Consider the following 46,922-nt stretch of genomic DNA (forward strand, 5'->3'; position numbering starts at 1 on the left):
TGGTGGATTTGAGTTTGGTTATATATTTGTGTCCGCGCAACGAAGGTGCGGGGAAATGGAGGAAAATATGTATATAATGAAATATTTAAAGCCTTATAAATGGCAGGCCATTTCAGGTTTCATATTTAAACTTATAGAAGCATTTCTAGAATTATGTATACCAATGGCTGTAGCTCTTATTATTGATAATGGTGTTGTGGTACATAATACAAACTATATTACAAAGATGGCTTTTGTAATCTTTGGTTTATCTACAGTAGGATATGCAAGTTCACTTGTATGCCAGTATTTTGCATCACTTACATCACAGGGTGTAGGTACACTTATGCGTAAAGATATGTATCGTGCAATCAATCGTTATGATTATCAGGATCTTGATATTATTGGTACACCCTCTTTAATCACAAGAATCACCAATGATATCAATCAAATTCAGTTAGCAGTTGCCATGGTTATTCGTTTATGTTCAAGATCACCATTTTTAATTATTGGTTCTTTAGTCATGAGTTTTGTGATTAACTGGCAGGTAGCACTTATCTTTGTGATTGTCGCACCACTTATTGCGTTTAGTATCTATTTTGTGATGAGTCATACAGCTCCTATGTATTCTCATATCCAGCATATCCTAGATAACGTATCTCTCATCACAAGAGAGAATCTTTCAGGTGTCAGAGTCATTCGTGCTTTTAACCAGCAGGATAATGAACAAAAACGTTTTGAATCAACAACCACAAAACAAAAAGAAGAGCAGATCATTGCAGGTAACCTCAGTGCTGTATTAAATCCAGCTACTACAATCATTGTGAACTTTGGGATTATCGCAATCCTCTATATCTCAGGCTTTAAAATCAATGCAGGTAATATGACACAGGGAGAAGTCATCTCTCTTATTAATTATATGAACCAGATCCTACTTTCTATGTATGTTTTTGCGAATGTTATTGTGATCTTAAATAAAGCCAGTGCATCATACAAAAGATGTGTAGATGTATTAAGTCAGAAACAAGATATTGTTCAGGGAATCAATGAGGCTCCAAGTGACTATCAGAACCTTATTACTTATGATCATGTTTCATTCTCATACTATTCAGGTAATGCCTTAACTGATGTGTCATTCAATATCCTTCCAGGTCAGACAATCGGTGTCATTGGAGGTACAGGTTCAGGTAAAACAACACTTATTAACCTGATTCCTCGTTTTTATGATGTCACTGAAGGTGAAATCCGTATCAAAGATCTTCCTATTAAATCATACAAGTTTGAATACTTAAGAAATATGATTGGTATTGTGCCTCAGCAGGCCACACTCTTTGGAGGAACAATCAGAGAAAACATGCAATGGGGCAATCCTCATGCTACAGATGAAGAAATTTATGAAGCATTAGAACTCTCACAATCTAAAGAATTCATCGATAAGATGACAGAAGGCTTAGATACTTATATTGAACAGGGTGGTAAGAATGTGTCAGGTGGACAAAGACAAAGACTCACTATTGCCCGTGCATTAGTTAAAAAACCAGAAATACTTATTTTAGATGATAGCGCCAGTGCACTCGACTTTGCGACAGATGCAAAACTAAGAAAAGCTTTAAGTACACTTAATATGACAGTTATTATTGTCTCTCAAAGAGTGAGTGCTTTAATGCATGCAGATTCTATTGTGGTATTAAGCCATGGTGAAGTTGTAGGACAGGGTACTCATGACATGCTTATGAATACATGTGATGTCTATCAGGAAATTGTTATGTCACAGATGGAAGGAGGACAGAGTAATGAAGAATAAAAGTACTTTAAAGAGACTTATGGCATTCTGTCGTCCTTATCGTATCTATCTTGTAGGTGCATTATTATTTTCTACAATTAATATTATATTCACTCTTTTGACACCAATTCTTATTGGAAAAGCTATTGACCAGATGATTGGTTATCATCAGGTTTTCTTCCAGGGACTCAGTCAAAAGATATTCTATATTGCATTCTCTGTATTGATGACTGCATTATTCAACTATTTCTTAGTCAGAGCATCTAATAAGATGACTTATGAAATCACAAGAGACTTAAGAGCAGAACTCTTTAAACAATACCAGATCTTACCTCTTTCTTATATCGATTCTCATACACATGGTGATATGATGAGCCGTATGATTGCCGATATTGATCAGATTTCAGATGGTTTATTACAGGGCTTTACGAACCTTTTTGGTGGTATTGCGACAATCTTAGGCACAATTGGCTTTATGTTATATGTGAATGTCAAGCTGGCTTTGATTGTTGTTGTATTAACACCTCTTTCTCTCATTGTCGCAACACTTATTGCGAAATATACATTCAAGTTCTTCCAGGAACAATTATCTATTCGTGGAGAAATGAGTGGTTTTGTAGAAGAAATGGTAGGAAATCAGAAAGTCGTCAAAGCATTCCAACATGAATCAATCAATGAAGAGAAGTTTGATGAAATCAATAATCGTTTATTTAAGAGCGGTGTTAAATCACAGTTCCTAGGTGCACTTGCGAATCCTTCTACACGTTTTGTGAATGCGATTGTTTATGATACAGTATGTATCTATGGTGCCTTTAGTGTCATTGGTGGAGGTCTTACAGTAGGTGGTTTATCATCATTCTTGACTTATGCCAATCAGTACACAAAGCCATTTAATGATATTTCTAACGTATTTACTGAATTAGAAACAGCTTTAGCCTGTGCTGAGCGTGTCTTTAAGATTATTGATGAACCAGCTATTAAAAACCCAGAACATCCCGAGACTATTGATAATCCACAAGGTGTTATTGACTTAAACCATGTGAATTTCAGTTATACACCTGAAAGACCATTAATCACTGATTTTAATCTTCATGTCAATGCAGGTGAAACAATTGCGATTGTAGGACCTACAGGATGTGGTAAAACAACATTGATTAACTTATTAATGCGTTTCTATGATCCTCAAAGTGGCTCTATCTCTATTGATGGTATCAATACACAAACGATGGATCGTTCTTACTTAAGAAGTCTCTATGGTATGGTATTACAGGATACATGGTTATTTAAAGGTACTATTAGAGATAATATTGCGTATGGCTCAAATAATGCGACAGATGAAGAAATCATCGAGGCTGCCAAAAAAGCTCATGCTCATAAATTCATTATTCAGTTAAAAGGTGGCTATGATGCGATGCTCGCAGAAGAAGGAAGTAACTTATCACAAGGACAAAGACAGCTTTTATCTATCGCAAGAATCATGCTCGCAAATCCACCTATGTTGATTCTAGATGAAGCCACTTCATCTATAGATACACGTACAGAAAGACAGATTCAGGATGCCTTTGATACAATGATGATTGGTAGAACAACCTTTATTGTAGCCCATCGTCTTTCTACTATTCAAAAAGCAAATCAGATTATTGTGATGAATGACGGACATATCATTGAACAGGGTAAACATGAAGAACTATTAAAGAAGAATGGTTTCTATCATAACCTTTACTATAGTCAGTTTGAAAAACCTGAATAAATAAAAAAAGATTCCTCACGGAATCCTTTTTTATTAGCTTCTTCCTGTTACTGATTTTCTTAAAAGCTGTTTATCAACCCAGCGTGTAGAGAATCTAAAGTTCTTTTGTGCGAATACAAATGTGATTTCATTATTTGTATTGAAGTTGATTTTTTTCATCTTACGATAATCGATAAGAAGACGACCTACAAGCATATTTTTTCTACCAACTAATACAAGGTTCGCAATCTGCATTGAATAGATGATTGAATAAATAGCCCATACACTTAAAGCGTTTGAAATGTAGTTCATTTTGTGAGTATTGTATGTTGAAATCATAAAAGCGATACAACCAAATAATACTACAAAATAAAGTACTGTAAGACCAATATAAAAAGCCTTACCTGTAGGACTCATACAGAATTTTAATGAATGATCTCTTTTCCTAGATTTAATAATAGTTACAACTACATTCACAATCATATATGTAAAGTAGAGACCAACGAGTCCAACAAGAAATGTAAGTATAATTAAAACCTGATTCATTCTGTTCTCTCCTTTATTCTTCTTATAATTATACATTGAACTGTTCAATTTGGCTATACCCTATTTGTATGGACAAATGAAAAAGAAGAAGTATAATACATAAAAAAGGGGGAAAATGAAAATGTATACACTTCATTACACAATACAGAATGATCAATGTGACTATACAGGTCGTTTAAGAGATGAAAATATTTTTGTCTATTTCTCACGTCTAGCAGCTGTAGATGGTTCTTTATCAGGTTTCTATAAAGAATCCATGAAAGGGAAGTATGGTTATGTTGTTTCTAAACAATCACTCATATTAACTGAACCTATTTATGAAGATGATGAAATTACTCTTACTACAGATATTGGACATTATTCTAATGTGATTTTTCCTCGATTCTACTATATAGAAAAAGAAGGTAGACGTATTGGTGAATGTCGTTCTATCTGGACTCTTATTGACTTAAAGAGACGTCGTATTACATCTCCTAAGCGTGCAGGACTCACTCTTCCTGATAATCCTGATCTTGTAAAAGAAGAACCAGAAACACTCTTTACACAAGATGATAGACAATTAGTAAGTACATATACTGTACCTTATAGTGATATAGATACAAATAGACATTTAAACAATACCCATTATTTACGTATCGCTTCTAACTTGATTCCCGTAGAAGCCTATGAAAATCATTTCATGGATTCTATTTCTATTAACTATAAAAAAGAAATACTCGCTCATCAGACAATTGAACTCTATCTCACTCATAGTGTTGATACTTATATCATTGAAGGAGATGTAGAAGGAGAAAACTGCTTTATTTTGAAAATCCATATGAAGGAGTATATAAAATGAAAAAAGAACTTCCTATCATGATTTTTCATAAAGACAATCAAGACTACTATGGTGGAGACCAGGATTGGTTTCCTGATGAATGGGCAAGACGTGCAGGATGTGCAAGTGTCTGTGCTGCAGATATGGCTTGTTTCTATGAACATAAGCTAGATATCTCTTATCCGGATTTTCTAGAACTGATGACAAAGATGTTTAAACTCAATACTCCAGGTATTATGGGTTTTCCTTATTTCTATAAGTTTGCAAAGAACTTTAAGAAGTACATGAAACATATTGGTTTAGATGTTGAACCTGTTTATCAGAAGATTACTGAATCTCCTGAACAGGGTGTACATTTTGTGAAAACAGCTATTGATCAGGGGCATCCTATTGGTATGTTGATCTTAACTCATGAAGCACAAATATTAGAAGAAGAAACATGGCATTGGATGTGTATTACTGGTTATGAAGAAACAGCCTCTGATACATCTATTATCTTCTCATCATGTGGTGAACGTGTATGTGTGGGTGCTTCTACACTCTTTAATAAGAGTCATAAGAATATTGTGAAACTTGTGACGTTTGATTAAGGTGAATTCATAATGCGTAAGGAAACAGAGATAACTTTCATGCAGACGAGATTAATTCGACTTGCTTCAGAAGAGTGGCATTTACCTGTTGAACAGGTTATTCACATATTTAAAGAATATGATGTTCTTGGATATATTGAGATAGGTTATGGAATATTTGGTTGTGAAGGTGATGAAGCTGTTTTAGATGATATCACTGATTTCTTGAAAAGAAAGGGTGAGAAAATATGATGAAACTACAAAACTCTGGTGGAGTGGACCTTCATACATAGCTGAAATGTATATGCAGGAAATAAATAAGTCATAATTAAAAGGAGATGTTGCCATCTCCTTTTAAAATTCCATTGGACTATATAAATCAATCTCAAGATGAGTGATTGGTTCTTCAAACTTGATATAGGCTGCATGAAGTGCTAAACGTGGATAATCAGAGCCTTCATTATAAAGAGAATCACCTAGAATAGGATGACCAATAGAAGCCATATGAACACGGATCTGATGTTTTCTACCAGTCTCTAGACGACATCTTACAAGTGCATGATCTTCCTTATTCTCTAGACACTGGTAATAAGTCACAGCAGGAATACCCTTAGAATGAACACGCATCTTAGAAGGACTATGTCTATCCTTACCTAAGTTCTGTTCAATCTTATATTCCTTACCTTCTTTGATATGACCCTCTACATAAGCCAGATATTCTCTTTGTATCTCTTTAATTGACAATGCATGATCTAGATAAGCCTGTATTAAATGACACTTACAGAATACTACTAAACCGCTTGTATCATTATCTAAACGATGAATATAACGAACAGGAATATCATATCCCTGTGTCATATAATAAGCACTCACTCTATTAGATAAGCTGTCTGTCTTATGAGGATCATCTGGATAAACCGCAATCCCAATAGGCTTATTCACAACAAGAATCAGATCATCCTCATATACAATATCTATATCCTGAAAGTCAGGGGCATATGTTTCATCATCATGTTCATAAGCAAGAACATCTAATACATCATTTGTATGAAGTATAGGATTCATACTAAATACATGATTGATTTTATAGTCTTTATTCTGTTTTAATAAATGAATTGTTTTGCGTGATAAATGCAGATCTGCCCACAAATCAGATAAAGGACGATTTTCATATTCTTCATCAATAGTGATAAGAAGATGCTGTCCTTGTTTCTTTATTCTCATGGACGATATACAGTGACTTTGACATCAATAGTGACATCAAGTGCTTCTAATGTATCAAGAACATCACGCTTTTCTTTCTTGATATGATAATAATGTGGTGTCATCTTTAAAAGATTTAATGCATCTTCACGATTCTTAATAGAAATAGTCTTTTTGAAATCATGACTCTCTAATACATTAAATGGAAGACGGATATACTTATCAGACTTAGTCCTTACTTCATCATAAATCAAATGTTTAATTTCAATTAAATGATCTCTATTGGCAGTCACATGGATAATATAACCATCCTCTTTAATACATCTAGCAAGTTCTTCCTGATTCACTACAGTGAACATTGCGGTAATAACATCCATAGAATGATCAAGTACTGGAATATTCTTAGAATTACCTACAATCCAGTGAATAGACTTATCATACTGTGTAGCCATTCTTACAGCTAACTTAGAAATATCTAAACCACAATAAGTATTCTCATCACCAAGAATCTGTTTCATACGATATGTATAATAACCTTCACCACAACCTAGATCTAGGATATTTAAAGGACCTTCCTTCTTCTTGATTTCATTTACTACTTCAAAAAGAATAGGATCATAATAACCCTTATCAAGATAAGCTTTTCTCGCAATCAATGATTCTTTAGAATCACCTGGATTATTAGATGCCTTATCAGGATTTAAAAGTAGATTCATATACCCTTGACGGGCAATATCATAACAATGGTTATTAATGCATTTACATGTTTTACCTTCAATTTCTAAAGGTTCATGACATTTAGGACATGCAAGTATACTCATTTTTATTTACCTCGTTTCTATTACTTATTCGCAATGATATAATAGCATACTTTACTTGAAAGTTGTAAAATTAATATGAAAGAGAGGAATAACATGAACATAAAAAAAGCTTTTTCTAACAGTCTTCTTTCACTTCTCTATAAGAAGCCGCTTTCTAAAATCACCATAGGAGGGAACTATAAGTAACTGAATATATCGACCATTGTGTTTGATCGTGTTTAAATATACTCATACGAGGGAGTGTTAAAATGAACACATCAAATATCTAAAATTATAAACCAAAGGATTTTGCTGAACTTTTAGGCGTATCTGTTAAGATATTATACCGTTGAGATAGAGAAGAAACTTTAAAGGCAAACCGAACCCTAACTAATAAGTATTTACTAAATCAAGTTGCATTTTTAAGATAGTTTTGTAATGCAAAAGAATTATTTGAATAACCACAGACCACAGGTTAGTGAAAATTAAATTTTATTAACGCCGATTAAAAGGCGTTCTTGAAGCTGAACTTGATGCATGGATTTTCCATTTGTACTATAATTAGATTAGAAATCAGATGGAGAACTCATGCAGGATATTGTTTCAATACTTCATGTATTCTCCTGCAGGCTGTAAAGGGCTTCGTAAGTATAAAAAACTGATAGAAAGGGATGAGGAAATTGCTGAAGAGCTTCAAGACGGAAATAAATCCAACAGAGGAGCAGAAAGTCAAGATTCGTAAAACAATAGGTACTTGCAGATTTATCTATAACTTCTATCTTGCTCATAATAAGGAGCTTCATGAAAATGGGGAAAAGTTTATGAGCAGCAGCCAGTTTAGAGTATGGCTTAACAATGAATATCTTCCTAGCCATCCAGAATATTCCTGGATCAAGGAAGCTTATTCAAAATCGGTAACACAGGCAGTAAATGACGGACAGAATGCATTTAAAAGATTCTTTGATCACAAGAGTGCCTTTCCAAAATTTAAGAAGAAAGGCAGATCTGATGTGAAAATGTATTTTGTAAGGAATAATCCAAAAGATTGTTGTTGTGAAAGACACAGAATCAAGATTCCGTCACTTGGATGGGTACGCATCAAAGAGAAAGGATATATTCCAACTACAAAAGATGGATACGTAATTAAGAGCGGTCATGTCTCAATAAAAGGTGACAGATACTATGTTTCAGTTCTTATAGAAATCCCAGATAGAAGGACAGTCAATAATTCCAGTGAAGGAATTGGTATTGACCTTGGACTAAAGGATTTTGCGATTGTCTCTAATGGCAAGACTTATAAGAACATCAATAAATCTGCAAAATTAAAGAAGCTTGAAAAAAAGCTTATTCGAGAACAGAGAAGTCTTTCTCGAAAGTATGAAAATATAAAGAAAGGAGAGTCCACTCAAAAAAGAAATATACAGAAACAAAGGCTTAAGATACAGAAGCTTCATCATAGAATAGACAATATTCGTACTGATCATATCAATAAGATAATCGCAGAGATAGTGAAAACCAAGCCATCTTATATAACGATTGAAGATCTAAATGTATCAGGAATGATGAAGAACAGACATCTTTCAAAGGCAGTTGCTTCGCAGAAGTTTTATGAATTTAAAACAAAGCTTCTAGCTAAATGCAGGGAGAACGGAATTGAACTTCGAATAGTAGATAGATGGTTCCCATCATCTAAGACATGTCATTGCTGCAAAAATATCAAAAAAGATTTAAAGCTTTCAGATAGAGTTTTCAGATGTGACTGTGGTTATATCGAAGACAGAGATTTCAATGCTGCACTAAATCTGAGAGATGCTACAACTTACGAAGTTGCATAAACAAACGCAAGCGTAGGTATGTACCGAAGGCTATTTCGGGAATTTACGACTATGAAGTGTACATGAACTTGTGAGTAGATATGATTTCGGTCAATCGAAAGCATACACAATAAAATAGTAAGTAATGTTCGTGAGAACTTACATTATCTCTATGTGAGTATATTTAATCACATTTTGAGTGGCAGACTTACTAGAGGATACTGAACTCTCAAGACAGACATTCTATAATCATTTTCTAGATAAGAATGATCTTATTGCCTATGTTTATGATACAGTGATTGTGAATGAGTTTGATGAAGATATGTCTATTGACTTTAAATTATCACTCACTCAGGCATTAAACAGCTTAAAGAAATATGAAACATTCGTTGAACAAGCCTGTTTAATAGATGGACAGAATTCATTAAAGAAGCATATGCTTCACCATTGTATAGCGTTCGATTTAAAATGGCATGAATATTGTATAGGAGAACCATTATCAAAAGAACTTAAATTTGCGACACTCTACCATACCAATGCCTCTCATTGTATGGTCCTTCAATGGATTCTAGATGGTATGAAAGAGCCAATAGATGAACTTGTAGACAACATCAATCATATGCGTTACTTAGGTTTAAAGGATTTATTGAAAGATCATTCTCCATATAGATAATGACCGCTATTTGTCTACTTATGGATAGAAGTACCTTTTTGTCTTTCGCTATTTATTCTTATATATATTATGATAAGTCCAGGAGGAATAATTATGAAATATACACAGATTGGCTCATTAAAGGTTTCTAAGGTTTGTTTAGGATGTATGGGATTTGGAGATGCATCTCAAGGTATGCATTCCTGGACATTACCTTATGAAGACTCTAAAAAGATTATTTTCCATGCTTTAGAATCAGGCATCAACTTCTTTGATACAGCGATGGCTTATCAATCAGGCACAAGTGAAGAATACTTAGGACGTGCTATTAAAGAGTATGGACATCGTGAGGATGTTATTATTGCGACTAAGTATACCCCTAAGAGTGATGATTCTATTGATTCAAGAACATATTTAACTGAGTGTTTGAATAATAGTTTAAGAAGACTACAGACTGATTATATTGATCTCTATATTATGCATATGTGGGATTATCAAACACCTATTGAAGAAACATTAGAAATACTCAATGACTTCATTAAAGAAGGTAAAATCAAAGAAATAGGTATTTCCAACTGTTTTGCATATCAATTAGCAATGGCCAATACTATTGCGAAAGAAAGAGGCTTACAAGGCTTTGTAAGTGTTCAGGGGCACTATAATCTGATTTTTAGAGAAGAAGAAAGAGAAATGAAGCGTTATTGTGATGAACAAGGTATTGCGATGACACCATATAGTGCACTTGCATCAGGACGTCTAGCAAAACATCCTGGAGAAACATCACAAAGACTTGAAAAAGATACATTTGCGAGAGGTAAATATGATGCATCAAGTGATTTAGATTTAAAAATCATTCAACGTGTAGAAGAACTTGCATTAAAGCATCATGTTTCTATGAGTGAAGTATCATTATCCTGGTTGATGTCTAAAGTAGCATCACCCGTTGTAGGGGCGACTAAACTTAAACATGTTGATACAGCTGTACTTGCGACAGAACTTGAATTAAGCGAAGAAGAAAAACAATATCTAGAAGAACCATATCAGCCACATCCACTCGTAGGTGTCATGGCAACGAATACTAAATAGTCACATTATTTGTGACTATTTTTGTGTTCTATAGTATAATAAATAAGATGAAGGAGGAGTACTTATGGGACTATTTTCTAGAAAATCAAAGGTGGATTATGACCTTGTATTTAGAGAACAATATAAATCATTAAATCGTATTCATCAGCAGGCACGTGATGAATTAGATTACAAAGTAAAAGAATCATTAATGGAGGTTGTAGTAGAAAAATATCGTGAACTACTAGAACTCATTGATAAAGGGGCTAAACAAGATTATAAACACTTTGAAGCATTAAAAAAGAATGCGGAAGATGAATTACAGACTATTAAGAATATTAATGAAGATGCATAGAGGAGAAAAATATGAAGTTATATAAAAAAGGTGATGACTCCTCTTATACATTGGGTGTCTTTCCTACAATAGAATTATTAGAGCATAAACCAGATATTGTGAAAAGAGTGCTTGTACACTCTTCAATAGAAGAAAACAGAGGATATCCTAAAATCAAGGAATTATGTGCATTACATCATATTCCTATTGATGTGCATGATGCGACAATCAATAAGCTTTCACCAAAGTCTAATTGTTATGCAATCGGGGTATTTAAAACATTCTATGAACCTTTGCAGAAGGAAAATCATATTGTATTAGTGAATCCTATGGATATGGGTAATATGGGTACAATTATGCGTACAATGTTAGGGTTTGGTTATCAGGACTTAGCTATTATTCGTCCAGCAGTTGATATCTTTAATCCTCATGTTGTCCGTTCTTCTATGGGTGCATTATTCTCTTTACGTATTCATTATTATGAAAGCATTGATGAGTATCTTAAAGAGTTTGGTGATCATCAATGTTATCCATTTATGTTGAAGGGTGCTAAGAATATTCATCAGGTGAAACCTGTGACACCTCATTCACTGATTTTTGGAAATGAATCATCAGGACTCGATGATATTTATATGACATATGGACAAAGTGTCTTTATTCCTCATACGAATGCGATTGATTCACTTAACTTAGCACAGTCTGTCGGTATTGGTTTATTCCACTTCTCACAGGATGCGTTTAATAAACAGGAGGTGCTACGATGAAATATGATTTTGATACAGTCTATGATAGACATCATACAAACTGCGCAAAATATGATTCTGGTCATACAGATGATCCTGATATGATTCCTATGTGGGTTGCAGATATGGATTTTAAGACATTACCAGATATTCCAGAAGCACTCTCTAAACGTGTGTTAGATGGTATTTATGGTTATAGTACAATCCCAGAAGAATACTTAGAAAGTGTTGTAGGATGGATGGAACGTAGACATGATTTCCATGTTGAAAAAGACTGGATTGTCCCTACACCGGGTGTTGTCACTGTCTTTCATCTTGCAGTAGAAGCTTATACTAAAAAAGAGGAGAGTGTCTTGGTTCTTACACCAGTTTATTATCCATTCTATCGTGCTATTAAAAACAATGGTAGACGTATGGTAAGAATGCCTCTTGATCTAAAAGATAACCAATATACACTTGATTACAAAGCATTTGAAACTAAGATTATAGAAGAAAACGTCAAGATGATGATCTTCTGTAATCCACATAATCCAGTAGGTAAAGTGTGGACTAAAGAAGAACTAAAAACAATTGGAGATATCTGTAAAAAACATAACGTTTTTGTAGTATCGGATGAAATCCATATGGACTTTGTCTATGCGCCTCATAAGCATATCGCATTCTATGAAGTAGACCCTGAATATAAGAATTTTTCAATTATATTAACTGCAGCATCTAAGACATTCAACTTAGCTGCACTTCAGACTTCTGCAGCTATTATTGCGGATGAAAAGCTAAGAAACCAATTTAAGAAAGTGAAGATGAGTCATTCTATTTCTGATCCTACAATACTAGGATTTATTGCGACAACAGTCGCTTATACTAAGGGTGATGAATGGGTGGATCAACTTCTAGATTATATTAAAGGGAATATGGATTATCTTGATCACTTCCTTAAAACTGCATGTCCTGGTGTGTCTTTAATTGATCCACAAGGCTTATATCTTGCCTGGGTGGATATGAGAACACTTGGTATGAGTAATGAAGAACAAGAAGACTTCATGTTAAATAAAGCACATCTTTGGTTAGATGAAGGTTATGTGTTTGGTGAAGAAGGATCAGGTTTTGAAAGATTTAACTTAGCATGTCCTAGAAGTACTGTAGAAAAAGCTTGTTTACAGTTAAAGAAGGCATTGGATGAAAGATCTGCATAGTTTAAGACTTCAGGGATATATAGACGATCTTCCATTAGATTGTGCTTGTGAATATACGAATTTACAATTAAAGAAGTTTCTTCATACAGATATTGCCTATCAACAAACACTAGCAATACGCTTATTAAATAAGCGTATTGGCTATCAAAAAGACTATCAAAAGCAGTTGAAAGAGATGCTTGATGACAATCCTGCTTATTATACAAAGAAGGAAATAGAAGGCTTTTTAAGCCTCCTAAATGAAAAAGAAAATAAAGTAAAATAAAAACGTTTACATCTTTTAATTTTTCTAGTAATAGATAAGAAAAAAGAGTATTATGGAAGTATAAAAGAAAAGGAGAGATAATATTATGGGATTAGTTTCCGCAACAGAAATGTTAAAAAAGGCTAAAGCAGGCCATTATGGTGTTGGACAGTTCAACATCAATAACCTTGAATGGACAAAGTCTATTCTTTTAGAAGCACAGGAATTAAATGCACCAGTAATCTTAGGTGTATCTGAAGGTGCTGCAAAATATATGACAGGTTTCACAACTGTAGCTGCTATGGTTAAAGCAATGGTAGAATCTTTAAATATCACTGTACCAGTAGCATTACACTTAGACCACGGTTCATATGAAGGTGCTAAGGCAGCATTAGCAGCTGGATTCACTTCAATCATGTTCGATGGTTCTCATTATTCAATCGAAGAAAACATCGAAAAGACTAAGGAATTAGTTGAATTATGCCATGCTAAAGGTGTATCTATCGAAGCTGAAGTAGGTTCAATCGGTGGAGAAGAAGATGGTGTTATTGGTATGGGTGAAGTAGCAGATCCTAAAGAATGTAAGATGATTGCTGACTTAGGAGTTGACTTCTTAGCTGCTGGTATCGGTAATATCCATGGTGTATACCCTGCAAACTGGGCTGGTTTACAGTTCGAAGCATTAGATGCTATCCAGAAAGAAACTGGTATCTTACCATTAGTTCTTCATGGTGGTTCAGGAATTCCTGATGAACAGGTTAAGAAAGCAATTGGCTTAGGTGTATCTAAGATCAACGTTAACACTGAATGTCAGTTATACTTCCAGAAAGCTACTAGAAAGTACATTGAAGAAGGTAAAGATCAGCAGGGTAAAGGTTATGACCCTCGTAAATTACTTGCTCCAGGTGCTCAGGCTATCAGAGACTGCGTAAAAGACAGAATGGAAGTATTTGGTTGCATCGGTAAAGCTGCTGAATAATTCATTTAAGAGAGAAGCTGAGGCTTCTCTTTTTTTTACGTTCAAATAAAAAGATTCCTACCACAAATGTGGTAGGAATACCTATGTTAGTTCCAGTAATCTAATTGATCATAATCAGTATAATGTGTTGAGGATGCAAGTTTCTTATAGTTATCTTTATTCATTCTCGCATATTCTTTTATTTGAGATTGATCACTCTTATTTGATTTAGTCACAAGTACATCTGAATCACTAGATAATCTATAGAAACGATATGCATCATTCTTTATCACAACAGTATAAGAAGGTGAACCATAACGTGTTTTACTTTCATCATACTTCTGTATACCATCGGGTAAATGATCTATAAAATCAACATCTTTTAATTTGCTAGATATAGAAGCTGTTTTATAGAAAGAATAACCTTTCTTCTTTTCTCCATTTACAGTGATTTCTGATAAATAAGAACTAGAACTAGGTACTACAAATACTGCAATAACTGCAATGACTAAACAAACAACAATACTTACAATAATCTTTTTTGATTTCATAGAATCTCCTTGTATTTGAGTTTATATATTATAACATACAAAAATTAACGGGCTATTAGTAAAGTAACTCCAAATATGTTGCACTTGTGTATGTAATGTTTCTGGTTATATCTCATCCTTTCTTTGATTTGACATATAGCTTATACAGCTGTTGATCACTATTTAATGCATCCTTTTACATTAATCATTATACACCATATATAACAAGCAAGTATGAATTATCAGTCATGATGGATTTTTATTATTCTTGACTTACCCTATAACCCTCTAGTATACTAGGTATATGTAAAAGGAGGAATGCTTATGATGATATCAACTAAAGGACGTTATGCTTTACGTGTCATGATTGATTTAGCACAGCATGATCGTTCTAAGTATATACCATTAAAAGAAATAGCGGCAAGACAGAATATCTCTGAAAAGTATCTAGAAATTATTATTAAATCTTTATCTAAAGAACACTTTGTAGAAGGTTTAAGAGGTAAAGGTGGGGGATATCGTTTAACACATGCTCCAGAAGACTATAGTGTTGCTTCTATTCTTAAGATTACTGAAGGAACATTAGCTCCTGTGTCATGTTTAGCAGATGAATGTAATACATGTGAAAGAGCATCTTATTGTAATACATTACCTATGTGGACTGGTTTACATAAAGTGATTACAGACTATTTAGAAGGTGTTTCTTTAAGTGATTTAGTACCTGCTTCATCAAATGGTGATGATTATGTCATATAATCATAAATAAAATCAATTAAATTTAGAAAATACGAAATATTTACAAAAAATAATATAAATATAGTTGACTAGTAGGTTTATCACTGCTATAATCCTATTAACCTATCAAACAAATAGGGTTAAGGAGGAAACATACATGTCTAATAAAAACTATCATTTCGAAACACTTGCATTACACGTAGGACAGGAAGAAGCTGATCCAGTCACTGACGCTCGTGCAGTACCTATCTATCAGACTTCGTCTTACGTTTTTCATAACTCAGATCATGCAGCAGCTAGATTCGCATTACAGGATGCTGGTAATATCTATGGTCGTCTAACAAACCCAACTGAAGATGTATTTGAAAAAAGAATTGCGGCTTTAGAAGGTGGTGTAGCCGCCTTGGCAGTAGGTTCTGGTGCAGCTGCAGTGACATACGCAGTACAAAACTTAGTGGCTGCAGGTGACCATATCGTATCTGCAGAAAACATCTATGGTGGAACATTCAACCTATTCAAACATACATTTACTGATTATGGTATTACTACTACATTCGTAGATGCATTAAATCCACAGGCATTTGAAGATGCTATCCAGGAAAACACAAAACTTGTTTATATTGAAACTTTAGGTAACCCTAATTCAGATGTTGTAGACATCGAAGCAATCGCAAAGATTGCACATAAACATGGTTTACCATTAGTCATTGATAACACATTTGGTACACCTTATTTAATTAGACCAATTGAATATGGTGCTGATGTTGTTATTCATTCAGCAACTAAGTTCATTGGTGGTCATGGTACTACTATTGGTGGTGTCATCGTTGATGCAGGTAAGTTTGACTGGGCAGCACATGCAGATAAATTCCCACAGCTTGTTGAACCAAACCCATCTTATCATGGTGTAAGCTTTGCGAAAGATGTAGGAGCCGCTGCTTATATTACAAGAATTAGAGCTATTTTATTAAGAGACATGGGTGCAACTCTTTCACCAATTCATGCTTGGATCTTCTTACAGGGTCTAGAAACACTTTCATTACGTGTAGAAAGACAGGTAGAAAATACATTAAAGGTTGTAGAATACTTAAATAACCATCCACAGGTTGAATCTGTATCACATCCTTCAGTATCTACAGATCCATCTCAGCAGGCATTATATAAGAAGTATTTCCCTAATGGTGGTGGATCAATCTTTACATTCAACATCAAGGGTGATGCAAGAAAAGCAAAAGATTTCATTGATAACTTACAGTTATTCTCATTACTTGCAAATGTTGCAGATGTGAAATCTTTAGTTATTCATCCAGCTTCTACGACACATGCAGAAATGAATGAAGAAGAATTAAAACAGGTAGGTATCCAGCAGAATTCTATTCGATTATCTATTGGTACTGAACATATTGATGATATTATTGCAGACTTAGATCAGGCTTTTGCTGCAGTAAAATAACAAATTAGGAGGAGAATTAACATGAGTAAGGTATATACTAGTGCTGACCAGTTAATTGGCCATACACCACTATTAGAATTAACACATTTAGAAAAGAAATATAACTTAGAAGCAAAGGTCATCGCAAAGGTTGAATACTTCAATCCCGCAGGAAGTGTTAAAGATAGAATTGCGAAGAATATGCTTGATGAAGCAGAAAAAGCAGGAAAAATTAATAAAGATACTGTATTAATTGAACCTACTTCAGGTAATACAGGTATTGGTTTAGCTTCTGTTGCAGCTGCAAGAGGTTATCGTATTATTATTGTTATGCCAGAAACAATGTCTGTAGAAAGACGTACATTAATGAAAGCATATGGTGCTGAGCTTGTCTTAACAGATGGAAGCAAGGGTATGAAGGGTGCTATTGCGAAAGCAAATGAACTTGCAGAAGGAATTGAAAACAGCTATATTCCAGGACAGTTCGTTAACCCAGCTAACCCACAGGCACATTACTTAACAACAGGACCAGAAATCTTTGAAGATTTAGATGGTCAGGTCGATTACTTTGTAGCTGGTGTAGGTACTGGTGGTACAGTGACTGGTGTAGGACAGTACTTAAAAGATAAGAAACCAGACGTAAAAGTAGTTGCAGTAGAACCAGATTCATCTCCAGTATTATCTACTGGACAGGGTGGTGCACATAAGATCCAGGGTATCGGTGCAGGTTTTGTACCTGATGTCTTAGATACAAAGGTATATGATGAAATCATCCGTGTAACTAATGAAGATGCATTTGCGACTGGTAAAGAAGTAGGTCAGAATGAAGGTATCTTAGTAGGTATTTCTTCAGGTGCTGCTGTTTATGCTGCGATTGAACTTGCGAAAAGACCAGAAAATAAAGGAAAGACTATTGTAGCCTTACTCCCAGATACAGGTGATCGTTATCTTTCTACTCCTTTATTCCAGGATTAATATGAAAACCAAGGCATTTTAATGACTTATATCCAGAAGTCAATAGAAGAACTCTATGAAAAAATGCCTGTGCCTATCCCACAAGTTAAGTTAGTACAATGTAAATACAATAATGATTCTAACCTAATCGGTGCATTTGCAAACTATAAGAAAGTATACTAAAAGAGGCTCAAATGAGCCTCTTGTTTTTATTCTGCTGATTCAGCCACTGATTTCTTTAAATCTTCGATAGCAACTCTAATTCTTCTTAAAGTTTCTTCTTTGCCAAGAATATGAGCAATTTCTACAGCACCACCAGGAGTAAATGCCTTATTAGATAATGCAACACGGATAGGCCACATAATACGTCCATTCTTTAATTCATGGCTCTTAGCAATATCCATCATCATATTCATTAATCCTTCGTCATCATCATAATCTTCCCATTTTTCAAGTTCTGGTAAAGATAATTCTAATGCTTCTAAAGAGTTTTCAGGATTAGTCTTCATCTTCTTATGTTTATAGATAGATGCATCAAATGGTAATGTTTCATTGATAAAGTCCATTAATTCTGGAATATCAGCTAATCTTTCAACACGTGGCTGTAATGCTTTAGAGATTTCTAATGTATTTACAGGAATAGTGATGAAGTCATAGTAAGGAGAAGCTACTTTGTGGAATTCTTCTAATGACATGTTTCTTAAATAAACACCGTTCATCCATTTTAACTTATCAATATCAAAGATAGCTGGAGCTTTAGAGATATGTTCAATGTTGAACTGTTCAATTAAATCATCTAATGAAAGGATTTCTTCATCAGCTGGAGACCATCCAAGTAATGCGATGTAGTTAAGGATGGCATCTTTTAAATAACCCTGTTTAGTTAAATCCTGGTAAGAGGCATCACCATTTCTCTTAGATAACTTAGCATGTTCATCCTTCATTACTGGTGGTAAATGGATGTAAGTAGGTCTATCCCATCCATATGCATCATATAGAAGGTTATATTTAGGTGTAGAAGCTAAATATTCATTACCACGTACAACATGAGTAATACCCATTAAATGGTCATCTACAACGTTCGCAAAGTTATAAGTAGGGAATCCATCACTCTTAATTAAGATAGAATCATTTAAAGTAGTACAATCTACTTCAATATGACCATAGATTTCATCATCAAAAGTAGCCTTACCCTTATCAGGGATAGTCTGTCTAATAACATAAGGAACACCTGCTGCAAGCTTTTCATCAATTTCAGCCTGATCAAGCATACGACAAGGATCATAATCATTGTCAGCATCTTTATCACAGAAACAATAATGAGCACCGCCTAGCTCAATAAGCTTCTTAGCATATTCATGATAAATAGGAAGTCTTTCAGACTGGATATAAGGTCCACAATCTCCAGGTTTATCTGGTCCTTCATCCCAGTTAAGACCAGTTTCAGTTAAAATATCATAAATCAACTGAGTTGCACCTTCCACTTCACGGTTCTGGTCAGTATCTTCAATTCTTAAAATAAAGTCGCCACCCTGATGTTTAGCGATTAAATAACAGTATAAAGCTGTTCTTAAATTACCGATATGCATGTACCCTGTAGGGCTTGGTGCGAATCTTGTACGAATTTTTGTCATTTTTCTCTTTACATCTCCTAAAATATATGTATAATATAAATTGCTGTTGGGGTATAGCCAAGCGGTAAGGCAGCAGACTCTGAATCTGCCATTTCACTGGTTCGAATCCAGTTACCCCAGCCATTTTTTTTGGGGTATAGCCAAGCGGTAAGGCAGCAGACTCTGAATCTGCCATTTCACTGGTTCGAATCCAGTTACCCCAGCCATTTTTTTTATACAAATAAAACATTTTAAAAAGAAAGCCTGGCTTTCTTTTTTTTATTCGCATAAAAAAATGGTAGTCCGTAGGGGGTTCGAACCCCTGAATGCTTGGATGAGAACCAAGTGTGTTGACCACTTCACCAACGGACCATGTGGTCATAGTATATCATGTTTTTTTTAAAAGTAAAATATTCTTTTATTAAAAAGGGACATTTACTTTCTGTTTTCTTTGTGATTTTCGAAGAAATACTATATAATGAATTCGTCGAGATAAAATCCAATATTTTGACTTAAACTTATTAACTTTTAACTTAATTGTTTTTTAATATATATAAACTTTAAATAACCTTAACGAAAGGATTGTATAAAAATGGCTGAAGAAGTAATTGCTATTGAAGGCGGACATAAACTTAACGGCACAGTCACTATCTCAGGTGCGAAGAATGCGACTGTAGCATTGATCCCTTCTATTGTTCTCTCAGATGAACCAGTAGAAATATATAACGTACCAGAAATCTCAGATGTTGATGCGTTAACCACATTATTAGAAGAATTGAATTGTATTGTTGAAAGGGATAAATCCGTAGGTGAAATCGGTGTAGATCCTAGAAATATGAAAAACTTACCACTTGTAAGTAGTGCAGTTGATAAATTAAGAGCGTCTTATTATTTTATGGGTGCATTACTTGGTAAATATAAAGAAGTAACTATTAGAATGCCTGGAGGATGTTATTTAGGACCTCGTCCTATTGATCTTCATTTAAAAGGTTTTGAAGCATTAGGTGCCAAAATCAATTATGATGAAGAAACAGGAACATATCATTTAAAGGCTGATGAACTTATTGGAACTGAAATCTATCTAGATTTTGCTTCTGTAGGTGCAACTATCAATATTATGTTAGCGGCAGTAAAGGCTAAAGGCCGTACTGTTATTGAAAATGCAGCGAAGGAACCTGAAATCATTGATGTAGCCAACCTTCTTACAAAGATGGGGGCTAGAATCCGTGGTGTGGGTACAGATACTATTACTATTGATGGTGTAGAGCATATGCATGGTGCATATCATGAAATTATTCCTGATCGTATTGAAGCAGGTACTTTCTTGATCATTGCAGCTGCAATTGGTGAAAAAATGGTTATTCAGAATATTATTCCACAGCATCTAGATGCACTTATTTCTAAATTAAAGGAAATGGGCATTAAGATGGAAAAGATTGGCGATAGCATTGTTGTATATGGCAATGATGGAAACTTAAAGCCTGTTGAAGTACAGACACAGATCTATCCAGGATTTGCGACTGATTTGCAGCAGCCTCTAACAACTCTATTAACACAGGGTAATGGACAATCTAAAGTGTCTGAAACTATTTATAAAGAAAGATTTAAGCATTGTGCTCAGCTTAATAAGATGGGAGCAGATATTGAATTAGGTGAAGCATGTGCTTATGTAAAAGGTAAAACACCTCTACATGGTGCAAGAGTAATGGCTACAGACTTACGCTGTGGTGCTGCTCTTGTGGTGGCTGGTTTAATGGCAGAAGGTAAAACTGAAATTACAAATGTCTACCATATTGACCGTGGTTATGATAATATAGACCACAAGCTCATCACATTAGGAGCGCACATTACTCGTTATATGATTGACGATTAGTGTTGATAGGAGGAGAAGCTATGAGTGACAAGTTAAAAGTTGGTATTTTAGGTGCGACTGGAATGGTTGGACAGAGATTTAATACTCTTCTAGAGAACCATCCATGGTTTGAAGTGACTACACTTGCAGCAAGTAAGTCGAGTGCGGGAAAGACTTATGAAGAAGCAGTAAAAGGCAGATGGAAAATGGATACACCTATTCCTGAAGCAGTCAAGAACATTGTCGTAAAAGATGTTGCAGATGTTGAAGACATTGCGAAAGAAGTTGATTTTGTATTCTCAGCAGTAAACATGAGTAAAGAAGAAATCAAAGCAATTGAAGAAGCATATGCAAAAACAGAAACACCTGTTGTTTCAAACAACAGTGCACACAGATGGACACCTGATGTTCCTATGGTTATTCCAGAAATCAACCCAGAACATTATGCTGTCATCGAAGATCAGAGAAAGAGACTTGGAACTAAGAAAGGTTTTATCGCAGTAAAGCCTAATTGTTCAATCCAGTCTTATACACCTTGCTTAGCAGCATGGAAGGAATTTGAACCAACAAAGGTTGTAGTAAGTACATACCAGGCTATTTCTGGTGCTGGGAAGACTTTCAAGGAATGGCCAGAAATGGTAGGAAATATCATTCCTTTAATCAGTGGGGAAGAAGAAAAGTCTGAACAGGAACCATTAAAAGTATTTGGTCATATTGAAAATGGTGAAATTGTTAAAGCTGAAGGACCTGTTATTAGTGCACAATGTATTCGTGTACCAGTATTAAATGGTCATACAGCAACTGTTTCTATTAGTTTCAAGAAGAAGCCTACAAAAGAAGAATTAATTGATCGTTTAAATAACTTCAAGGGACAGCCACAGGAATTTAAGCTTCCACATGCACCTGAACATTTCATCAGATACATGGAAGAAGAAAACCGTCCACAGGTTACATTAGATGTTGATTATGAAGGCGGTATGGGAGTTTCTATTGGTAGACTTAGAGAAGATAACATCTTCGATTATAAGTTTGTAGGTTTATCTCACAACACTTTAAGAGGTGCTGCTGGTGGTGCTGTTGAAAGTGCTGAAATGTTAACAAAATTAGGTTATATTACTAAGAAATAAATTTAAAAAAGCTATTGTATTTCAATAAAAAATGATGTACAATACACTAGCAACTTACTTTGAAGTAGCAAATATTTCAAGGCGGAAGGAGATAAGACAATGAAAGCTGGAATTCATCCAAATTACAAAAAAGTAAAAGTAATCTGCACATCATGTGGTAACGAATTCGAAACTGGTTCAGTTTTAGATGAAATCCGTGTGGATACTTGTTCAAACTGTCATCCATTCTACACTGGTAAACAGAGATTTGCGAGTGCTGATGGTAGAGTTGAAAAATTCAATAAGAAATACGGTCTTAAATAAGACGCAAGAACCTGTTCTACAGGTTCTTTTTTTACGTAAAAAAGATGTCCATACTATGTATGGACATTATTTATGATATGTTTCATTCTTCATGATTTTAAATGCACGATAAATCTGTTCTACAAGAATCAGACGCATTAATTGATGAGGGAAAGTCATTGGTGAAAAAGATAATTTAAAATCAGCTCTAGTAAGAACATCCGCTCCATGTCCTAAGGAACCACCAATCACAAAATCAATAGTAGAATAACCATCAATCATCTTTTTCTCAATATATTGACTAAAAGCCACTGAATCCATCTCACGTGAAGCAACATCTAACAGAATCATAAAATCATTCTGTTTCACATGATCAAGAATCTTTCTTCCTTCCTTGCTTTTCACAAGTGTCTCTTCTGCAAGTGAAGGGTTATTAGGTATCTTTTCATCAGGTACTTCAATCAACTCTACATGAGCATACGCACCAAGTCTTTTTACATACTCCTGTACACCATCTCTTAAATACTTCTCTTTTAACTTACCTACAGTAATAATTTTAATGTTCATATTTTCCTCCAGAAACCACTGATGTTTGGCTTGCTGCTTTGATCATCTCTTTATCAAATGTCATCTTTTCTTCATCAAATATAGAATAATAAGTTTCTAACGCCTTTTTTTTTGTATTGGCATCCTGTGATAAATGGGCTAGTACAATCTCTTTCGTATTCTCACCAATCACATCACACATTAAATGAGCACTGTACTCATTATTTAAATGTCCAGTATCACCCATGATTCTATTCTTTAAAGAAAAAGGACGACGTGTAGCCATCAACATCCCTATATCATGATTGGACTCTATAATATAATAATTCAAGTTATGAATAAGTTCTTTATTCTTCTGTGATACATAACCTGTATCTGTCATATAAAGGAGTGTTTCATCACCACTAAAAATAAATCCAATAGGATTAGTCGCATCATGTGAAACACGTAATACATACACTTCTATATCACCAAAAGTATAACTTGTATAAGGAATAAGTTCATGATCCTCATCTAGATCCGCTATATTCCCTTTTGCGGTATATACCATCTCTTTATCAAATATATGTATATTCTTGTTATGATCTGTATGATCATGGGTTAATAATACATAATCTATATCATCTATTGTATATCCAATCTCTTTGAGTCGATAAGTCAACTGTTTCTTTGAGATACCACAATCTATTAAAATACCTGTAGTTTTTTCTACAATAAATGTGCTGTTTCCTTTAGAACCACTTGCTAAAACATGGTATTCCATAATCCACCTCTTTCCCATGCATTATAACATATCTCAATATTTGGAATAAAGTTTCTTACATATTCATTTGTACTTGTGATAAAATAAACTTATAGAAGGAGGAAATATAAGTAACTAAATATATTGACAGTTGTGATTAAATGCGTTCAAATTCCCTCAAGGGAGAGCGTTAAAATGAACACAACAAATATCACAAATTATAAGCCAAAGGATTTTGCTGAATCTTTAGGCGTATCTGTTAAGTTATTATAACGTTGGGATAGAGAAGGAACTCTAAAGGCAAACCAACCCCAAACTAATAGGCATTATTATACTTATAATCATCATTTACTAAATCAAGTTGTATTTTTAAGATAGTTCTGTAATGCAAAAAAGTTATTGTAGACCAGTGTATTGCAGATTATGGAAACTGTGTAACGATTTATTAGATGAAGTAATGGAAAAAATTAAAAGCATAATTTGAATACCCACAAACCACAAGTTAGCGAAAATTAAATTTTATTAACGCCTATTAAACGGCGCTCATGAAGCTGAACTTGATGCATGGATTTTCCATTTGTACTATAATTAGATTAGGAATCAGATGGAGAACTCATGCAGGATATTGTTTCAATACTTCATGTGTTCTCCTGCCAGTTGCAGGGGCTTCGTAAGTATAAAAAACAGATAGAAAGGGATGAGGAAATTGCTGAAGAGCTTCAAGACGGAAATTAATCCGACAGAGGAGCAGAAAGTCAAGATTCGTAAAACAATAGGTACTTGCAGATTTATCTATAACTTCTATCTTGCTCATAATAAGGAACTTCATGAAAGAGGCAAAAAGTTTATGAGCAGCAGCCAGTTTAGAGTATGGCTCAACAATGAGTATCTTCCTAGCCATCCAGAATATTCCTTGATCAAGGAAGCTTATTCAAAATCAGTAACACAGGCAGTAGATAACGGACAGACCGCATTTGAAGATTTCTTTAATCACAAGAGCGCCTTTCTAAAATTCAAGAAGAAAGGCAGATCTGATGTGAAGATGTATTTTGTGAGGAATAATCCAAAAGATTGCAGTTGTGAAAGACACAGAATTAAGATTCCGTCACTTGGCTGGGTCCGCATCAAAGAGAAAGGATATATTCCAACTACAAAAGATGGATATGTGATTAAGAGCGGTCATGTCTCAATAAAGGCTGACAGATACTATGTTTCAGTTCTTATAGAAATCAAGAATAAAAGGAATTGGCATTGACCTTGGATTAAAGGACTTTGCGATTGTCTCTAATGGCAAGACTTATAAGAACATCAATAAATCTGCAAAATTAAAGAAACTTGAAAAAAAGGTTATTCGAGAACAGAGAAGTCTTTCTCGAAAGTATGAAAATCTAAAGAAAGGAGAGTCCACTCAAAAAAGAAATATACAAAAACAAAGGCTTAAGATACAGAAGCTTCATCATAGAATTGACAATATTCGTACTGATTACATCAATAAGACAATCGCAGAGATAGTGAAAACCAAGCCGTCTTATATAACGATTGAAGATCTAAACGTATCAGGAATGATGAAGAACAAGCATCTTTCAAAGGCAGTTGATTCGCAGAAGTTTTATGAATTTAAAACGAAGCTTGAAACTAAATGCAAAGAGAATGGAATTGAACAACGAACAGTAGATAGATGGTTCCCATCATCTAAGACATGTCATTGCTGCAAGCATATCAAGAAAGATTTAAAGCTTTCAGATAGAATTTTCGAATGTGATTGCGGCTATATCGAAGACAGAGATTTCAATGCTGCTACTAATCTGAGAGATGCTACGACTTACGAAGTTGCATAAACAAACGCAAACGTAGGTATGTACCGAAGGCTATTTCGGGAATTTACGACTATGGAGTGTACAAGAACTTGTGAGTAGATATGATTTTTGTCAATCAAAAGCATACACGATGACATAGTAAGTAATGTTCGTGAGAACTTACATTATCTCGATGTGAGTATATTTAATCACATTTTGAGTGGCAGGTTTTGTCTTATGCCTAAAATTATTACAATCGCAAGAGAATATGGTTCTGGTGGACGTATCATAGCACAGAAAGTAGCTAATCTTTTAGGACTTGTTTATTACGATAACCAGATTATTGATTTAGCTGCACAGGAACTTGGATTTGATATTGAAACAATTAGGAAAGCGGCTCAGGAAAAGAGTTCAGGATTCTTATATGGAATGGCTGGAGGAACTTTCCAGATGCCTTTAAATGATCAGGTTTTCGCAACACAATCTAAAATCATTCGTCATCTTGCAAATAACGATTCATGTATCATAGTAAATGGATGTGCTGATTATATTCTTGAAGACTATGATAAAGTATTAAGAGTCTTTATCCATGCACCTCTTGAATCACGTATTAAGAGAGTAGAAGAAGAATATAAAGAAGAGCATGAGAATACAAAGAAGTATGTTATCTCAAGAGATAAGAAAAGATCTAATTACTATAATTACTACACAACAAACAAATGGGGTCAGTTAAAGAATTTTGACTTAACTATTAATAGTGATTATGGTTTAGATGAAGCTGCTGAAATTATTGCGGAAATGTATAAGAAATTATAATAATAAGAAGCTGTAATAGATGATCTGTTACAGCTTTTACTATTAGAGATAGAATAAATATGTTAAAATAAGGAGAAATCAAATAAAGGAGAACAATTATGGAAAAAATCTTATTTGAAATTGAAATGCAGGATGGCAATGTAATGAAGGGTGAATTATATCCTGAAGTAGCACCTATCACTGTAGAAAACTTTGTAAACTTAATTAAAAATAACTTCTTTGATGGCTTGATCTTCCATCGTGTTATCCCAGGATTCATGATCCAGGGTGGTGGATATGATACTGATATGAAAGAACATCCAGCAGCATCTATCAAGGGTGAATTTGCATCTAATGGTGTGACTAATAACCTAAAGCATACAAGAGGTGTTTTGTCAATGGCAAGAACAATGGTGAAGGATTCTGCTTCATCTCAGTTCTTTATCATGCATGCTGATGCACCACATCTAGATGGTGACTATGCTGCTTTTGGTTTAATCACTGAAGGATTAGAAGAAGTAGATAAGATTGCGAATGTTAAAAGATCACCTTGGAATGATATGCCTAATGAACCACAGGTTATCAAGACAATGAAATTATTATAAAAAAAACTGTTGCAAAATATTGGAATCTTGATAAAATTTAGTACTGACAGTAAATCTAGGCTATTCTTTGTGAATAGCTTTTTTTGTCAGTTATGAATCAATGCCCAAAAGTATATTAATGAAATTGACACATTATCAAGACATTCTTTAGAAATAATACTAAATTAGTAGTAATTCCATGTGAATTTTTGTATAATGTTTACGTTTAAGAAAGGAGGCGCCGTAATGAAGGAAGGTATACGTAAAGAGTATAAGAAACAATATGATGCATCAACAAAGAAGATTGATATCGTTGATGTCCCAGAATTCAATTTCATCATGATTGATGGAATCGGTAATCCTGAAGTAGAAGAGTTCCATTTAAAGTCAAAAGCTCTTCGAATCATGTCAGCTGAAATTAGAGAGTATTTTAAACAGGAAAAGAACCTTGTTTATCTTATTTCGCCACTAGAAGGATTATGGGATACCTATGATAATTCGAAGTTTGACGTTACTCGTAAAAAGATGATCAAGTTTACATTGATGATGGCACAGCCAAAGCTTCTAGATCCTAATACATTTGAAATTATTAAACAGAAAGCAGCTAACAAGAAGGATAATCCTTACATTGTAGATATATATCTTAAGAGGATGACTGAAGGACATTGCGTACAGATGCTACATAAGGGTGCTTATAATACTGAAATCAATACAACTAAGCAGATCATGGAGTTCATCACTATCCAGAATATGCGTTTAGAAGGATTCCATCATGAGATTTACTTAAATGATTATGAGAAGACACCAAGTGAAAAACTGAAAACAATTGTTCGTTATGCGATTGCAGAAAATGGAGAAGGGGCTTTTTAGCTCCTTCTTTTTTGAGGAGAGAATATGAAATACGTATCATGGAATGTAAATGGCATTCGTGCCTGCTTAAAGAAAGGTTTTTTAGAAAGTTTCAAATCATTGGATGCTGATATTTTTGCTTTGCAGGAAACAAAGGCACAAAAGGATCAGATTGATTTAGATATTCCTGGTTATACACTTTATACCAATGATGCAATTAAGAAAGGTTATAGTGGAACTGCAATACTGACTAGAATGAAGCCTTTATCTGTATCTTATGGAATAGGGGTAGAGGAACATGACCAGGAAGGAAGAGTTATTACACTAGAATTTGAAGACTATTACTTTGTAACTTGTTATACGCCTAATTCTAAAAAAGAGCTTGCTAGAATAGATTATCGTATGGAATGGGAAGATGCCTTCCTTGCCTATTTAGATGCTCTCAATAAACCAGTAATCCTTTGTGGAGACCTCAATGTGGCCCATCATGAAATAGACTTAAAGAATCCTTCGTCCAATCATCATAATGCAGGATTCTCTGATCAGGAACGTAGTAAGATGACAGAACTCTTATCACACGGCTATATTGATACATTTAGATATCTTTATCCAGATAAGAAGGATGCTTATACATGGTGGAGTTATATGTTTAAATCAAGAGAAAGAAATGCAGGATGGAGAATTGACTATTTTATTGTCTCTGAATCATTGAAAGAGAGAATAAAAGAGAGTTTGATATACAGTGACATATTGGGTAGCGATCACTGCCCAATCGGATTGGAGATGGAATAAAATGAAACTAATGATCATATCAGATATTCATGGTTCTTATAATGACCTAGAAAAAGTAATGCATTACTTTGATGAAGAACAGCCAGATCGTTTAATCATCCTAGGAGATATCTTATATCATGGACCTAGAAATGACTTACCAGAAGGCTATGCACCTAAAAAGTGCATTCCTTTATTAAATAAATATAAAGATAAGATCCTTGCAGTAAGAGGTAACTGTGATGCTGAAGTAGACCAGATGGTTTTAGATTTCCCTATGAGAAGTGATTATGCATTATTAAATGTAGATGGACATGACTTCTATATTACTCATGGACATCTTTACAATAAAGACAATATGCCTTATTTAAAGAAGGGTGATGTTTTCCTTTATGGACATTATCATGTTTCTGTATTTGAAGACCATGGCTTCTATACAGTGAATCCAAACTCTATCTCTTTACCAAAACAGGGTGTAAAAAGCTTTTTAGTTTATGAAAATGAAACATTCACACTCTATAATTTAGAACATGAAGAGATTTGGTGTAAAAAAATCACAAAATAAGAATTATACAGTGCATTCTTTTTTAAAGTATGGTATTTTTATGTAAGGAGGTGGTTTTGTGGCAAAGTATAGAGATATCGCTGATGCAATTAGAGAGAAGATTAAGTCGGGAGAATATACTGCTGGCCAGAAGCTTCCTTATGAATATTTATTATGTGTCAATTATCATTGTAATAAAGAAACAATGAAGAAGGCTTTAGAGATTCTTGTAAAAGAAGGTCTTATTATCCGTCGTCGTGGGGCAGGAACATTTGTGAAGGAACTTAATGTTTCTGAACTAAATGAAACAGTGCGTACACGTAGTCTTTCTATGCGTTTTGAAGGACATGATGTTACATCAGATATTAAGGTATTTGAAGTTATACCGAGTGATGAAAAAATTGCGAAAAAATTACAGATTGATGAAGGAGACTTCGTTTATCATATTATTAGAAATAGATCAGTGGATGGAAAACCTTATTGTGTAGAGATTACTTATATTCCGCTTTATCGTTTAGTTAATCTAAAAGCAGATGTATTAAAAGATTCATTATATAAATTTGTAATCAATCAGCTTCATCTAACTGTTCAGAGCTGTCATTTAAAGATCACATCTGCTCTGTCTACAGTACAAGAACAAGTATTCTTAGGACTTGCAGAAGGGGAACCTTATATCCAGGAAGAACAGACAACCTATCTCTCAAACGGCTCTGTTTTCGAACTGACATTCAATAGACGTCACTATGCAAACTATGAATTCCAGACAGTAATTGTAGAACAATAATCAATATTTTTATATGAAGGCAGTCTTAATGGGCTGTCTTTTTTATGTAACATAATCACAAAATTTACATGAACTTAGCCAACCAACATAAAAATATTTTCAAAAAATAAAAAAATGTAACATAATACAAAAATCAAAAAATGTATTGTTACATTCAATAGAATTTAAAATATTTACGATTCAAAATCGGGTTATTAAACTTAAAAGTACCATACATTTTAAAATGTAACCGTTGACATTTTTACAAAGAGCGATTATACTGTATTTGTCGAAAAGATTTAGGGAGGAAAATTTATGGACGCTTTTGCTGATAAGCTAGGACGTGTCGGCGCATGGTGTGGTCAGAACAAGTATCTTAATGCTATTAAGAACGGGTTCCAGAACTTCATGCCAGCTACTATCTCAGGTGCCGTTGGTGTACTTTGGACAAACGTTTTAGTTAACTCATCAACTGGTTTAGGTGCTATCTGGAAACCAATCATGGCTTTAGAAGTACTTAACCCAATCTTTGCTGCTATGCAGTATGCTACAATCTCATGTATCACAATCGGTGTAACTATGTTAGTTGCTTCTGAAATCGCTGAAGCAAATGGTGAAACTGGTGCTTACCCTGCTGTTTTAGGCTTCATCTTATGGATGATGGTAACTCCTACAACATTCGCTGCTAAGGACTTAGGTGCTTCTTACATCGATGCTAAAGGTATTTCTCATGGCTTTAGTTTAGGTCAGTTCATTAATGTAACTGGTGAAGCTGCTAAACATCAAATTACAGCTGATAGCTTCAGCTACAGTGGTATTATGTCAAGCTACACTGGTGCAACTGGTTTATTCACAGGTCTTATCGTTGCAATCCTTGGTATGGAACTTTACAATATGTTCCGTAAGAATGATGCATTAAAGATCAAGATGCCTGAACAGGTTCCACCTGGAGTTGCTCGTGCATTCGAAGTATTAATCCCAACTTGCTTAACTGCAATCGTTGTTGGTGCTGTTGGATTAGTATGTCAGTTAGCTACTGGTGCTGAATTAAATGCGTTGATCTATAACGTAATTCAGAAACCATTACAGAATATCATTGGTAACAACCTTGTTGCAGTATGTATCATGTATATAATCATCATGTTATTCTGGTGCGTAGGTATCCATGGTAACAACATGGTTGCTGCTGTTAAGGAACCAATCTTCAGACCATTATTATACGCTAACACTGCTGCTTATACTGCTCATCATGATATCCCATATGTTATGAACTTAACTATGATTCAGATGTTCGCAGAATTCGGTGGTTCTGGTGTTACTATCGGTTTAGTAATCGCAATTCTTATCTTCTCTAAACGTGAAGATAACAGAACAATCGCTGGTATCTCAATCGTTCCAGGTTTATTTAACATCAACGAAACTATGACATTTGGTATCCCTCTAGTATTGAACCCAATCCTAGACATTCCATTTATCTTTGCTCCAGTTGTAACTGTTATTATTGGTTACATCTTAGTTTCTAGTGGATTCTGTCCTAAGATCGTACTTGAAGTACCTTGGACTATGCCACCAGTATTATTCGGTTTCGTTGCTACAGGTGGTAACCTAATGGGTGCTGTAGCACAGTTAGTTGTTCTTGCAGTTTCAGTAGTTGTTTACATTCCATTCTTAATTGCCTACGAAAAATTCCAGGCTAAACAAGCTGCTGAATAATTTAATTAAAATTTATTATAATAATTTCGACATTGGGAAGAGAGCATTGCCTCTCTTCTTTTTTTATTGTAATAATGGGCTAAATATTGTATAATAGAAAAGAAAGTGAGGCTTTTTTTTATGAAAGAATTCAAGGTAAAACCAAATTTAGCTGTTGGTATTTGGCTAGGCGCTTTAACTCTTGTTTGGGTTTATGATATCGTCATGTTTGTATTAAAATCATTGGATCAGCAGTCATTTATTATTGTTTCAATTTTCTTGGCTGCAATGTATCTTTATTTCTTAGGATGTCGTCCTTATGAATATATCGTCGATGGCAAAACTTTAATCTTCAAAAGAAGATTATTACCACAAAAAGAAGTAGACTTAATGTCATGTGAAGTCATTTGTGATCCAGTATCAAGAATGGCTGATTTAGTCACTAGACCTCATGCTATTGAATTATATACAGATTTAAAGAAGAGATATAGTACATTCCCAAAAGATAGATATGAATTTGTAGACGCAATTTGCGAATCTAATAAACGTATCCACTGTACAGTAGCGGATTATACTGACCAGCATCGTAAGATTGAAAAGAAAGAAAGACGCGAAAACAGAAGACGAAGAAAAATCAATAAGAGAAGCTAAAAGAAAAAAGAATGCGATATGCATTCTTTTTTTATATGGCCATCTTATATGAGTTTGCGCCAAAGCGTCTGATATACTCTTCATGAGAGCCTGTTCTATTTAATTTAATTATAAGTGAACTTACTAGGTTCATGACTGATTGATCGTCTGCATAAACACTATCACCCCAGATACCTTCAAAAATCTTGGTTGAAGTATAAGGTTGATAGGGATGTGACATCAACATTTTTAATAGTTTAAATTCATTTTTAGTTAGAGTGACTGAATGATCATTTAATAAAACGGTCTTGGCAGTATCATCTAATATAATATCTTTAAAACGGTAGATCTTTCTAGGTCTTAAAACACCCATTTTATAGACATCTTGAATCTTTCTTAATAAAGATGTTAATGAGAAGGGTACTACAATATAATCATCAGCACCGGCATCTAATAAATCTTCTAAGTAAGCTTCATTTAACATATCACTTAGAACTATAGTTATAGCTTGTGAGTTACGTCTATTGTTTACTAGGAACTTATTCGTATTAATACCGGGGAATACATCTTCTAGAATAATGCAATCATAATTGTTGTTTGTATAAAGAGAATTAAATTTATCCAATGTCTTTGCTTGATAACAAGTGAAATGATCCTGGTCGAGATAATTCTTAATGCGATTATTACGTTCGCTATCATGATCTATGATCAATGTTTTCTGTTTTCCAAACATATTTTTCACCTCGCCACAATTATAGTCTTATTATCATCAAATAACAAGTTAAGCAATATTTTTTAAAAAGTGAAAAAAAGTGAATTAGAGTGGTTAAAAGCCTACATTTTGTGATACTATGTGGTTGCAATAAGAAGTGAATGATAAAAATTATTGCACAGTGATAAAAAAGTATTGACACGAATATTTTTTATTGCTACAATCATACCCATAAAAAGGAGATGTAATCGTATGGAAATGAACAAACTTTTAGATGAATACGGTCGTTATACATTTAACGACGAAACTATGAAGGAACGCATTCCTAAATCTATTTATAAAGCTTTCCATGAAGCTCTAGATAAGGGAGAACCTCTTTCAAAAGAAGTTGCAACAGTAATTGCAAATGCAATGAAAATCTGGGCTGTTGAAAATGGTGCTACACATTTCACTCACTGGTTTATGCCAATGACTGGTTTAACTGCAGAAAAGCATGATGCTTTCTTAGAACCAGATGGAAATGGTGGAGCAGTTCTTGAATTTAGTGGTAAGACATTGAGAAAAGGTGAACCTGATGCCTCTTCTTTCCCATCTGGTGGTATTCGTGCTACTTTCGAAGCACGTGGTTATACTGCATGGGATTGTACTTCTCCAGCCTTTGTAAAAGACGGTAGCTTATATATTCCTACATTATTCTGTTCTTATACTGGTGAAGCACTTGATAAAAAGACTCCATTATTACGTGCTAGTGATGCTTTAAGTGCATCAGCTTCTAACTTATTAACTAAGATTGGTTTAGAAGGTGTTGATAAAGTGACTGCTTCAGTTGGTGCTGAACAGGAATATTTCTTAGTATTAGATGAATACTGGCAGAAGAGAATTGACTTAAAGTTAACTGGTCGTACTCTTTATGGCGCTCCTGCTCCTAAGGGTCAGGAACTAGAAGATCACTACTTTGGTTCTATTAAACGTAAAGTAGGTGCCTTCATGAAGGATCTTGATAACGAATTATGGAAATATGGTATTCCTTCAAAGACTAAGCATAACGAAGTTGCTCCTGCACAGCATGAAGTAGCATGTGTATATACAGTAGCTAACGTAACAGCTGATAACAACGCATTAGTTATGCAGTTATCTCAGGATATTGCTAAGAAACATGGTTTAAGATGTTTATTACATGAAAAACCATTTGAAGGTGTTAACGGCTCTGGTAAGCATAACAACTGGTCATTAATGACTAATACAGGTATTAACTTATTTAATCCTGGACCTGATCCAATCAACAATAAGCCTTTCTTAGCTACTCTTGCATGTGCTCTCAAGGGTGTTGATGAATATGCTGAATTATTAAGATTATCTGCTGCATGTGCTGGTAATGACCACAGATTAGGTGCTAACGAAGCTCCACCTGCAATTGTTTCAGCATTCGTTGGTGATGACTTAAATAAAGTTATTAAAGCTATCGTTGATGGTGAAGAATTGAATAAGACTACTGGTGAAAGATTTAGTACTGGTGTATCAGTTATCCCAGATTTCTCTAAAGACTCAACAGACAGAAACAGAACATCTCCTTTTGCCTTCACAGGTAATAAATTTGAATTCCGTATGGTTGGTTCATCTCAGTCAGTTGCATCAGTTAACACTATGTTAAATGCTATCATGGCTGAAGAATATGATCAGATGGCTGCTAAATTAGATGCAGGTGAATCATTAGATGATATCATTAGAGAATTTTTCAAAGATCATGAAAGAATCATTTTCAATGGTGATGGTTATTCAGATGAATGGAAAGAAGAAGCTGCAAGACGTGGATTACCTAACCACGCAAACTCAGTAGATGCATGTTCTTGCTTAAAGAAACCTGCAATCCGTGAAATGTTTGTAAAACATGGTGTATACACTGAAGCTGAAATTGATTCACGTTATGACATCCAGTTAGACAACTATGCTAAGACAATCCGCGTTGAAGCTTTAACTGCTTTATCAATGGCTAAGACTGAATTATATCCAGCATATGTAAAAGCATGTGGTACTTTAGCTAATGATGCTAAAGAAGTAGCTAAGGCTGGTGTAGACAATACATTCATGGTTGAAGACTTAAAGGTATTAACTTCTTTACTTTCAACTATGCGTGAACAGATGATTACATTAGAAGATGCTATTAATAAAGCTGATGCAACTGATACTTCTACATTAGATAATGCGACTGCATGGAGGGATTTAGTTATCCCTGCTATGGATGCATTACGTGCAACTGCTGATAGCTTAGAAACTAAAGTAAGTGCCGAGCAGTATCCAATTCCAAACTACATTGATTTATTATTCGGTATTTAATCGAAACGGTCTATGATGACCGTTTTTTTTATTGGTAAATAATGGTATAATGTGATGTATGAAATAGAGGTGATATAAATGGAATTTAGAGAATACAAGGACACAGATCTTCATGCAGTTATGGATTTATTTTATGTCACTGTCCATGAAGTCAATAAGAATGATTATACAGAAGACCAATTAGAAGCCATTGCACCAAAAGAAGCCAATGAATATCATTGGGAAAAATCTTTAGAAAAGAATCATACTATCGTAGTAGAACAAGATGAGAAATTAATTGCATTTGGTAATATTGGTAAAACAGGTTATTTAGATCGTTTATATGTTCATCCTGATTATTTAAGAAAAGGGATTGCATCAAAACTTGTAGAAGATTTAGAAGCCTATGCAAAAAAACATGATTGTCATGTCATTAATGTGACTTCATCTATTACATCTAAACCATTCTTTGAATCTAAAGGTTATACAGTTATTGAAGAACAAATCAATGAAAGACGTGGAGAAAGACTTCTAAGATACTTAATGGAAAAGAAAATCTAAAATACTTTTTTAAAAAAGGTGCAAGATAAGCGAGAAAATGTAAAAACATTTTCTCTTTTTTTCTAGAATTGAAAAGAATCCTATTTTTTGAAATCTTCCGTTATAATGGTGTCAGAAAAGAAAAGGAGACACACAAAATGTTAGACAACAAATTAAAAGCTTTTCCAAAAGATTTCTTATGGGGCGCTTCTACTTCAGCTTATCAGGTAGAAGGTGCAAACTTATCAGATGGTAAAGGACCATCATGTCAGGATGTTAAAGAATTACCAGCAGGAACTGCATCTTTAGATGTATGTGCAGATCATTATCATCGTTATAAAGAAGATATCAAGTTAATGGCTGAAATGGGATTCAAGACATACCGTTTCTCAATCGCTTGGACTAGACTTATTCCTAATGGAACTGGTGAAATCAACCAGGCAGGTATCGATCATTACAATGATGTGATCAATACATGTTTAGAATATAATATCGAACCATTAGTCACTATGTTCCACTTCGATATGCCTGATGCATTAGACAAGAGAGGTTCTTGGTCTAATCCTGAATCAGTAGATTGGTTCGTTAATTTTGCTAAAGTTATGTTTGAAAACTTCGGTGATAGAGTTAAATATTGGTTAACTATCAACGAACAGAACATGCTTACTTTAGTTGGTCCACTTATTGGTACATTAAGAATTCCTGAAGGTACTACAAATGTATTAAAAGAAGTATATCAGCAGAACCACCATATGTTAGTTGCTCAGGCTAAAGCTATGGTTTTATGTCATGAAATGCTTCCAAATGCAAAGATTGGTCCAGCTCCAAACATTTCTTATGTATATCCAGCATCTTGTAAGCCAGAAGATATTTTAGCAGCTCAGGAATTCAACGCAATCAGAAACTGGTTATATTTAGATATGGCTGTTTATGGAAAATACAATAACTTAGTATGGACTTACTTAGAAGAAAATGATGCAACACCAACATTTGCTGAAGGTGATGAAGAAGCAATGAAGAATGCACATCCAGACTTCATTGGTTTCAACTACTATTCAACTGCAACTGTACAGAAAGCAGCAGCTGATGAAGAATTAGATCCGGGTGCAGACCAGCAGTCAGCTCGTGGTGAAGCAGGTTACTATAAGGGATATGAAAATCCAAACCTTAAGAAGACTGAATTCGGTTGGGAAATTGACCCTGATGGTTTCTTAGCAACTATGAGAGAAATGTATTCTCGTTATCATTTACCAATGATCGTTACTGAAAATGGTTTAGGTGCTTACGATACATTAGAAGATGGTCGTGTTCATGATAACTACAGAATTGCATACTTAAGAGCACATATTGAACAGTTACATAAGGCTGTTACTGAAAACATCGAAATGATGGGTTACTGCCCTTGGTCAGCAATCGACTTAGTATCAACTCATGAAGGTATCAGAAAGAGATATGGTTTCATCTATGTAGATACTACAGATGAAAAAGTAGGAACTCTTGATCGTTATAAGAAAGATTCATTCTACTGGTATAAGAAAGTCATCGCTACTAATGGCGAAGACTTATCAGACGACTTCGATGTTGAATAATAAATGAACATCTGGACTTTTCCGGATGTTTTTTTTAGTGTATGATAGGATGGAAAGGAGATTAATATGAACGCTATTATTTTATCGCTAATAAGCTGGTTTGTATTCCTAATTAATCCTCCTATAGGTTTAGGAAGTCTTGTTATATTAATAGAAACAGGCCTTTATGGCTTGATGGAATATCGTATTAAAAAAGCTGATGATTCAGAAAAAGATACGCTTTATAATGCTTACTTTATTCTTTCAGTGATGCTAGTTGTTGTGACTTCAGTTATCATGCTTTTCCTCTATCAATTAGATGGGGACAGTACTGTCACTCTTATCAATAAAAGAGGGGAATTAATGAATACAGTACTCTATATGATCGGTTTGATGGTTAATGTTTTATCTATTAAGACTGTTTATGATGAAAGAAATAAATGGTTACATCGTTATGGTGGAAGAGAACTGTATGATTACTTTGATCCTGAGGGAATGACATTCACTATGCCACGTTCTTTCTATATATGTATGGGTGCTTCTATTGTGAGTGGTTTATTGTGTCCTTACTTAGGGACTATTGGTTTCTGGACACTACTCTATATTCCAATCATTATGTTCTCACGTATGAATCTCAAGATATATAAGAATATGTATATTAAGTTATCTCATAATAGAGGAACAGAGAATGAATATGAAAGACTTAAGCATGTTGTGCCAGGAGGTATCTACACACACTATTGTTTATGGTTTACTTATATGATTGCCTTTATGGTGATAGGGATTAAATTCTTATGTTATTCACAGAAGATATTTGTATTATCTTTCTTGCCGACATTAAAAGATATTTATGCATTCTATCCATTTATTGTGTCAATCATTGGTGATTTTATCTGCGCATTTATACTTATCTACAACTTAAAACAAAGAAATTAGGACTAGGGTTGCTCCTAGTCCTTTTAAGCGTTCATCTCTTCTGAAAGTTCTTCCCATTCTATCATGAGTTCTTCTAATTGATTGTTTAAGCCTTCTAGTTCAGCAGTGATTTCATTATACTTCTGGTAATCATTCATCACTTCATCGCTATGGAGTTCTTCTTCCTTCGCACTGATCTTCTCTTCAAAGTCAGAAATATCATTTTCTATCTTCTTTAATCTATTCTTCTTTTTCTTATCAATAGTATTTTGAACCTTTACCGCTGTTTCTTTCACAACTTCTTCTACTTTACGATGTTCAAGGTAATAAGCATAGTTACCAGCAAATATTTCATCACCATGAGGATTCATTTCCACAATCTTAGTAGCGAGCTTATTAATAAAATAACGGTCATGAGAAATAAAAAGAATAGTACCAGGGAAATCTAATAATGCATCTTCTAGTACTTCCTTAGACTGAATATCTAAATGGTTTGTTGGTTCATCGAGAATCAAGAAGTTAGCTTTATTAAGTAATAACTTGATTAAGACAATACGTCCTTTTTCACCACCGGATAAAACATCAATTGTTTTAAATACATCTTCACCTTTGAATAAGAATGCAGCACAGATATTTCTAATCTCTGTATTATTCATATCAGGATAAGCATCATGTATTTCATCAAAGATTGTCTTTTCAGGAGATAAAGAAGTCTGTTCCTGATCATAATAACCAATCATTACCTTAGAGCCTAAACGAATACGTCCATGTACAGGTAAATAATCTTTAAGAATCAAATGGAACATTGTTGTTTTACCTACACCATTAGGACCAAGTAAAGCAACTCTTTCACCTTTCTTAACTTCAAAAGATACCGAATCGAACAATGGCTTATCAAAAGCCATAGCGACATCGTCTACTTTTAAAACATCATAACCACTTTCAACTTCAGGGACAAATGCAAAACGGATACTAGAAGGAAGACTCTTCGGTCTTTCAACCTTCTCCATACGTTCAAGTGCTTTCTCTTTAGACTCAGCACGTTTTATCTGTTTTTCACGGTTATAAGATTTTAAACGGTCAATAGACTCCTGCATACGTTTAATATCTTTCTGGTTATTTAAATAATGTTTTAATTCTACATCACGATCATGCTTCTTGATTTCAGCATATTTAGAGTAGTTACATTTATAAATCTTACTTTTACCATTCTCTATTTCCATAATAGAAGTAGACACCTGATCAATAAAATAACGGTCATGAGATACCACAATTACAGCTTTATTATATTGTTTTAAATAGTTTTCCAACCATTCAATAGAATTTACATCAAGATGGTTAGTCGGTTCATCAAGTAATAATAAATCAGGAGAACGTAATAACAACTGACCTAACGCAATTCTTGTCTTCTGTCCACCAGATAAAATACCAATTGGTTTATACCACATATCCTCATCAAAACCTAAACCATTCAAAACACCTTTGACTTGTGACTCCATGGCATAACCGCCTTCATCCTGGAATTTAGATAATAAAGAATCATATTGATTCATAATTGTATCTAAATCATTTGTCACAGCCATTTCCTGTTCCAATTCACGAATACGTTTCTCTATTTTCTTTAAATCTTCAAAAGGTTCTTCCAATGTTTCATAAATACTCTTATTAAGATCAAACTTATGTTCCTGATTCAATGTACCAATACGAATATTCTTCGCAATAGTCATCATACCATCATCATAAGCCTCTTCATTTAAAAGAATTCTAAGCAATGTACTCTTACCAGCACCATTAACACCTATGATGGCAAGCTTATCATGCTCTTCTATATGGAATGTTATATTTTTTAGGACTTCTTTTCCTGAATAAGATTTAGTAAGTCCTGAACAAGATAATATCATTTTTTCATCACCCAATGTATTGTACCAATTTAACGAAATAAATACAAATTATCTTTGTTTTTTATATTGCACATAGAATAGTATATGTGTATAATTGTATACAATGATAAACAAGGGGGAGAAGATTATATGAATCTAGCGTATAAAATCTTGAATGCACATCTTAAAGAAGGAGAATTAGTTCCAGGAACATCTATTTGTATCGGAATTGACCAGACTTTAACACAGGATTCCACAGGTACAATGGCTTATCTTCAGTTAGAAGCAATGAATGTAGGTCATGTTGCAGTAGAAAAAGCCGTGGCTTATATTGACCACAACATGCTTCAGACTGGTTTTGAAAACATGGATGACCATGAATTTATTAAATCTGTTGCAAGAAAACATGGTATCACATTCTCTAAACCAGGAAATGGTGTCTGTCATCAGTTACAGCTTGAAAATTTTTCACATCCAGGTAAGACGCTTATTGGTTCAGATTCTCATACACCAACATGTGGTGCGATGGGTATGATTGCGATTGGTGCAGGAGGACTTGATGTAGCCGTTGCCATGGCAACAGGTAAGTACTATGTTCAGTGTCCATCAGTTTTACAGGTTAAACTAACAGGACGTAAAGCACCTTGGGTATCTGCAAAAGATGTTATCTTAAAAATTCTACAGGAATTATCTGTAAAAGGTGGGGTTAATAAGATTGTTGAATATACAGGTGAAGGTTTAAGTGATCTTTCATTAACTGACCGTGCTACTATCTGTAACATGGGTGCAGAGCTAGGTGCGACTACTTCAGTATTCCCAACCGATGAAAATGCTTTAGCTTACTTAAAGCAGCAGGGTAGAGAAGATGAATATGTTGAAATGAAAGCTGATGATGATGCAACATATGATGAAACTATTGAAATCGATATGTCTACATTAGTTCCTATGGTTGCTCAGCCTCATTCACCAGATAATGTAGTAGATGTAAAAGAATTAGAAGGAATGAAGATCAATCAGGTAGTCATTGGTTCTTGTACAAACTCATCTTTACCAGATATGATGCGTGCAGCAAAGATCTTAAAAGGTCGTAAAGTGGCTGAAGATGTTTCTTTAGTTATCGCGCCAGGTTCATCTTCTATTCTTTCTATGCTGGCACAAAATGGTGCTCTTGCAGATATGATTCATGCAGGTGCAAGAATTCTTGAATGTGGATGTGGTCCTTGTATCGGTATGGGACAGGCTCCATTATCAAAAGGTGTTTCTTTAAGAACAATCAACCGTAACTTTAAAGGACGTTCTGGTACAAATGATGCAAGTGTATATCTTGTATCTCCAGAAGTTGCTGCATTATCTGCAGTCAAAGGTTATTTATCACAGGAATTTGAAGATGATATGGTATTAGAAGAAGTACCAGATACACCATTTGTGAAGAATCCTAACTTCTTTATTAGTGAATATATCCCTGATAATGAAATCTATATGGGACCTAATATCAAACCAGTTCCTAGAGGAGATAAGTTAACAGATACAGTAAGCGGTAAAGTTGTATTAAAAGTAGGAGACAATATCTCTACAGACCATATCGTACCTTCTGATTCTAAATTACTTCCATTCCGTTCAAATGTCCCTCATTTAGCTAAGTTCTCATTCTCTAAGGTAGATCCTGAATTCTATAATAGAGCTGTTAAAAATAATGGTGGTTTCATTGTAGGAGGAGATAACTATGGACAGGGTTCATCAAGAGAACATGCTGCATTAGTACCTAACTACTTAAAGATCAAAGCTATCTTCGCAATTTCATTTGCGAGAATTCATCGTTCTAACTTAATCAACAATGGTATTCTTCCACTTGTTATTGATGCGAAAGATTACGATTTCTTCAATGATCAGGATGATTACGAATTAAGTGATTTATTAACATCTGTAGAAGAAGGTAAGGATATTGTAGTGACTAATAAGAATACAAATGAAACTATTACAGCACATCTATCATTATCAGCACGTGAAAAAGTCATGATTCAGTATGGTGGATTATTAAATGCAATTAAAGAACTAGGAGGAGATTTCTAATGAAAGCAGTACTTATTCCAGGTGATGGGATTGGACCAGAGATTTCAGCAAGTGTTGAATCTATCACAAAAGCAATGAACCTAGATATTGAATGGGTTAAATATAGAGCAGGTGCAGAATATGCAAAAGAAACAGGTGAAGTATGGGAACCTGGTCTTGTAGACGCAATTGAAGAATATAAATGGGCATTAAAAGGTCCTACAGCCACTCCAATTGGAACAGGTTTTAGAAGTGTGAATGTCGCATTAAGACAGAGATTCTCTACTTATGCCAATGTACGTCCTTTACGTAACTTCAAGGGTATTGATTCTAAATATGAAAATATTGATTTAGTCATCATTAGAGAAAATACTGAGGATTTATATAAAGGTATTGAATATATGCTCACTGATGATATTGCGAATGGTGTTAAGTTAATCACGAGAGAAGCTTCTACACGTATTTGTCGTTATGCATTTGAATATGCACGCACAAATAACAGAAAAAAAGTGACAGCCATTCATAAAGCCAATATAATGAAGTATACAGATGGTCTTTTCCTTGATTGTTATAGAGAAGTGGCAAAAGACTATCCAGAAATAGAAACACAGGAAGTTATTATTGATAATATGTGTATGCAGCTTGTACAGCGTCCAGAAACATTTGATGTCCTTGTTGCACCAAACTTATATGGGGATATTGTTTCTGACTTATGTGCAGGTCTTGTAGGTGGTCTTGGTATTGCACCATCAGGTAATATTGGTGACGACTACCGTATTTATGAAGCTGTTCATGGCAGTGCACCTGATATTGCAGGTAAAGGTATTGCGAACCCAAGTTCTTTAATTCTTGCATTCGCAATGATGCTTGAAGCATTAAATAAACAGAAAGAAGCACAATCTTTAAGAGAAGCCTTAGCAGCAGTCATAGAAGAAGGTAAGTTTACAACACCTGATATTGGTGGACAGGCAACTACAAAAGAGTTTACAGACGCAATTATCGATAAATTATAAGAGGAGGAAAAAGAAATGCCATCTCATAGCATTTTTGAATCAACTTCCCATGGATCATTGGGCTCTAAAATATTTATCTTATTACGTGATCGTATTCTTAATGAAAGTTATAAATGTGGTGATAAATTAAATGAATTAACACTTGCGAAAGAGTTGAAGATTTCTCGTACACCTATTAGAGAAGCATTAAAACAGCTAGAATTAGAAGGTTTAGTAGAAAGTATTCCTAATAAAGGTGTTTATGTCAAAGGTTTTTCACCTCGTGATATTGATGATATGTTTGAAATACGTCTTTCTCTAGAAGGATTAGCTGTTTCATTCGCAATTGATCGTATGGATGAAGTGCATCTTGCTAAAATTAAAGAAGTATTTGAATTGCTAGAATTCTATACTACAAAGGGTGACTTTGATAAAGTGAATGATTTTAATATTCTATTCCATGAATCTATTTATCAGGCAACACAGTCTACCTATTTTGAACAGATTCTTAAGGATATTCATTACTATGTCTCTGTGACATCAAGACATTCTATTGCGCGTCCGGAACGTTTAGAATCATCACTTGCAGAACATCGTGCTATTCTAGAAGCCATCATTGATGGAGACAAAGATGAAGCAACAGAACGTATTCAAAGACATATTCGTAAAACACAGATGCTTGTAAGAAAGTATTATGCAACAAAAAAGTAGGGCAACCTACTTTTTTTGATGTAGAATGATATCAGGAGGGTACTTATGTTTACACCAAAACATTTGATTAAAAAAGAAAAGAATGATTATCGCTTGATTGCGATATCAGATATACATGGTCATTTAGACCGCTTTAAAGAATTACTAAGAAAAGTGAATTATGATCCTGTAGAGGATTATTTGGTGATTATTGGTGACTTTGTAGAAAAAGGAGATCAGGTATTAGAAACAATACACTTTATTATGAATCTTTCACGTTTTCCCAAGTGTTATGTTTTGATGGGAAATTGTGAATGGGCGATGAATGCATTACTTACTATTCCAGAAATTGCAGGTGAAATTCCTAAGTATTTAAAGAGAAATAGTAAGAACGGTATTATTAGAGATATATATAATCATGAACATTTTAATGATGGACATGAAACACCTTTAGGTATGCAAAAAATCATGGCTGAAAAGCTAAAACAAGAATTAAAGTTCATGTCCCATTTACCTACTACATTATTATTTAATGATTATTTATTTGTCCATGCTGGTGTAGAACCAAGAGATAATTATAAGGAATGTGGTCTCTCTTCCTATCTCGAACTCCAACATTTTTATGAATTAGGACATTCATTAAAGTATACAGTTGTAGTAGGACATCTTCCTACATCCAATTATTTCCCTCGTTCTATTCATAATGACATTATTATAGATGAAGAAAAGAAGATCATCTGTATTGATGGAGGAACAGGTGTGAAACCTATCTCACAATTAAATGCGCTTATTATTCATAGTTATAAGGGGGAAATAACATACCAAACAGAATGTGTACAACCATTTCCTGTAGGTGTATTAAATAAAGACCTTTATGGTAATGGTGAAGTAGACCACAAGATAGCCTTTCCTGATTATGAAGTAAAGATCATGAAAAAAGGAAAAGAGTTTAGTCAATGTTATAGAGTGAGTGATCATGTAATGATCTCTATTAAGAATGAATTCTTATATGAAAGAAATCATCATCTCTATTGTTTAGATGATTATACAGATCATTGGTTTATAGGTGAAAAAGGAACAGAAGTCAAGATTGCAGGTGTTTATGGACATTATGTCTATGTTATCTGTGGTGCACAGGTAGGGTGGGTCAATGAAGAAGACATCAATTATTAAAATACTATGTGTGATAGCTGTGTTATTAAGCATCATCACTTATCAGACGTTCTTTTCTTATAAGAAACTTGATTCTCATATTGTATTAGTCAAAGAGAATACGTCATTTTTACATCAAACACTTACCATCGGACAACCTTTAGTTGTAGAAGGACAAAGAGGCTCTCAATATTATGTCTATTTATATGTGAATGGAAAGAAGAAGGAAGGCTATATATCAAGTAAAAAGGTACAACCTTATACATTTGATGAATCTTTTGAAAAAGAACTTATATCATTTCCTGATAGCTACAAACAACCGTTACGCTTCTTACATGCACTTTATCCAGAATGGCGGTATGTGCCTCTTAATACTTCTTTAGACTTTAATCAAACGGCTTCTATCTTCCAAAGTAAGTCTTTGATAGATACAAATGATTCTTCAATGATCACTTCTCCTGATATTATAGAAGGACAGACATGGTGTCGTGTTTCTTTGAATGCAGCTCGTTATTTCTTAGATCCACGCAATGCTTTGGGTGCTTATCATGCGCTGATGTTCGAGAAGCTCACTTATAATCCTTCTGAAACATTACAGGAAGGAAAAAGAATGTTGGCAGGAACTGAAATGTCAGGTATAGAATCGCAGTCTAAAAAAGACTGGGCCGAACTCTATCGTCACAGTGCAGAAGTAAATAACATCTCTATGTCATTACTCATTACCCGTGCGATTCAGGAACAGACAGGTGGAGGACTAGGACTTCGTGGAGGACATGCAAGAAATAATCCGCAAGGACCTCTTTTCTATAATATATATAATATCGGAGCCAACAGAAGTGATCAGGATGGAATAGACTTTGCGGCATCAAGAAACTGGGATACAAGAGAAAAAGCGATTCTCTATGGTTCTAAGTATCTAATGAATAACTATATCACAAAAGGACAGGATTCACTTTATCTGCAGAAATTTGATGTCCACAACAATAATCCAGGTCATCATTATTATATGTCCAATATCCGTGCACCTTATAGTGAAGCAAAGAATATGTTAAGAGGGTACAAGTCTAATAATATGGATCATGTGAAACGTATACTAGAAATACCACTTTATACTCATATGCCTGTTTATAATGCTTATCCTATTTCTACTGATATCAAATATGCAGGAACTATTATGAAGAACCCTCATTGTGAATATCAAATAGTGAATACATATAAGAACCTTATAGAAAATGTAGATTATATCTCTATAGAACACAAAACCTATACACATATTGTAGGTTTGAATAATTACTATGGTTCATGTGATATTCCAAAATAATATTTTCATAAATAAATCCTTTCGTTTGTCATAGGCGGAAACCCACTGCCAATAGGTGGGAGGAGCCTCGTAAATCGTATCTATTATTCCTGACTTTCAATATATTTTTGTATAGTTGCTGATG

48 protein-coding genes, 3 tRNA genes and 2 pseudogenes are annotated in these 46,922 nt (G+C 34.3%); 43 read left to right on the forward strand and 10 right to left on the reverse strand.

The genetic code is table 11. The features are described 5' to 3' along the window. Positions 1-67: 67 nt before the first annotated feature. Together ACFOZZ_RS07125 and ACFOZZ_RS07130 are read left to right on the forward strand one after the other, a co-directional pair. Positions 68-1,783: an ABC transporter ATP-binding protein gene (locus ACFOZZ_RS07125; protein WP_376814959.1), complete on the forward strand. Its 1,716-nt coding sequence runs from the start codon at positions 68-70 to the stop codon at positions 1,781-1,783. Beyond that, positions 1,773-3,512, forward strand: coding sequence for an ABC transporter ATP-binding protein (locus ACFOZZ_RS07130; protein ID WP_376814960.1), 1,740 nt, complete (start codon positions 1,773-1,775; stop codon positions 3,510-3,512). The genes ACFOZZ_RS07125 and ACFOZZ_RS07130 overlap by 11 nt, the downstream gene beginning before the upstream one ends. A 33-nt stretch (positions 3,513-3,545) precedes the next feature. Here ACFOZZ_RS07130 and ACFOZZ_RS07135 read toward each other — a convergent pair whose 3' ends face one another. Next, complete coding sequence (locus ACFOZZ_RS07135; RefSeq protein ID WP_070101814.1) at positions 3,546-4,037, reverse strand: hypothetical protein; 492 nt, start codon at positions 4,035-4,037, stop codon at positions 3,546-3,548. A 121-nt stretch (positions 4,038-4,158) separates the two neighbouring features. Here ACFOZZ_RS07135 and ACFOZZ_RS07140 point away from each other — a divergent pair, with 121 nt between their 5' ends. The 3 genes from ACFOZZ_RS07140 to ACFOZZ_RS07150 are packed head-to-tail and all read left to right on the forward strand — an operon-like array spanning position 4,159 to position 5,675. Then, positions 4,159-4,875 carry an acyl-ACP thioesterase domain-containing protein gene (locus ACFOZZ_RS07140; protein WP_376814961.1) on the forward strand — a complete coding sequence of 239 codons (717 nt, stop codon included), beginning with the start codon at positions 4,159-4,161 and terminating at the stop codon, positions 4,873-4,875. Continuing rightward, positions 4,872-5,444, forward strand: coding sequence for a hypothetical protein (locus ACFOZZ_RS07145; RefSeq protein WP_278780271.1), 573 nt, complete (start codon positions 4,872-4,874; stop codon positions 5,442-5,444). The genes ACFOZZ_RS07140 and ACFOZZ_RS07145 overlap by 4 nt, the downstream gene beginning before the upstream one ends. Before the next feature lie 12 nt (positions 5,445-5,456). Then, complete coding sequence (locus ACFOZZ_RS07150; RefSeq protein ID WP_320803362.1) at positions 5,457-5,675, forward strand: DUF3791 domain-containing protein; 219 nt, start codon at positions 5,457-5,459, stop codon at positions 5,673-5,675. Positions 5,676-5,777: 102 nt separating this feature from the next. On the opposite strand, the gene ACFOZZ_RS07155 is transcribed toward ACFOZZ_RS07150, so the two are convergent. Together ACFOZZ_RS07155 and ACFOZZ_RS07160 are read right to left on the reverse strand one after the other, a co-directional pair. Further along, positions 5,778-6,647: an RluA family pseudouridine synthase gene (locus tag ACFOZZ_RS07155; RefSeq protein WP_278779258.1), complete on the reverse strand. Its 870-nt coding sequence runs from the start codon at positions 6,645-6,647 to the stop codon at positions 5,778-5,780. Next, on the reverse strand, positions 6,644-7,447 hold the full coding sequence (locus tag ACFOZZ_RS07160) for a methyltransferase domain-containing protein (protein ID WP_376814962.1): 804 nt from the start codon (positions 7,445-7,447) through the stop codon (positions 6,644-6,646). Before ACFOZZ_RS07160 ends, ACFOZZ_RS07155 begins: the two co-directional genes overlap by 4 nt. Before the next feature lie 561 nt (positions 7,448-8,008). Between ACFOZZ_RS07160 and ACFOZZ_RS13310 the strand changes: the two are divergent. The 9 genes and pseudogenes from ACFOZZ_RS13310 to fba all read left to right on the forward strand — a co-directional run. Further along, positions 8,009-8,168, forward strand: a pseudogene (locus ACFOZZ_RS13310) (IS607 family transposase); the annotation flags it as partial. Further along, on the forward strand, positions 8,098-9,261 hold the full coding sequence (locus ACFOZZ_RS07165; protein WP_376814963.1) for an RNA-guided endonuclease InsQ/TnpB family protein: 1,164 nt from the start codon (positions 8,098-8,100) through the stop codon (positions 9,259-9,261). The pseudogene ACFOZZ_RS13310 and the gene ACFOZZ_RS07165, both read left to right, overlap by 71 nt. A 178-nt stretch (positions 9,262-9,439) precedes the next feature. After that, the gene (locus ACFOZZ_RS07170) at positions 9,440-9,913 is read left to right on the forward strand and encodes a TetR-like C-terminal domain-containing protein (protein WP_279147516.1); all 474 of its coding nucleotides are present in this window, start codon (positions 9,440-9,442) and stop codon (positions 9,911-9,913) included. A 93-nt stretch (positions 9,914-10,006) separates the two neighbouring features. Further along, the gene (locus tag ACFOZZ_RS07175) at positions 10,007-10,978 is read left to right on the forward strand and encodes an aldo/keto reductase (RefSeq protein WP_278779548.1); all 972 of its coding nucleotides are present in this window, start codon (positions 10,007-10,009) and stop codon (positions 10,976-10,978) included. Between the two features lie 64 nt (positions 10,979-11,042). Beyond that, the gene (locus ACFOZZ_RS07180) at positions 11,043-11,312 is read left to right on the forward strand and encodes a hypothetical protein (protein WP_278861379.1); all 270 of its coding nucleotides are present in this window, start codon (positions 11,043-11,045) and stop codon (positions 11,310-11,312) included. Positions 11,313-11,323: 11 nt separating this feature from the next. Then, the gene (locus ACFOZZ_RS07185; protein WP_376814964.1) at positions 11,324-12,055 is read left to right on the forward strand and encodes a TrmH family RNA methyltransferase; all 732 of its coding nucleotides are present in this window, start codon (positions 11,324-11,326) and stop codon (positions 12,053-12,055) included. After that, positions 12,052-13,227, forward strand: coding sequence for a MalY/PatB family protein (locus ACFOZZ_RS07190; RefSeq protein WP_376814965.1), 1,176 nt, complete (start codon positions 12,052-12,054; stop codon positions 13,225-13,227). The genes ACFOZZ_RS07185 and ACFOZZ_RS07190 overlap by 4 nt, the downstream gene beginning before the upstream one ends. After that, complete coding sequence (locus tag ACFOZZ_RS07195; RefSeq protein WP_055234271.1) at positions 13,211-13,492, forward strand: hypothetical protein; 282 nt, start codon at positions 13,211-13,213, stop codon at positions 13,490-13,492. The genes ACFOZZ_RS07190 and ACFOZZ_RS07195 overlap by 17 nt, the downstream gene beginning before the upstream one ends. Before the next feature lie 85 nt (positions 13,493-13,577). Next, on the forward strand, positions 13,578-14,450 hold the full coding sequence (gene fba, locus ACFOZZ_RS07200) for a class II fructose-1,6-bisphosphate aldolase (RefSeq protein WP_006507099.1): 873 nt from the start codon (positions 13,578-13,580) through the stop codon (positions 14,448-14,450). A gap of 86 nt (positions 14,451-14,536) precedes the next feature. Here fba and ACFOZZ_RS07205 read toward each other — a convergent pair whose 3' ends face one another. Continuing rightward, complete coding sequence (locus ACFOZZ_RS07205) at positions 14,537-14,980, reverse strand: hypothetical protein (protein ID WP_376814966.1); 444 nt, start codon at positions 14,978-14,980, stop codon at positions 14,537-14,539. A 303-nt stretch (positions 14,981-15,283) separates the two neighbouring features. On the opposite strand from ACFOZZ_RS07205, the gene ACFOZZ_RS07210 reads away from it, so the two are divergent. From ACFOZZ_RS07210 to ACFOZZ_RS07225, 4 genes are all read left to right on the forward strand, one after another. Continuing rightward, positions 15,284-15,715 carry an RrF2 family transcriptional regulator gene (locus ACFOZZ_RS07210; protein WP_055233970.1) on the forward strand — a complete coding sequence of 144 codons (432 nt, stop codon included), beginning with the start codon at positions 15,284-15,286 and terminating at the stop codon, positions 15,713-15,715. Between the two features lie 136 nt (positions 15,716-15,851). Next, the gene (locus ACFOZZ_RS07215; protein WP_006507093.1) at positions 15,852-17,147 is read left to right on the forward strand and encodes an O-acetylhomoserine aminocarboxypropyltransferase/cysteine synthase family protein; all 1,296 of its coding nucleotides are present in this window, start codon (positions 15,852-15,854) and stop codon (positions 17,145-17,147) included. Between the two features lie 21 nt (positions 17,148-17,168). Further along, a complete protein-coding gene (gene cysK, locus ACFOZZ_RS07220) occupies positions 17,169-18,101 on the forward strand; it encodes a cysteine synthase A (protein ID WP_006507092.1) in 933 nt (310 codons plus the stop codon). Positions 18,102-18,122: 21 nt separating this feature from the next. Beyond that, positions 18,123-18,263, forward strand: a complete 141-nt coding sequence (locus ACFOZZ_RS07225) for a hypothetical protein (protein WP_376814967.1) — start codon at positions 18,123-18,125, stop codon at positions 18,261-18,263. A gap of 26 nt (positions 18,264-18,289) precedes the next feature. Here ACFOZZ_RS07225 and gltX read toward each other — a convergent pair whose 3' ends face one another. After that, positions 18,290-19,714: a glutamate--tRNA ligase gene (gene gltX, locus ACFOZZ_RS07230; protein WP_278779560.1), complete on the reverse strand. Its 1,425-nt coding sequence runs from the start codon at positions 19,712-19,714 to the stop codon at positions 18,290-18,292. Positions 19,715-19,761: 47 nt separating this feature from the next. Here gltX and ACFOZZ_RS07235 point away from each other — a divergent pair. Together ACFOZZ_RS07235 and ACFOZZ_RS07240 are read left to right on the forward strand one after the other, a co-directional pair. Next, positions 19,762-19,837 (forward strand) — tRNA-Gln (locus ACFOZZ_RS07235). Between the two features lie 7 nt (positions 19,838-19,844). Next, positions 19,845-19,920 (forward strand) — tRNA-Gln (locus tag ACFOZZ_RS07240). 69 nt (positions 19,921-19,989) lie between these two features. On the opposite strand, the gene ACFOZZ_RS07245 is transcribed toward ACFOZZ_RS07240, so the two are convergent. Next, positions 19,990-20,065 (reverse strand) — tRNA-Glu (locus tag ACFOZZ_RS07245). A 220-nt stretch (positions 20,066-20,285) separates the two neighbouring features. On the opposite strand from ACFOZZ_RS07245, the gene ACFOZZ_RS07250 reads away from it, so the two are divergent. The 3 genes from ACFOZZ_RS07250 (at position 20,286) to rpmE (ending at position 22,975) form a co-directional block, all read left to right on the forward strand. Then, on the forward strand, positions 20,286-21,566 hold the full coding sequence (locus ACFOZZ_RS07250) for a UDP-N-acetylglucosamine 1-carboxyvinyltransferase (RefSeq protein WP_055233968.1): 1,281 nt from the start codon (positions 20,286-20,288) through the stop codon (positions 21,564-21,566). Positions 21,567-21,586: 20 nt separating this feature from the next. Beyond that, positions 21,587-22,672, forward strand: coding sequence for an aspartate-semialdehyde dehydrogenase (gene asd / locus ACFOZZ_RS07255; RefSeq protein ID WP_055233967.1), 1,086 nt, complete (start codon positions 21,587-21,589; stop codon positions 22,670-22,672). A gap of 99 nt (positions 22,673-22,771) precedes the next feature. Further along, a complete protein-coding gene (gene rpmE, locus ACFOZZ_RS07260; RefSeq protein WP_055233966.1) occupies positions 22,772-22,975 on the forward strand; it encodes a 50S ribosomal protein L31 in 204 nt (67 codons plus the stop codon). A gap of 66 nt (positions 22,976-23,041) precedes the next feature. Here rpmE and rlmH read toward each other — a convergent pair whose 3' ends face one another. Both rlmH and ACFOZZ_RS07270 read right to left on the reverse strand, forming a co-directional pair. Then, positions 23,042-23,521: a 23S rRNA (pseudouridine(1915)-N(3))-methyltransferase RlmH gene (gene rlmH, locus ACFOZZ_RS07265; protein ID WP_055233965.1), complete on the reverse strand. Its 480-nt coding sequence runs from the start codon at positions 23,519-23,521 to the stop codon at positions 23,042-23,044. After that, positions 23,511-24,263 carry an MBL fold metallo-hydrolase gene (locus ACFOZZ_RS07270; protein ID WP_376814968.1) on the reverse strand — a complete coding sequence of 251 codons (753 nt, stop codon included), beginning with the start codon at positions 24,261-24,263 and terminating at the stop codon, positions 23,511-23,513. Before ACFOZZ_RS07270 ends, rlmH begins: the two co-directional genes overlap by 11 nt. 189 nt (positions 24,264-24,452) lie before the next feature. On the opposite strand from ACFOZZ_RS07270, the pseudogene ACFOZZ_RS07275 reads away from it, so the two are divergent. The 11 genes and pseudogenes from ACFOZZ_RS07275 to ACFOZZ_RS07325 all read left to right on the forward strand — a co-directional run. Beyond that, positions 24,453-24,593: pseudogene (locus tag ACFOZZ_RS07275) on the forward strand (MerR family transcriptional regulator); the annotation flags it as partial. A 346-nt stretch (positions 24,594-24,939) separates the two neighbouring features. Then, positions 24,940-25,497 (forward strand): helix-turn-helix domain-containing protein, encoded by a 558-nt coding sequence (locus tag ACFOZZ_RS07280; RefSeq protein WP_376814969.1) that lies wholly within the window; start codon positions 24,940-24,942, stop codon positions 25,495-25,497. A gap of 22 nt (positions 25,498-25,519) precedes the next feature. Then, on the forward strand, positions 25,520-26,080 hold the full coding sequence (locus ACFOZZ_RS07285; RefSeq protein WP_376814974.1) for an RNA-guided endonuclease InsQ/TnpB family protein: 561 nt from the start codon (positions 25,520-25,522) through the stop codon (positions 26,078-26,080). A gap of 195 nt (positions 26,081-26,275) precedes the next feature. Further along, positions 26,276-26,854 carry an AAA family ATPase gene (locus ACFOZZ_RS07290; protein WP_006507084.1) on the forward strand — a complete coding sequence of 193 codons (579 nt, stop codon included), beginning with the start codon at positions 26,276-26,278 and terminating at the stop codon, positions 26,852-26,854. A gap of 98 nt (positions 26,855-26,952) precedes the next feature. Continuing rightward, positions 26,953-27,438, forward strand: a complete 486-nt coding sequence (locus ACFOZZ_RS07295) for a peptidylprolyl isomerase (RefSeq protein ID WP_022425969.1) — start codon at positions 26,953-26,955, stop codon at positions 27,436-27,438. A 225-nt stretch (positions 27,439-27,663) separates the two neighbouring features. Further along, positions 27,664-28,287, forward strand: a complete 624-nt coding sequence (locus ACFOZZ_RS07300) for a GyrI-like domain-containing protein (protein ID WP_055289862.1) — start codon at positions 27,664-27,666, stop codon at positions 28,285-28,287. A gap of 24 nt (positions 28,288-28,311) precedes the next feature. Beyond that, on the forward strand, positions 28,312-29,058 hold the full coding sequence (locus ACFOZZ_RS07305; RefSeq protein ID WP_055233500.1) for an exodeoxyribonuclease III: 747 nt from the start codon (positions 28,312-28,314) through the stop codon (positions 29,056-29,058). A gap of 1 nt (position 29,059) precedes the next feature. Next, a complete protein-coding gene (yfcE, locus tag ACFOZZ_RS07310; RefSeq protein WP_278779573.1) occupies positions 29,060-29,602 on the forward strand; it encodes a phosphodiesterase in 543 nt (180 codons plus the stop codon). 58 nt (positions 29,603-29,660) lie between these two features. Next, a complete protein-coding gene (locus tag ACFOZZ_RS07315; RefSeq protein WP_278779571.1) occupies positions 29,661-30,365 on the forward strand; it encodes a GntR family transcriptional regulator in 705 nt (234 codons plus the stop codon). A gap of 294 nt (positions 30,366-30,659) precedes the next feature. Further along, on the forward strand, positions 30,660-32,057 hold the full coding sequence (locus tag ACFOZZ_RS07320; RefSeq protein WP_286696592.1) for a PTS sugar transporter subunit IIC: 1,398 nt from the start codon (positions 30,660-30,662) through the stop codon (positions 32,055-32,057). Between the two features lie 120 nt (positions 32,058-32,177). After that, entirely contained in the window at positions 32,178-32,687 is a 510-nt protein-coding gene (locus ACFOZZ_RS07325) for a hypothetical protein (protein WP_215656290.1), read from the forward strand. A gap of 31 nt (positions 32,688-32,718) precedes the next feature. On the opposite strand, the gene ACFOZZ_RS07330 is transcribed toward ACFOZZ_RS07325, so the two are convergent. Next, the gene (locus tag ACFOZZ_RS07330; protein WP_376814970.1) at positions 32,719-33,399 is read right to left on the reverse strand and encodes a response regulator transcription factor; all 681 of its coding nucleotides are present in this window, start codon (positions 33,397-33,399) and stop codon (positions 32,719-32,721) included. Positions 33,400-33,630: 231 nt separating this feature from the next. On the opposite strand from ACFOZZ_RS07330, the gene ACFOZZ_RS07335 reads away from it, so the two are divergent. From ACFOZZ_RS07335 to ACFOZZ_RS07350, 4 genes are all read left to right on the forward strand, one after another. Beyond that, positions 33,631-35,712 (forward strand): glutamine synthetase III, encoded by a 2,082-nt coding sequence (locus ACFOZZ_RS07335; protein ID WP_055233494.1) that lies wholly within the window; start codon positions 33,631-33,633, stop codon positions 35,710-35,712. A gap of 78 nt (positions 35,713-35,790) precedes the next feature. Then, positions 35,791-36,252, forward strand: a complete 462-nt coding sequence (locus ACFOZZ_RS07340) for a GNAT family N-acetyltransferase (protein ID WP_278779566.1) — start codon at positions 35,791-35,793, stop codon at positions 36,250-36,252. Between the two features lie 137 nt (positions 36,253-36,389). After that, complete coding sequence (locus ACFOZZ_RS07345) at positions 36,390-37,820, forward strand: glycoside hydrolase family 1 protein (protein WP_055233492.1); 1,431 nt, start codon at positions 36,390-36,392, stop codon at positions 37,818-37,820. Between the two features lie 66 nt (positions 37,821-37,886). Continuing rightward, positions 37,887-38,735, forward strand: coding sequence for a hypothetical protein (locus tag ACFOZZ_RS07350; RefSeq protein WP_055234131.1), 849 nt, complete (start codon positions 37,887-37,889; stop codon positions 38,733-38,735). A gap of 23 nt (positions 38,736-38,758) precedes the next feature. On the opposite strand, the gene abc-f is transcribed toward ACFOZZ_RS07350, so the two are convergent. Further along, a complete protein-coding gene (abc-f, locus tag ACFOZZ_RS07355) occupies positions 38,759-40,615 on the reverse strand; it encodes a ribosomal protection-like ABC-F family protein (RefSeq protein WP_376814971.1) in 1,857 nt (618 codons plus the stop codon). A gap of 129 nt (positions 40,616-40,744) precedes the next feature. Between abc-f and ACFOZZ_RS07360 the strand changes: the two genes are divergently transcribed. From ACFOZZ_RS07360 to ACFOZZ_RS07380, 5 genes are read left to right on the forward strand one after another with little or no spacing between them, the layout of a single operon-like run. Beyond that, positions 40,745-42,664 carry an aconitate hydratase gene (locus ACFOZZ_RS07360; protein WP_278779791.1) on the forward strand — a complete coding sequence of 640 codons (1,920 nt, stop codon included), beginning with the start codon at positions 40,745-40,747 and terminating at the stop codon, positions 42,662-42,664. Beyond that, positions 42,664-43,656 carry an isocitrate/isopropylmalate dehydrogenase family protein gene (locus ACFOZZ_RS07365; RefSeq protein WP_376814972.1) on the forward strand — a complete coding sequence of 331 codons (993 nt, stop codon included), beginning with the start codon at positions 42,664-42,666 and terminating at the stop codon, positions 43,654-43,656. Before ACFOZZ_RS07360 ends, ACFOZZ_RS07365 begins: the two co-directional genes overlap by 1 nt. A gap of 15 nt (positions 43,657-43,671) precedes the next feature. Beyond that, the gene (locus tag ACFOZZ_RS07370; RefSeq protein WP_055234135.1) at positions 43,672-44,346 is read left to right on the forward strand and encodes a GntR family transcriptional regulator; all 675 of its coding nucleotides are present in this window, start codon (positions 43,672-43,674) and stop codon (positions 44,344-44,346) included. Positions 44,347-44,391: 45 nt separating this feature from the next. Beyond that, positions 44,392-45,498 carry a metallophosphoesterase gene (locus ACFOZZ_RS07375; RefSeq protein ID WP_278779795.1) on the forward strand — a complete coding sequence of 369 codons (1,107 nt, stop codon included), beginning with the start codon at positions 44,392-44,394 and terminating at the stop codon, positions 45,496-45,498. After that, entirely contained in the window at positions 45,476-46,798 is a 1,323-nt protein-coding gene (locus ACFOZZ_RS07380; protein ID WP_376814973.1) for a hypothetical protein, read from the forward strand. Before ACFOZZ_RS07375 ends, ACFOZZ_RS07380 begins: the two co-directional genes overlap by 23 nt. Positions 46,799-46,922: the final 124 nt, after the last annotated feature.

This window comes from Catenibacterium sp. GCM10023432 (genome assembly GCF_042651925.1).
Taxonomy (GTDB): Bacteria; Bacillota_I; Bacilli_A; order Erysipelotrichales; family Coprobacillaceae; genus Catenibacterium; species Catenibacterium mitsuoka.

Bases quoted from the DNA above. Each gene is read 5' to 3' on its own strand.
- ACFOZZ_RS07375 (WP_278779795.1), top strand. From the start codon at position 44,392: ATGTTTACACCAAAACATTTGATTAAAAAAGAAAAGAATGATTATCGC.
- ACFOZZ_RS07150 (WP_320803362.1), top strand. From the start codon at position 5,457: ATGCGTAAGGAAACAGAGATAACTTTCATGCAGACGAGATTAATTCGA.
- ACFOZZ_RS07360 (WP_278779791.1), top strand. From the start codon at position 40,745: ATGAATCTAGCGTATAAAATCTTGAATGCACATCTTAAAGAAGGAGAA.
- ACFOZZ_RS07185 (WP_376814964.1), top strand. From the start codon at position 11,324: ATGAAGTTATATAAAAAAGGTGATGACTCCTCTTATACATTGGGTGTC.
- ACFOZZ_RS07320 (WP_286696592.1), top strand. From the start codon at position 30,660: ATGGACGCTTTTGCTGATAAGCTAGGACGTGTCGGCGCATGGTGTGGT.
- rpmE (WP_055233966.1), top strand. From the start codon at position 22,772: ATGAAAGCTGGAATTCATCCAAATTACAAAAAAGTAAAAGTAATCTGC.
- ACFOZZ_RS07130 (WP_376814960.1), top strand. From the start codon at position 1,773: ATGAAGAATAAAAGTACTTTAAAGAGACTTATGGCATTCTGTCGTCCT.
- ACFOZZ_RS07160 (WP_376814962.1), bottom strand. From the start codon at position 7,447: ATGAGTATACTTGCATGTCCTAAATGTCATGAACCTTTAGAAATTGAA.
- ACFOZZ_RS07350 (WP_055234131.1), top strand. From the start codon at position 37,887: ATGAACGCTATTATTTTATCGCTAATAAGCTGGTTTGTATTCCTAATT.
- ACFOZZ_RS07175 (WP_278779548.1), top strand. From the start codon at position 10,007: ATGAAATATACACAGATTGGCTCATTAAAGGTTTCTAAGGTTTGTTTA.
- ACFOZZ_RS07335 (WP_055233494.1), top strand. From the start codon at position 33,631: ATGGAAATGAACAAACTTTTAGATGAATACGGTCGTTATACATTTAAC.
- ACFOZZ_RS07190 (WP_376814965.1), top strand. From the start codon at position 12,052: ATGAAATATGATTTTGATACAGTCTATGATAGACATCATACAAACTGC.
- ACFOZZ_RS07140 (WP_376814961.1), top strand. From the start codon at position 4,159: ATGTATACACTTCATTACACAATACAGAATGATCAATGTGACTATACA.
- gltX (WP_278779560.1), bottom strand. From the start codon at position 19,714: ATGACAAAAATTCGTACAAGATTCGCACCAAGCCCTACAGGGTACATG.
- ACFOZZ_RS07225 (WP_376814967.1), top strand. From the start codon at position 18,123: ATGACTTATATCCAGAAGTCAATAGAAGAACTCTATGAAAAAATGCCT.
- ACFOZZ_RS07365 (WP_376814972.1), top strand. From the start codon at position 42,664: ATGAAAGCAGTACTTATTCCAGGTGATGGGATTGGACCAGAGATTTCA.
- ACFOZZ_RS07330 (WP_376814970.1), bottom strand. From the start codon at position 33,399: ATGTTTGGAAAACAGAAAACATTGATCATAGATCATGATAGCGAACGT.
- ACFOZZ_RS07290 (WP_006507084.1), top strand. From the start codon at position 26,276: ATGCCTAAAATTATTACAATCGCAAGAGAATATGGTTCTGGTGGACGT.
- ACFOZZ_RS07165 (WP_376814963.1), top strand. From the start codon at position 8,098: ATGAGGAAATTGCTGAAGAGCTTCAAGACGGAAATAAATCCAACAGAG.
- fba (WP_006507099.1), top strand. From the start codon at position 13,578: ATGGGATTAGTTTCCGCAACAGAAATGTTAAAAAAGGCTAAAGCAGGC.
- ACFOZZ_RS07250 (WP_055233968.1), top strand. From the start codon at position 20,286: ATGGCTGAAGAAGTAATTGCTATTGAAGGCGGACATAAACTTAACGGC.
- ACFOZZ_RS07215 (WP_006507093.1), top strand. From the start codon at position 15,852: ATGTCTAATAAAAACTATCATTTCGAAACACTTGCATTACACGTAGGA.
- ACFOZZ_RS07340 (WP_278779566.1), top strand. From the start codon at position 35,791: ATGGAATTTAGAGAATACAAGGACACAGATCTTCATGCAGTTATGGAT.
- ACFOZZ_RS07295 (WP_022425969.1), top strand. From the start codon at position 26,953: ATGGAAAAAATCTTATTTGAAATTGAAATGCAGGATGGCAATGTAATG.
- ACFOZZ_RS07155 (WP_278779258.1), bottom strand. From the start codon at position 6,647: ATGAGAATAAAGAAACAAGGACAGCATCTTCTTATCACTATTGATGAA.
- ACFOZZ_RS07280 (WP_376814969.1), top strand. From the start codon at position 24,940: ATGAGGAAATTGCTGAAGAGCTTCAAGACGGAAATTAATCCGACAGAG.
- ACFOZZ_RS07270 (WP_376814968.1), bottom strand. From the start codon at position 24,263: ATGGAATACCATGTTTTAGCAAGTGGTTCTAAAGGAAACAGCACATTT.
- ACFOZZ_RS07210 (WP_055233970.1), top strand. From the start codon at position 15,284: ATGATGATATCAACTAAAGGACGTTATGCTTTACGTGTCATGATTGAT.
- ACFOZZ_RS07325 (WP_215656290.1), top strand. From the start codon at position 32,178: ATGAAAGAATTCAAGGTAAAACCAAATTTAGCTGTTGGTATTTGGCTA.
- ACFOZZ_RS07135 (WP_070101814.1), bottom strand. From the start codon at position 4,037: ATGAATCAGGTTTTAATTATACTTACATTTCTTGTTGGACTCGTTGGT.
- yfcE (WP_278779573.1), top strand. From the start codon at position 29,060: ATGAAACTAATGATCATATCAGATATTCATGGTTCTTATAATGACCTA.
- abc-f (WP_376814971.1), bottom strand. From the start codon at position 40,615: ATGATATTATCTTGTTCAGGACTTACTAAATCTTATTCAGGAAAAGAA.
- ACFOZZ_RS07205 (WP_376814966.1), bottom strand. From the start codon at position 14,980: ATGAAATCAAAAAAGATTATTGTAAGTATTGTTGTTTGTTTAGTCATT.
- ACFOZZ_RS07305 (WP_055233500.1), top strand. From the start codon at position 28,312: ATGAAATACGTATCATGGAATGTAAATGGCATTCGTGCCTGCTTAAAG.
- asd (WP_055233967.1), top strand. From the start codon at position 21,587: ATGAGTGACAAGTTAAAAGTTGGTATTTTAGGTGCGACTGGAATGGTT.
- ACFOZZ_RS07180 (WP_278861379.1), top strand. From the start codon at position 11,043: ATGGGACTATTTTCTAGAAAATCAAAGGTGGATTATGACCTTGTATTT.
- ACFOZZ_RS07380 (WP_376814973.1), top strand. From the start codon at position 45,476: ATGAAGAAGACATCAATTATTAAAATACTATGTGTGATAGCTGTGTTA.
- ACFOZZ_RS07370 (WP_055234135.1), top strand. From the start codon at position 43,672: ATGCCATCTCATAGCATTTTTGAATCAACTTCCCATGGATCATTGGGC.
- cysK (WP_006507092.1), top strand. From the start codon at position 17,169: ATGAGTAAGGTATATACTAGTGCTGACCAGTTAATTGGCCATACACCA.
- ACFOZZ_RS07125 (WP_376814959.1), top strand. From the start codon at position 68: ATGTATATAATGAAATATTTAAAGCCTTATAAATGGCAGGCCATTTCA.
- ACFOZZ_RS07145 (WP_278780271.1), top strand. From the start codon at position 4,872: ATGAAAAAAGAACTTCCTATCATGATTTTTCATAAAGACAATCAAGAC.
- ACFOZZ_RS07300 (WP_055289862.1), top strand. From the start codon at position 27,664: ATGAAGGAAGGTATACGTAAAGAGTATAAGAAACAATATGATGCATCA.
- rlmH (WP_055233965.1), bottom strand. From the start codon at position 23,521: ATGAACATTAAAATTATTACTGTAGGTAAGTTAAAAGAGAAGTATTTA.
- ACFOZZ_RS07195 (WP_055234271.1), top strand. From the start codon at position 13,211: ATGAAAGATCTGCATAGTTTAAGACTTCAGGGATATATAGACGATCTT.
- ACFOZZ_RS07345 (WP_055233492.1), top strand. From the start codon at position 36,390: ATGTTAGACAACAAATTAAAAGCTTTTCCAAAAGATTTCTTATGGGGC.